49 protein-coding genes and 1 tRNA gene (1 of these 50 running past the window's edge) are annotated in these 57,671 nt (G+C 60.5%); 39 read left to right on the top strand and 11 right to left on the bottom strand.

Annotated elements, in window-relative coordinates:
• Positions 1-205: the beginning of a rhodanese-like domain-containing protein gene (locus I6E81_RS13885; RefSeq protein WP_197108963.1), read on the bottom strand. It extends 236 nt beyond the left edge of the window; the window shows 205 of its 441 coding nt (coding positions 1-205); it begins with the start codon at positions 203-205; the stop codon falls past the left edge of the window.
• An 85-nt stretch (positions 206-290) separates the two neighbouring features.
• Here I6E81_RS13885 and I6E81_RS13880 point away from each other — a divergent pair, with 85 nt between their 5' ends.
• Positions 291-953 carry a pentapeptide repeat-containing protein gene (locus I6E81_RS13880; protein ID WP_197108962.1) on the top strand — a complete coding sequence of 221 codons (663 nt, stop codon included), beginning with the start codon at positions 291-293 and terminating at the stop codon, positions 951-953.
• Between the two features lie 53 nt (positions 954-1,006).
• On the opposite strand, the gene I6E81_RS13875 is transcribed toward I6E81_RS13880, so the two are convergent.
• Positions 1,007-2,290, bottom strand: a complete 1,284-nt coding sequence (locus I6E81_RS13875; protein WP_197108961.1) for an FAD-dependent oxidoreductase — start codon at positions 2,288-2,290, stop codon at positions 1,007-1,009.
• Between the two features lie 97 nt (positions 2,291-2,387).
• Between I6E81_RS13875 and I6E81_RS13870 the strand changes: the two genes are divergently transcribed.
• The gene (locus I6E81_RS13870; protein WP_197108960.1) at positions 2,388-2,753 is read left to right on the top strand and encodes a helix-turn-helix transcriptional regulator; all 366 of its coding nucleotides are present in this window, start codon (positions 2,388-2,390) and stop codon (positions 2,751-2,753) included.
• A 67-nt stretch (positions 2,754-2,820) separates the two neighbouring features.
• Here I6E81_RS13870 and I6E81_RS13865 read toward each other — a convergent pair.
• Positions 2,821-2,893, bottom strand: a tRNA-Arg gene (locus tag I6E81_RS13865).
• Between the two features lie 86 nt (positions 2,894-2,979).
• Between I6E81_RS13865 and I6E81_RS13860 the strand changes: the two genes are divergently transcribed.
• The gene (locus tag I6E81_RS13860; RefSeq protein ID WP_197108959.1) at positions 2,980-3,774 is read left to right on the top strand and encodes a transglutaminase family protein; all 795 of its coding nucleotides are present in this window, start codon (positions 2,980-2,982) and stop codon (positions 3,772-3,774) included.
• 25 nt (positions 3,775-3,799) lie between these two features.
• Here the strand turns inward: I6E81_RS13860 and I6E81_RS13855 are convergent, their stop codons facing one another.
• The gene (locus tag I6E81_RS13855; RefSeq protein ID WP_197108958.1) at positions 3,800-4,384 is read right to left on the bottom strand and encodes an arginyl-tRNA synthetase; all 585 of its coding nucleotides are present in this window, start codon (positions 4,382-4,384) and stop codon (positions 3,800-3,802) included.
• A 99-nt stretch (positions 4,385-4,483) separates the two neighbouring features.
• Here I6E81_RS13855 and argS point away from each other — a divergent pair, with 99 nt between their 5' ends.
• From argS to prmC, 9 genes are all read left to right on the top strand, one after another.
• Positions 4,484-6,145: an arginine--tRNA ligase gene (gene argS, locus I6E81_RS13850; protein WP_197108957.1), complete on the top strand. Its 1,662-nt coding sequence runs from the start codon at positions 4,484-4,486 to the stop codon at positions 6,143-6,145.
• 5 nt (positions 6,146-6,150) lie between these two features.
• Positions 6,151-7,011 (top strand): DUF2993 domain-containing protein, encoded by an 861-nt coding sequence (locus tag I6E81_RS13845; protein ID WP_307784178.1) that lies wholly within the window; start codon positions 6,151-6,153, stop codon positions 7,009-7,011.
• Positions 7,012-7,116: 105 nt separating this feature from the next.
• A complete protein-coding gene (gene lysA / locus I6E81_RS13840) occupies positions 7,117-8,520 on the top strand; it encodes a diaminopimelate decarboxylase (protein ID WP_197108956.1) in 1,404 nt (467 codons plus the stop codon).
• Positions 8,517-9,833, top strand: a complete 1,317-nt coding sequence (locus tag I6E81_RS13835; protein ID WP_197108955.1) for a homoserine dehydrogenase — start codon at positions 8,517-8,519, stop codon at positions 9,831-9,833. Before lysA ends, I6E81_RS13835 begins: the two co-directional genes overlap by 4 nt.
• Positions 9,834-9,836: 3 nt before the next feature.
• Positions 9,837-9,974, top strand: coding sequence for a hypothetical protein (locus I6E81_RS13830; protein WP_197108954.1), 138 nt, complete (start codon positions 9,837-9,839; stop codon positions 9,972-9,974).
• Positions 9,971-10,909: a homoserine kinase gene (thrB, locus tag I6E81_RS13825; RefSeq protein WP_197108953.1), complete on the top strand. Its 939-nt coding sequence runs from the start codon at positions 9,971-9,973 to the stop codon at positions 10,907-10,909. The genes I6E81_RS13830 and thrB overlap by 4 nt, the downstream gene beginning before the upstream one ends.
• 132 nt (positions 10,910-11,041) lie before the next feature.
• On the top strand, positions 11,042-13,291 hold the full coding sequence (gene rho, locus I6E81_RS13820) for a transcription termination factor Rho (RefSeq protein ID WP_197108952.1): 2,250 nt from the start codon (positions 11,042-11,044) through the stop codon (positions 13,289-13,291).
• 2 nt (positions 13,292-13,293) lie between these two features.
• A complete protein-coding gene (gene prfA / locus I6E81_RS13815; protein ID WP_197108951.1) occupies positions 13,294-14,373 on the top strand; it encodes a peptide chain release factor 1 in 1,080 nt (359 codons plus the stop codon).
• Between the two features lie 8 nt (positions 14,374-14,381).
• Entirely contained in the window at positions 14,382-15,254 is an 873-nt protein-coding gene (gene prmC, locus I6E81_RS13810) for a peptide chain release factor N(5)-glutamine methyltransferase (protein ID WP_197108950.1), read from the top strand.
• 50 nt (positions 15,255-15,304) lie between these two features.
• On the opposite strand, the gene I6E81_RS13805 is transcribed toward prmC, so the two are convergent.
• Positions 15,305-15,919: an HAD family hydrolase gene (locus I6E81_RS13805; RefSeq protein ID WP_197108949.1), complete on the bottom strand. Its 615-nt coding sequence runs from the start codon at positions 15,917-15,919 to the stop codon at positions 15,305-15,307.
• A gap of 68 nt (positions 15,920-15,987) precedes the next feature.
• Between I6E81_RS13805 and I6E81_RS13800 the strand changes: the two genes are divergently transcribed.
• From I6E81_RS13800 to I6E81_RS13740, 13 genes are all read left to right on the top strand, one after another.
• A complete protein-coding gene (locus I6E81_RS13800) occupies positions 15,988-16,644 on the top strand; it encodes an L-threonylcarbamoyladenylate synthase (RefSeq protein ID WP_197108948.1) in 657 nt (218 codons plus the stop codon).
• On the top strand, positions 16,641-17,867 hold the full coding sequence (locus tag I6E81_RS13795) for an MraY family glycosyltransferase (protein WP_307784021.1): 1,227 nt from the start codon (positions 16,641-16,643) through the stop codon (positions 17,865-17,867). Before I6E81_RS13800 ends, I6E81_RS13795 begins: the two co-directional genes overlap by 4 nt.
• Positions 17,864-18,313: a hypothetical protein gene (locus I6E81_RS13790; RefSeq protein ID WP_197108947.1), complete on the top strand. Its 450-nt coding sequence runs from the start codon at positions 17,864-17,866 to the stop codon at positions 18,311-18,313. The genes I6E81_RS13795 and I6E81_RS13790 overlap by 4 nt, the downstream gene beginning before the upstream one ends.
• Positions 18,314-18,432: 119 nt before the next feature.
• A complete protein-coding gene (gene atpB, locus I6E81_RS13785; RefSeq protein WP_231601050.1) occupies positions 18,433-19,257 on the top strand; it encodes a F0F1 ATP synthase subunit A in 825 nt (274 codons plus the stop codon).
• Between the two features lie 49 nt (positions 19,258-19,306).
• Entirely contained in the window at positions 19,307-19,534 is a 228-nt protein-coding gene (gene atpE / locus I6E81_RS13780) for an ATP synthase F0 subunit C (RefSeq protein WP_197108946.1), read from the top strand.
• Between the two features lie 28 nt (positions 19,535-19,562).
• The gene (locus I6E81_RS13775; RefSeq protein WP_197108945.1) at positions 19,563-20,126 is read left to right on the top strand and encodes a F0F1 ATP synthase subunit B; all 564 of its coding nucleotides are present in this window, start codon (positions 19,563-19,565) and stop codon (positions 20,124-20,126) included.
• Positions 20,126-20,920, top strand: a complete 795-nt coding sequence (locus I6E81_RS13770; RefSeq protein ID WP_197108944.1) for a F0F1 ATP synthase subunit delta — start codon at positions 20,126-20,128, stop codon at positions 20,918-20,920. The genes I6E81_RS13775 and I6E81_RS13770 overlap by 1 nt, the downstream gene beginning before the upstream one ends.
• A gap of 37 nt (positions 20,921-20,957) precedes the next feature.
• Positions 20,958-22,595 carry a F0F1 ATP synthase subunit alpha gene (gene atpA, locus I6E81_RS13765; RefSeq protein WP_197108943.1) on the top strand — a complete coding sequence of 546 codons (1,638 nt, stop codon included), beginning with the start codon at positions 20,958-20,960 and terminating at the stop codon, positions 22,593-22,595.
• Between the two features lie 50 nt (positions 22,596-22,645).
• Positions 22,646-23,545 (top strand): F0F1 ATP synthase subunit gamma, encoded by a 900-nt coding sequence (locus I6E81_RS13760; protein ID WP_197108942.1) that lies wholly within the window; start codon positions 22,646-22,648, stop codon positions 23,543-23,545.
• Between the two features lie 20 nt (positions 23,546-23,565).
• A complete protein-coding gene (gene atpD, locus I6E81_RS13755; RefSeq protein WP_231600166.1) occupies positions 23,566-25,149 on the top strand; it encodes a F0F1 ATP synthase subunit beta in 1,584 nt (527 codons plus the stop codon).
• Positions 25,150-25,151: 2 nt separating this feature from the next.
• The gene (locus tag I6E81_RS13750) at positions 25,152-25,412 is read left to right on the top strand and encodes a F0F1 ATP synthase subunit epsilon (RefSeq protein ID WP_197108941.1); all 261 of its coding nucleotides are present in this window, start codon (positions 25,152-25,154) and stop codon (positions 25,410-25,412) included.
• A gap of 9 nt (positions 25,413-25,421) precedes the next feature.
• Complete coding sequence (locus I6E81_RS13745) at positions 25,422-25,943, top strand: ATP-binding protein (protein ID WP_197108940.1); 522 nt, start codon at positions 25,422-25,424, stop codon at positions 25,941-25,943.
• Complete coding sequence (locus tag I6E81_RS13740) at positions 25,940-26,689, top strand: YaaA family protein (RefSeq protein ID WP_197108939.1); 750 nt, start codon at positions 25,940-25,942, stop codon at positions 26,687-26,689. Before I6E81_RS13745 ends, I6E81_RS13740 begins: the two co-directional genes overlap by 4 nt.
• A 17-nt stretch (positions 26,690-26,706) precedes the next feature.
• Here I6E81_RS13740 and I6E81_RS13735 read toward each other — a convergent pair whose 3' ends face one another.
• The 5 genes from I6E81_RS13735 to I6E81_RS13715 all read right to left on the bottom strand — a co-directional run bounded on the left by I6E81_RS13735 (position 26,707) and on the right by I6E81_RS13715 (position 30,904).
• A complete protein-coding gene (locus I6E81_RS13735; protein ID WP_307784177.1) occupies positions 26,707-27,297 on the bottom strand; it encodes a DNA-3-methyladenine glycosylase I in 591 nt (196 codons plus the stop codon).
• Positions 27,294-27,806 carry a methylated-DNA--[protein]-cysteine S-methyltransferase gene (locus I6E81_RS13730; RefSeq protein WP_197108938.1) on the bottom strand — a complete coding sequence of 171 codons (513 nt, stop codon included), beginning with the start codon at positions 27,804-27,806 and terminating at the stop codon, positions 27,294-27,296. Before I6E81_RS13730 ends, I6E81_RS13735 begins: the two co-directional genes overlap by 4 nt.
• Positions 27,807-27,898: 92 nt before the next feature.
• Positions 27,899-28,951 (bottom strand): hypothetical protein, encoded by a 1,053-nt coding sequence (locus I6E81_RS13725; RefSeq protein WP_231600165.1) that lies wholly within the window; start codon positions 28,949-28,951, stop codon positions 27,899-27,901.
• Between the two features lie 54 nt (positions 28,952-29,005).
• Positions 29,006-30,388 carry an aspartate aminotransferase family protein gene (locus tag I6E81_RS13720; RefSeq protein ID WP_197109012.1) on the bottom strand — a complete coding sequence of 461 codons (1,383 nt, stop codon included), beginning with the start codon at positions 30,386-30,388 and terminating at the stop codon, positions 29,006-29,008.
• Positions 30,389-30,421: 33 nt separating this feature from the next.
• Positions 30,422-30,904 carry an Lrp/AsnC family transcriptional regulator gene (locus I6E81_RS13715; RefSeq protein WP_197108937.1) on the bottom strand — a complete coding sequence of 161 codons (483 nt, stop codon included), beginning with the start codon at positions 30,902-30,904 and terminating at the stop codon, positions 30,422-30,424.
• Positions 30,905-31,026: 122 nt separating this feature from the next.
• On the opposite strand from I6E81_RS13715, the gene I6E81_RS13710 reads away from it, so the two are divergent.
• From I6E81_RS13710 to I6E81_RS13660, 11 genes are all read left to right on the top strand, one after another.
• Entirely contained in the window at positions 31,027-32,463 is a 1,437-nt protein-coding gene (locus tag I6E81_RS13710; RefSeq protein ID WP_197108936.1) for an aminobutyraldehyde dehydrogenase, read from the top strand.
• 43 nt (positions 32,464-32,506) lie between these two features.
• A complete protein-coding gene (locus I6E81_RS14425) occupies positions 32,507-33,124 on the top strand; it encodes an FHA domain-containing protein (RefSeq protein WP_197108935.1) in 618 nt (205 codons plus the stop codon).
• Positions 33,125-33,143: 19 nt separating this feature from the next.
• Positions 33,144-33,938 carry a PP2C family serine/threonine-protein phosphatase gene (locus I6E81_RS13700; RefSeq protein ID WP_197108934.1) on the top strand — a complete coding sequence of 265 codons (795 nt, stop codon included), beginning with the start codon at positions 33,144-33,146 and terminating at the stop codon, positions 33,936-33,938.
• 120 nt (positions 33,939-34,058) lie between these two features.
• The gene (locus tag I6E81_RS13695) at positions 34,059-35,486 is read left to right on the top strand and encodes a serine/threonine-protein kinase (protein ID WP_197108933.1); all 1,428 of its coding nucleotides are present in this window, start codon (positions 34,059-34,061) and stop codon (positions 35,484-35,486) included.
• Between the two features lie 12 nt (positions 35,487-35,498).
• Positions 35,499-41,408 carry an Ig-like domain-containing protein gene (locus tag I6E81_RS13690; RefSeq protein ID WP_197108932.1) on the top strand — a complete coding sequence of 1,970 codons (5,910 nt, stop codon included), beginning with the start codon at positions 35,499-35,501 and terminating at the stop codon, positions 41,406-41,408.
• 9 nt (positions 41,409-41,417) lie between these two features.
• Positions 41,418-42,389: a MoxR family ATPase gene (locus I6E81_RS13685; RefSeq protein WP_197108931.1), complete on the top strand. Its 972-nt coding sequence runs from the start codon at positions 41,418-41,420 to the stop codon at positions 42,387-42,389.
• The gene (locus tag I6E81_RS13680) at positions 42,386-43,816 is read left to right on the top strand and encodes a DUF58 domain-containing protein (protein ID WP_307784176.1); all 1,431 of its coding nucleotides are present in this window, start codon (positions 42,386-42,388) and stop codon (positions 43,814-43,816) included. Before I6E81_RS13685 ends, I6E81_RS13680 begins: the two co-directional genes overlap by 4 nt.
• Entirely contained in the window at positions 43,813-46,104 is a 2,292-nt protein-coding gene (locus I6E81_RS13675) for a transglutaminase domain-containing protein (protein ID WP_197108930.1), read from the top strand. The genes I6E81_RS13680 and I6E81_RS13675 overlap by 4 nt, the downstream gene beginning before the upstream one ends.
• Positions 46,105-46,186: 82 nt before the next feature.
• Positions 46,187-49,180 (top strand): FHA domain-containing protein, encoded by a 2,994-nt coding sequence (locus I6E81_RS13670; RefSeq protein WP_197108929.1) that lies wholly within the window; start codon positions 46,187-46,189, stop codon positions 49,178-49,180.
• A 133-nt stretch (positions 49,181-49,313) separates the two neighbouring features.
• Positions 49,314-52,286 carry an FtsK/SpoIIIE domain-containing protein gene (locus I6E81_RS13665; protein ID WP_197108928.1) on the top strand — a complete coding sequence of 991 codons (2,973 nt, stop codon included), beginning with the start codon at positions 49,314-49,316 and terminating at the stop codon, positions 52,284-52,286.
• Positions 52,287-52,505: 219 nt separating this feature from the next.
• Positions 52,506-53,711, top strand: a complete 1,206-nt coding sequence (locus tag I6E81_RS13660) for a PotD/PotF family extracellular solute-binding protein (RefSeq protein WP_197108927.1) — start codon at positions 52,506-52,508, stop codon at positions 53,709-53,711.
• 21 nt (positions 53,712-53,732) lie between these two features.
• Here I6E81_RS13660 and I6E81_RS13655 read toward each other — a convergent pair whose 3' ends face one another.
• On the bottom strand, positions 53,733-54,716 hold the full coding sequence (locus I6E81_RS13655; protein WP_197108926.1) for an asparaginase: 984 nt from the start codon (positions 54,714-54,716) through the stop codon (positions 53,733-53,735).
• 170 nt (positions 54,717-54,886) lie between these two features.
• Here I6E81_RS13655 and I6E81_RS13650 point away from each other — a divergent pair, with 170 nt between their 5' ends.
• From I6E81_RS13650 to I6E81_RS13640, 3 genes are all read left to right on the top strand, one after another.
• Positions 54,887-55,369 carry an OsmC family protein gene (locus I6E81_RS13650; protein ID WP_197108925.1) on the top strand — a complete coding sequence of 161 codons (483 nt, stop codon included), beginning with the start codon at positions 54,887-54,889 and terminating at the stop codon, positions 55,367-55,369.
• A gap of 150 nt (positions 55,370-55,519) precedes the next feature.
• Positions 55,520-56,503 carry an FKBP-type peptidyl-prolyl cis-trans isomerase gene (locus tag I6E81_RS13645; protein WP_197108924.1) on the top strand — a complete coding sequence of 328 codons (984 nt, stop codon included), beginning with the start codon at positions 55,520-55,522 and terminating at the stop codon, positions 56,501-56,503.
• Positions 56,504-56,553: 50 nt separating this feature from the next.
• Entirely contained in the window at positions 56,554-57,621 is a 1,068-nt protein-coding gene (locus I6E81_RS13640) for a 1-deoxy-D-xylulose-5-phosphate reductoisomerase (protein ID WP_197108923.1), read from the top strand.
• The last annotated feature ends 50 nt before the right edge of the window (positions 57,622-57,671 follow it).

Raw genomic sequence — 57,671 nt, 5'->3', positions numbered from 1 at the left:
CGGCCCGCGCGCTGATGTCCGCAGTTGGCATGTGCACGGCTCCGGCGGCGTGGCCCTGGTTCCAGGCGGCATCGCCTCGGGAATCGATCAATACGAAACGTTCCTGTGTCTCGAGGGCAGCTCCGACATCCGAGGGATCAGTTTCGAAGTCAAGCTTGCGTGAAAAGTGGGCGACTCGGTCAGCGGCAGTTGCGGGAGGCGTCATGGCAACAGATTAGTGGGCGGCGTCGGTCGCGTGGGGTAACTTCGGTTCGGCACGACACCAGCTATTTGAGGGAGCAATTGATTGCATGGCTAAGAAAACGGCAACCGCTGCACCGCTCATCGATGCTCTGCAGCTTGAGAACCTCGCTGAGGGCGAGGCCACGCTGCTGCGCGCACACGAAAGCTATGACGGCCAGCGGTTTGCGGCATCCGATCTGAGCGAATACGACCTAGCGGGTTCGTCCTTCTCGGAGTGTGAATTTTCTGAGCTGGAGGCTAACGGCGTTGACCTTCGGGCGGCGACTTTTGTAGAGAGCCGGTTCGAGAAGCTCAACGCTCCCATCTTCACGGCACCGCGCTCGAATCTTCGCGATGTGAGCATCGAAGGGTCCCGCCTGGGCTCCGCGGAGTTTTATGAGTCCACGTGGAAGTCGGTTCGTTTTACGCACTGCCGCATTGGCTACCTGAATCTGCGCGGTGCCCACCTTCAGGATGTGCTGTTTGACGACTGCCTGATCGATGAACTCGATCTTGGTGCCGCAACAGCCAACCGAGTTTCATTCGCCCATACCCAGGTAAATACCCTCGATCTCACCCGCGCAACGCTGACGAATTTCGACCTGCGTGCCCTCGAGTTGCGCCACGTCACTGGAGTCGAGCATCTCAAGGGCGCCACCATCAACTCTTACCAACTGGCTGAGTTCGCCCCGATGCTTGCTGCCCACTTGGGCATCGTGCTCGAAGAATAGGGGCGCCCGGCGGGAGGCCGCAACGAACGCCCCTGACGAGTCGTGGAGCCGGCTCAGCAGCCTCCGCCGCTGGAGCTGCAGCACACGCCCGTTTCAGGCAGCATCAGGTTGACGCGACCAGCGCTCGCCGTATCGCCCGCGATCGCAGCGACCACGGAGCGCACTTGTTCGTACCCGGTAGCCATGAGGAATGTTGGCGCCCGGCCATAGCTCTTCATGCCGACCACGTAGACATTCTTCTCGGGATGGGCGAGCACGCTAGCGCCGTGTGGCTCGACGGTGCCACAGCTGTGCACGTTCGGGTCGATGAGAGGTGCAAGCGCGACGGGAGCCTCAAGCACGGGGTCGAAGCTGAGGTGCAGTTCACGCAGGATGCTGAGGTCAGGGCGAAAGCCGGTGGCGGCGGCGAGAGCATCCACGGTCACGGATTGTTCGCCATCGGGGTTACTGCTGATTACGCGCAGTCGACCATCGGGCTGAGGTGCAAGCTCGGTGATGGTGAAGTCAGTGAGCAGCGTAATGGCGCCGGATTCCACGGCACCCTTCAGTCGGGTCCCGAGTGCGCCACGGCCCGGCAACTCATCGGCAGTGCCACCGCCGTAGAGGCGGCGAGCGGAGCGCCCACGAATGGCCCACGTGATTTCTGTGCCGGGTGCGCTCTCACGTAACTCGGCAAGCGCAATCAGGGCGTTGGCGGCCGAGTGACCCATGCCAATCACGAGGGTGTGCTTGCCGGCGAAACGCGCACGATCGGTGCCGAGTACGTCGGGCAGCGGGCCCGCGAGCCACGCAGCGCTGTCGGTTTCGCCGGTCGCGGGGAGCCCAGAAGCACCAATGGGATTGTCGTGACCCCACGTGCCGGAGGCGTCGATAATCGCCGACGCGAGGATGTCGTACACGCCATCAGCGGAGTCAACGCGAACCAGCAGCGGGTGGCGCTCGCGGCCAATAGTTCTGGTGGAATCGATGCCCTGGCGCGACGTGCCAATCACGCGGCTGTTGTAGCGGATGAGCGGGGCAAGTTCGGAGGCTGCGGCGAGCGGCAGGAGATAGTCGTGAACGAGTTCGGAGCCGGTGGGTAGGGCTTCGGGGTCGGGGGAGACCCAGTCCGTTTTTTCGAGCAATTCACGGCCAACCGGGTCGATGCTGTAGCGCCAGGGGGAGAAAAGTGAGACGTGACCCCACTGGCTGATCGCGTCCCCGGCGTGTTCTCCAGCTTCGAGCACGATGGTGTCGATGCCGCGTTTGTTGAGGTTGGCGGCGGCGGCGAGCCCGATGGGGCCGGCTCCGATAACGACGACGGGTAGCAGGCGTGCGGGGGAAGGTGCGGCGGTCATTGCTCTCCTCATGTTGTTCGCCAGCAGCACTACTAGCGTTCGCTCACGATAACAGCAACTACTGTTGATAACAAAGAAACGATGTAGGATCGCTGTTATGAGCGAACGCGTCGAACTTCTGACAATTCAGAAGCCCACTTGGTCAGCCACAGCCGAGCGCGCCCAAAGTTTGGCGCCACTCCTGCGTGCCCTCGGCGATCCCAACCGGCTGCAGCTCGTGCTTCTGCTTACTGAACGCGCGCATACCGTGCGTGAACTCACGGATGCCACCGGCCTCAGTCAAACGCTCGTGAGTCACCACTTGGCGCCCCTGCGCGACAACGGCCTCGTCACGGTCACACCCCGCGGTCGTTCCAACGTCTATGAACTCTGCTGCGAAGCCTTTGCGGAGCCCGTCAAGATGCTCGCGTCTGTTGCGACAAGCACGGATGCCGGCGCTGAGGCCTGCTGCGTCGTTAACTAGCAGCCAAAAGCAATCAGCCATCGTGTGGCCAGAACAGCACGCAGCGAACGTGCGGTGAAAATAACAGTGCCCCCGGAGGGAATCGAACCCCCGACCTACGGTACCGGAAACCGGCGCTCTATCCCCTGAGCTACGAAGGCAAGGGCTCCATCTTAGCAAGCAATCGTTCCCACATTTAGCACGCTGTGGTGATGCCCGGTTCAGCTTCTCGTGACATTATCGGGGGATGCTGCGTACCGTGTCATCCCACCAAGAACTTGACCTTCGTGGTCTCACCGAAATGGTCTTTAGCATTGCGGTGTCTGCTCGCTGGACTACGGCATCCGAGTCCGTTGATTTTGTGTTGGATGGTGAGCCCCAGCAGCCAACAGAGTTGGTCGATGCGCGCGGAACCCGCCTGCACTCGCTGATTGCTGGCCCAGGGCGTCTTGTCGTGGACTACGCCGCCACCGTTGAGGAAACCCCCGAACCTGCGCCGGTCAACGAGATCGACCTGATCGAGTATTTGCGGCCGAGTCGGTATTGCGAATCCGATGTTCTGCTTCCGAGTGCTCGTTCGTTGTTCCCGAGCCAGACGGGTCACGAGTTGCTCCTGGCTGTGCGGGATTGGGTCGGGGCAAACATGCGGTACACGCCAGGCATCTCCTTGGCGACCGATGGTGCAGCCCATTCGATGTTGGCGCGCCAGGGCGTATGCCGCGACTACGCGCACCTCACTATTTCGATGCTGCGCGCCAAAGATGTGCCGGCGCGGTATACCTCGGTGTATGCGCCCGGGCTGAGCCCCATGGATTTCCATGCCGTCGCCGAGGCGTATGTAGACGGTGCTTGGTGGGTTGTGGATTCCACCGGGCTTGCTCCGCGTCAGTCACTCGTGCGCATTGCTACGGGCAGGGATGCAGCCGATACGGCCTTCCTCACCAATCACTGGGCTGACCTGTTCTTGCAGAAGCTTTCGATCACCGTGACGGCAGACACGCTTCCGATAGACGATCACCGCTCGCCGGTTCAGCTTCCGTAAAGCCGCACAGCCACCACGGCGGTAGCTAGTTCAGCGCGGCTTCCACGTCAGCGACGAGGTCAGCGGCATCCGCAGCTTCGAAGAACGCTGGCGAACTGAGGGTTGCCCAGTAGGCTCCGGCGAATACTTGGGCTGTGCCGACGCCTCCCGAGACCGCGAAGTAGCCATCGAAGCTGCTTGTGGACGCGCCAGAGTTCGACTTGAGCGAGTCGTACTTTGCAGGAGTCGGTTGCGCAACCGACACGTCAATGGTGACTCCGCTGGTGGAGTTTTCCCATCGGCAGATGGTGCCCCGGGATTCAAAGGCTGTTTCTGCCGTGGAGCCTGCGGGCGGAGTAAAGCTGTTCAGCAGCAAGAAGTTCGAGTTGAAGTCATACATAGCTTGCGGCGAGATGAGCTCTGTACACGCGATGTCAACGGGCGTTGCCTCCGGATCGGGGGAGGTTGTCGCGGTCGGTTCGGCCTCGGGCGTTGCGGTGCTGTCGGGGTCGATCGTGCGAGTGGGGTTCGGCCCGACCGGGTCTGGCTCGGTGGGAACGCACGCGCTCAAGAGGAGAGCCGATGCACTCAGTGCGATCACTGCAGGAATAACGCGAAGTCGAGAAGCCATGGTTCCATTCTGGTGACCTCTGACACCAACGAAGTGCAGTGACCCGGCATTGTCGCGAACTGCGCCAGAAGCTCAGTCGCCACCCAGTACTCTTAAGGGGTGAATCCTGCTGATCTTTCTGCCACCTTGCTCTCTGTCGTCTCCCGCATTGCGGCTGACCGCGGCACGCCCGATTTGGGCCTGACCGTGAGTGACCTGGTGCTCGAACGACCGCGCAACCGCGATCACGGTGATTGGGCATCCAATATCGCTATGAAGTTGGCGAAGCCGCTGGGCGCCAACCCCCGTGAACTCGCGACTGAAATCGCCGAGCAGGCGCGTGCGATCGACGGCATTGCCTCGGTAGATGTTGCAGGCCCCGGCTTCATTAACATCACCCTGGATGCCGCTGCCGCGGGTGCGCTCGCGAAGACCATCGTTGAGCAGGGCGAGGCCTACGGTCGCAATGATTCCCTCGCGGGTCAGACCATTAACTTGGAGTTTGTTTCGGCCAACCCCACCGGCCCGTTGCACATTGGTCACACTCGGTGGGCTGCTCTGGGCGATTCGCTTGCGCGCGTGCTCAAGTCCGCTGGTGCTGAACTGGTGAGCGAGTTCTACATCAACGATGCCGGCAACCAGATGGACAACTTTGGGGCATCGATTCTGGCGTCGGCGAAGGGTGAGCCCACTCCGGAGAACGGCTACCCGGGCGCTTATGTTGCCGAGCTCGCTCAGCGAGTGCTCGCCTCGAACCCCGAAATTCTTGAACTCGACCACGATGAGGCCATCGCTGTTGCGCGCGAGCGTGGCTATGAGCTTCAGCTCGGCGAAATCAAGAAGTCGCTCGCGGCGTTCAACGTGCACTTCGATGTCTGGTTCAGCGAGCGTGACCTTCACGCGGTGAAGGACGACGGCAAGAGCGCTATCGATACTGCTGTTGAGCGCTTGCGGGCTCAGGGCCATGTCGCCGACAGTGACGACGCGGTGTGGGTCAAGACCACCGACTTTGGCGACGACAAAGATCGCGTGATCAAGCGCGGCAACGGCATTTACACCTACTTCGCCGCCGATGCGGCCTACTACCTCAGCAAGGGCGACCGTGGCTACGCCCACAAGATCTACCTGCTCGGTGCCGACCACCACGGTTACGTTCACCGTCTCAAGGCGCTCGCGGGCGCTGCCGGTGACGACCCCAACAAAGACATCGAGGTGCTCATCGGGCAACTCGTCAGCATCAACGGTGCTCGCCTCTCGAAGCGTGCCGGCAACATTATCGAGCTCGACGATCTTCGCGAATGGCTCGGAACGGATGCCCTGCGCTACTCGCTCGCGCGCTACCCCGCTGATTCGCCGCTCACCCTTGACCCCGAGATTCTGCAAAAGCGCACGAACGACAACCCCGTCTTCTACGTTCAGTATGCTCACGCGCGCACTCACAGCGTCGCGCGCAATGCGGGGGAGTCGGGAGTGGATCGCAGCGTCTTCGATGCTTCGTTGCTCACGAACGAAACCGAGAGCATCCTTCTCGGCGTTCTTGCTGAGTTCCCGCGCATTGTGGCTCAGGCCGCAGAGTTGCGTGAACCGCACCGCATCGCGCGCTTCGCGGAAGAACTCGCCGGCAGCTACCACCGCTGGTACGACCAGTGCCGCGTCACGCCGATGAACGATGAAGAAGTCACCGACGTTCACCGCACGCGCCTCTGGGTCAACGATGCTGTCGGTCAAGTGCTGCGCAACAGTCTCTGGATGCTCGGAGTCAGCGCCCCGGAGCGGATGTAGCGTCCGTGGCTTCCGACGATCAGCCCACCATTGAGTTGCGCCTCGATGGCGCCGCGGATTCTGACCCTGAGGCAGCCACCGGCTACGCCGTTGCGAAGCGCAAGCGACGCAGCTGGATTGGTTGGGTTGTCGCCGGGGTCATTCTCCTCATCCTGATCGTCGGTGTTGTCCTCGTAGAGACTGTCGGGCGCACCGCAGCGGTCCGCATCGCTCAAGACGAGATTGCCTCGTCGCTCGGCTTGGAATCCAGTGAGGGCGTTGCTGTCGATTTAGGCTCGGGCTCGCTGATCCTCCAGGCGCTCACGGGCGGTCTCGATGTGGTGACGATCGACATCGATCGGTTTGAGGTAAACGGCCTCGAGTCATCCGTGCAGGTCGTTGCTACCGGGGTTCCCGTGGTGTCGTCGCAGCCGATCGACACAGTCTCGATGGATGTCGCGATCACCGGCGCAGAGGTATCGAAGCTTGCAACAACGCTGAGCGGTACCGGGCTCGACTCGATTGAACTCGAAGGCAGCGCCATTCGGGTATCGACGGTCTTTAAGCTCCTGTTCTTTGAGATCCCCGTTGCCCTCGATCTGGTGCCGGTTGCCGCGGGGGACTCGATCGCCTTCGAACCAGAATCGGTCGTCCTGGGCGACGAGCAGATTTCGGTTGCCGATTTGCGACAGAATCCGCTCGTTTCGGGTCTGGCGGGCAGCCTGCTCAGCTCTCAAGAGTTCTGCGTTGCGTCCTCGTTGCCGACGGCGCTAACGATCGATTCGGTTGCGGTAGCCAACGACAACCTGGTCATCCAACTCAATGCTGATGGCATCGCGCTCGATGATGCCGCGTGGAAGCAATACGGCACGTGTCCAGCGCCGTAACCCGATTCAACGCTAGCGGCGCCAGCCGTTAGAGTGGTCAGCATCCCCAACGCCCGTGCGGACACAATCCGCCGTTTTCCGTCTACATCTCTGTGAGGTGCGACTGTGTTCGCGAACCCGCTGGCGCCCGAGTGGCTCGAAGCTCCTGCCGAAGCAAATTCTTTGCCGTCGACCGTCTGGTCACGCACTGCAGCGCGCGCTGCAAACGGTGAATTGACGATTGCTGGCGTTACCGCTGGCGATCTCGTCTCCCGCTTCGGCACCCCCGTGTACGTCGTCGACGAAGCGGATGCCATTGCTCGCGCGACCGAGATCAAGGCCGCCTTCGATACCGAGTTCGCTCGCATTGGCTCCGCAGCCAAGGTGTATTACGCGGGCAAGGCGTTCCTGTGCACAGAGGTGGTTCGCTGGATGACGGCCGCCGGCCTCAACATCGATGTCGCCAGCGCTGGTGAGATGGCGGTTGCACTCGCGGCCGGCGTCGATGCGTCGCGTTTGGGATTCCACGGCAACAACAAAAGTCTTTCCGAGATCGACCGTGCCGTGCGCGCGGGCATCGGCCCCATCGTTATCGACAGCGTCGTCGAAATCGGTCGGGTTGCTGAAGCCGCCACACGGCACGGTCGAACCCAGCGGGTGCGTTTGCGCATCAACAGCGGGGTTCACGCATCAACCCACGAGTACTTGGCGACGGCGCGGGAGGACCAGAAGTTTGGTGTCCCGCTCGCTGAGGCTGAAGCGCTCGTGGAGCAGATCCGCTCGCATCCTTCGTTGGATTTTGTGGGAATCCATTCGCATATTGGTTCGCAAATTTTTGATACGGCGGGCTTTGCTGAGGCGGCACGTCGTTTGCTTGAGTTGCATGCGCGTTTGTCGGTGGTTGCTCCGGTGCCCGAGCTCAATTTGGGTGGCGGTTTTGGCATCGCGTATACCTCGGTTGATCAGGCTTTGCCGGTTGCTGAGCTTGCTGCGTCGCTGGCTACGATCGTTGAGGCTGAGTGCGCTCGGCTCGAGATCCCGGTGCCGATCATTGCGATTGAGCCCGGCCGGTCGATCATTGGCCCGTCGACAACCACGCTGTACACAGTGGGCACGATTAAGGATGTGCTCGTTGATGGTGTCGCCGTGCGCAAGTACGTCAGCGTTGATGGCGGCATGAGCGACAACATTCGCCCCGCTCTTTATGAGGCCGACTATTCAGCTCGCATCGCCAATCGGGTTTCGGATGCTGCCCCTGAGCTTGCACGCATTGTGGGCAAGCACTGTGAGGCCGGCGACATTGTGGTGCGCGCCGAATACGTGCCCGGTGACGTCGCGATCGATGATGTGATTGCCGTGCCTGCGACCGGTGCCTACGGTTGGGCGATGTCCAACAACTACAACTATCTTGCGCGCCCGCCCGTCGTTGCGGTGCGCGATGGCCACGCCCGCATCATTGTGCGCGGCGAAACCGAAGACGACCTACTCAGCCGCGACGCGGGAATTAAACCATCGGGAGACTCTGAATGATCGAATACCGCAACCTTCGCGTCGCAGTTTTGGGCGGAGGGAGTGTCGGATCGCAGGTCACCGCACTGTTGCTTGAACACGCTGATGAACTCGCTGCCCGTGCCGGAGCCGGACTCGAAGTCGTCGGCGTCGCCGTTCGTGACCTCGACGCTCCCCGCGACACCAGCATCCCGAAAGAACTTCTGACGACCGATGCAGAGTCGCTCATCGTCGGAGCGGACATCGTGATTGAGCTGATTGGCGGCCTCGAGCCCGCGCGCACCTGGATCCTCAAGGCTCTGCACTCGGGCGCCGACGTCATCACCGCCAACAAGGCGCTTCTGGCTCACCACGGCGCTGAACTCTTCGAAGAGGCCGCTCAGGTCGGCGCGCAGCTTTACTATGAAGCTGCCGTTGCTGGCGCGATCCCCATCATTCGTCCACTGCGCGACAGCCTCGCTGGCGACCGCGTCAAGCGCATCCTCGGCATCGTCAACGGCACTACGAACTACATTCTTGACCGCATGGATGCCACGGGCGACAGCTTCGACGACGCGCTCGCCGAGGCGACTCGCCTGGGGTATGCCGAAGCCGACCCCACGGCAGATATCGAAGGCTATGACGCCGCCCAGAAAGCATCCCTGCTCTCGAGCCTCGCGTTCCACACTCGCGTTCCGCTGGAATCGGTTTACCGTGAGGGAATCACGGGCGTCACCGCCGAGCAGGTCGTTGCGGCTCGCAAGGCTGGCTATGTCGTCAAACTGCTGGCCATTTGCGAACGCATCCTCAACGCTGACGGCACCACCGCTGGTGTCAGCTCTCGCGTGCATCCCGCGCTTGTTCCGCTGACTCACCCGCTCGCTGCCGTGCACGGCGCGAACAACGCAGTGTTTGTTGAGGCCGAAGCCGCGGGCAGCCTTATGTTCTATGGCGCTGGTGCTGGCGGAATCGAAACAGCATCCGCTGTTCTCGGTGATGTCGTATCTGCTGCTCGCCGCCACGTCATTGGTGGACCTGGCGTTGCCGAGTCGACGCACGCTAATCTCCCCATTTTGCCGATCTCTCGCGTCACAACGCGTTACCAGATCACCTTGACGGTCGTTGATGAGCCCGGTGTGCTCGCCACAATTGCTGCCGTCTTTAGCGACAACGGTGTCTCGGTCGAGGCGGTTAATCAGACTGTCGGCGCGGTAACTGAGGGAGTGCCGAGCGCTACCCTCATTACGGTCACGCACGAAGCGACCGATGAATCGCTAGCCGCCACGGTGGCAGCGCTGACCGAGAACTCGGTTGTGCGCGATGTGGTGTCCGTGTTGAGAGTTGAAGGACTGTAGCCAATGGGCAGTGAATTCAAGAACCAGCAGCGGGAAAGTCTTCTTCACGAGCACGCCGACCGTCTCGGTGTGACAACGGCGGCCCCGAAGGCGCAGCTCAGCGACGTCAGTGCCCGTTTTCTGGGGTTGGCGAAGGCATGACTTCGCTCGTCGGTCGCAGTGTCGTCGTGCGTGTGCCGGCGACTTCGGCCAACCTTGGCCCGGGGTTCGACACGCTTGGGCTTGCGCTGTCGCATTATGACGAGCTGATCGTCACCGCGGTCGAGGGCGCGGGCGTCACGATTGATGTCACGGGTGTTGGCGCCGGAATCGTCGCAACCGATGAGTCAAACCTCGTCATTCAGGCGATCCAGCACTGTTTTACGCACTTCGGGCAGACCATGCCGGCACTGCACGTATCGGCGACCAACGTCATCCCGCACGGTGGGGGACTTGGTTCGTCTGCTGCGGCAATCGTTTCGGGCGTCATGGCGGCCAAGGGGCTGCTTGAGGGCATCGTCGAAATGGATGCCGCAATCCTCCTCGTGCTCGCCACAGAACTTGAGGGGCACCCCGATAACGTCGCGCCTGCCCTTTTGGGTGGCCTCACGATCGCGTGGACCACCGACTCGGGGCCGCAGGCCAAGAAGCTGATGGTGCACCGTGGAGTGTCACCTCTTGTTCTCGTGCCCGACTTCCGGGTCTCGACGGCGCATGCGCGCAGTTTGCAACCGGATGCCGTGCCCTACGCCGACGCTGTCTACAACGTCTCGCGGGCTGCGCTCCTCATTGCGGCACTCACGCAGAGCCCTGAAGTGTTGCTCGAAGCCACCGGCGATCGCCTGCATCAGGACTACCGCGCTGCAGCGATGCCGCAGACCACAGAGCTGATCCGGATGCTGCGCTCGCACGGCCATGCTGCGGTTGTTTCCGGTGCCGGGCCCTCGGTTCTGGTGCTGGCTGATGACCCCGCGAGGCGTCTCGAGGCCGCGGCTCTCGTGCAGGAGCACGCCGCAACGCCGTGGGAAAGCCTCCTCTTAGCCGTGGACTTCAAAGGTGCTACAGTGAATGAGCACCAGGTAGAAGCTTCGGCGTAGTCGTAGCCTCCCGGTCGCACTTCACCCGTCGTATCCCCGAATTTAGATTCCTGCGCATCCGCGCAGACATCGGTGAGCGACTAGCTCTCCACCAAGGAAATCAATCTTGGCTGGGGAAAGGAACCCCAAGTAGTGACTGACGTCAACAACCACGCATCAAGCGTGGATTCCCGTGCCGCGCTGAGCGCGTTGCGACTGCCCGAGCTTCAAGCTATGGCAGCCGAACGCGGCATCACCGGTACTTCCAAACTTCGCAAAGGAGATCTCGTGGACGCAATTAACGAGAAGAACAACAGCAACACCGCATCAACCCCACCCGCAGAGGCTGCAGCAGCTCCGGTCCGCAAGCGCGCTTCGCGCCGTGTCACGAGCACTGACGGTGCCGCCATCGCTGGTACCGAAAGCCCCGCTGGCGCTCCTCAGGTAGACAAGAGCGCTTCATCGTCGAAGGATTCAGCTGCTCAGGCACCTGCCGCCGACAGTGCAGCAGACAAGCCGAAGACGGCTCCTCGCAAGAAGAAGACTGACGCTGCAGTTGCTCCTGAATCGGATGCCGCAGTCAGCACCACCGCATCCACCAGCGCAGCAGCATCCACCGATGCTCCCGCAGCCGATGCAGCTCCTAAGCGCAACCGTCGCAGCTCCAGCCGTAGCGCTGCAGCAGCGGACGCTTCGAGCGACGACAGCGCAGCTTCGGCCGACGCAACGTCGACCGACAACGACACCAAGGCTGCCAAGGGCGGCAACAAGAACGACAACCGTAAGAGCGACAACAAGGGTGACAAGGGCAGCAACAACGCCGACAACTCTGACAAGAACTCCGACGACAAGAACAGCAACGCTGATAAGAACAGCAACGCTGACAAGAACAGCAACGCAGACAAGAACAACGGTTCTGACAGCAACGACGACAACGACTCCGACAATGAGTCGGGTTCGGGCCGTAACCGCAACCGCAACCGCAGCCGCAATGGCAGCAGCCAAAACGGTGAAGGTTCGGGCCGTCAGAACAGCAACCGCCGCCAGAACAACAATGGCGATGGCAACAACGCTGAGGGCAACAACGGCGGAAACCGCAATGGCAACAACGGCGGAAACAGCCGCAACAACGATGACTCGCGCGGCGGTGACGTTGACTCCGAGCGCGGTGGACGCGGTCGTTACCGTGACCGCAAGCGTGGCCGTGGAAACATGGGCGACGACTTCGAGCCCGAGATCACCGACGATGACGTACTGATTCCGGTTGCCGGCATCCTCGACGTTCTCGACAACTACGCTTTCGTGCGCACCACTGGTTACCTTCCCGGTAACAGTGACGTGTACGTGTCGCTTGGCCAGGTCAAGAAGTACAACCTCCGCAAGGGTGACGCCGTTGTTGGCGCTATTCGCCAGCCGCGTGAGGGCGACAACAGCCAGGGCCGCCAGAAGTACAACGCGATCGTGCGCATCGACTCGATCAACGGTCTTCCCGTTGAAGAGGCGGCGAACCGTGTTGAATTCGGCAAGCTCACCCCGCTCTACCCGCAGGAGCGTCTGCGTCTCGAGACTGAGCCGTCGATGCTGTCGACGCGCATGATCGACCTTGCTGCTCCGATCGGCAAGGGCCAGCGCGGACTGATCGTCTCGCCGCCTAAGGCAGGCAAGACGCAGATTCTTCAGGCCATCGCAAACGCGATCTCCAAGAACAACCCCGAGGTTCACCTCATGGTCGTTCTCGTTGACGAGCGCCCAGAAGAAGTTACGGACATGCAGCGCACTGTCAAGGGCGAAGTTATTGCTTCGACCTTCGACCGTCCCGCTGAAGACCACACCACGGTTGCCGAATTGGCTATTGAGCGCGCTAAGCGTCTCGTCGAGCTCGGTCATGACGTAGTCGTACTGCTCGACTCGATCACGCGCCTCGGTCGTGCCTACAACCTGACTGCACCGGCCTCAGGCCGCGTTCTTTCCGGTGGCGTCGACTCCGCAGCGCTGTACCCGCCGAAGCGTTTCTTCGGCGCGGCTCGCAACGTTGAAGAGGGCGGCTCGCTCACCATCATCGCTACCGCGCTCGTCGAGACCGGTTCGAAGATGGACGAGGTTATCTTCGAAGAGTTCAAGGGCACCGGCAACATGGAACTGCGTCTGTCGCGCCAGCTGGCTGACAAGCGCATCTTCCCCGCGGTCGACTTCAATGCATCCGGAACACGTCGCGAAGAGATGCTTCTCGGTGCCGACGAAGTCAAGGTCACTTGGAACTTGCGTCGCGCCCTTGCTGGTCTCGACCAGCAGGCTGCGCTCGAGATCGTGTTGAATAAGCTGAAGGAGACGCAGTCGAACGTTGAGTTCCTCATGCAGATCCAGAAGTCACTTCCTTCCACTAACGGCACAAAAGAGGACTAACTATGTTCGAGTCAGTACAGTCGCTGCTGACCGAGCATGGGGAGCTCGAAGGTCAGCTAGCTGACCCCGAGCTCCACTCAGACCCGGTCCGCTCGAAGAAAGTCAACCGACGTTACGCCGAGTTGTCGCGCATTGTTGCGGCGTACCATAACTGGCGTCAGTTGACGGATGACCTTGCGGCAGCCACCGAAATGGCTGACGAAGATGAGTCGTTCGCTGCAGAGATCCCCGGGCTCACCGAGACTCTCGAGGCTGCTCAAGAGAAGCTTCGTCGCATTCTGATTCCGCGTGACCCCAACGATTCCCGTGACGTGATCATGGAAATCAAGATGGGGGAGGGCGGCGCCGAATCGGCGCTCTTCGCTGGCGACCTGCTGCGCATGTACTTGCACTATGCAGAGTCAAAGAAGTGGAAGACAGAGATCATCGAGCAGACCTCGAGCGACCTCGGCGGCATCAAAGATGTTCAGTTGGCTGTCAAGGGCAACTCGAGCGATCCCGCTGAGGGAGTCTGGGCGCACTTGAAGTACGAGGGGGGAGTGCACCGCGTTCAGCGTGTGCCCGCCACCGAGTCTCAAGGCCGCATCCACACCTCCGCTGCTGGTGTGCTCGTGTTCCCTGAGGTTGACGAGCCTGAAGAGGTGGAGATCAGCCAGAACGATCTCAAGATCGATGTTTACCGTTCCTCGGGTCCCGGTGGCCAGTCGGTGAACACCACTGACTCCGCTGTTCGTATTACTCACCTTCCGACCGGTATCGTCGTGGCTATGCAGAACGAGAAATCGCAACTGCAAAACCGCGAAGCCGGTATGCGAGTGCTGCGCGCGCGCATCTTGGCTCGATACCAAGAAGAAGCGGATGCCGAGGCGAGCGAGTACCGCAAGAGCCAGATCCGCACGATGGATCGTTCCGAGCGCATTCGCACGTATAACTTCCCTGAGAACCGGATTGCGGATCACCGCACCGGATATAAGGCCTACAACCTTGATCAGGCGATCAACGGCGCGCTCGAGCCTGTCATCCAGTCGTGCATCATGGCTGATGAAGAGGCACGATTGGCCGCTGTAGGAAACGACTCCTGAGCGAGGCAGTGACTGCCGAGCACAACATCAGTGTCGCTGACCTTGTAGGCAGCGGCACTGAGTCGTTGAGTGCTGCGGGAGTTCCTTCTCCTGGCGTTGATGCTGAGCTGCTGGTCGCGCATGTGCTCGAGTTGAGCCGTGGCGAGTTGCGGGTTCGCCTGGTCACCGGTGCGCTGGTGTCGGCTGCGGCAGAAGCTACCGTTCGCGAACTCTTTGTCCGCCGTGCTGCCCGCGAGCCGTTGCAGCACATCACGGGCATCGCGCCCTTCCGCAATCTCGAATTGCGCGTTGGTCCCGGCGTCTTTGTGCCGCGGCCCGAAACGGAAACTGTCGTGCAGTTCGCGATCGATGCCCTCAACGCGAGCGCAACTCCCGAGCCGATCGGTGTCGATCTCGGCACCGGCAGCGGCGCGATTGCGCTCTCGATGGCCACCGAGGTGCCGCGCGCTCGTATTTATGCGGTCGAGCTGTCACCGGACGCGATGCCGTACACAAGCGAGAACTTTCGTCGCTATGGCGCCGATAACGCGACACTCATCAACGCCGACTTGGGGGACGCGTTCCCTGAACTCGACGGCACCGTTGACGTGGTCATTTCGAACCCGCCTTACATTCCCGCGGCCGCAATCCCGCGCGATATCGAAGTGCAACTTCACGACCCTGCTCTGGCGCTCTACGGCGGAGAAGACGGCATGGATGTCGTACGCCGCGTCTCAACGACGGCTCGCCGTCTGTTGCACCAGGGCGGCACTCTCGTGCTCGAGCACGGCGAAGAGCAAGCTCCGGCATTGGCCGCGCTGCTCACGGCGGACGGCTGGAACGCCGTAGCTCACCACAAAGACCTCCTCGGCCGCGACCGCGCCACTACAGCGCTGCTGTAACGACGGGGTTTCGCCGGGTCTAGTGCCCGCAGCGCGAGTGCAAAGGCGCTCTAGGCCCGAGCGGCCGCAAACTCTTCAATCGCCTGGTGCAGTTCTGCTCCGCTGCGAAAATGGTGGCCGGTGATGCCGAGAGATTCGGCGCCCGCAATATTCTCGGCCATGTCGTCAGCGAAGAACGCGTTGTGGGCATCCACGCCATAGGCCTTCAGGGTTCGCTCGAACACGACCGGATCCGGCTTGCGAGCACCGTAGAAGCTCGACGTGCGCAAGTGGGTGCCGAAAATATCCACGAGCTCGGGGGCGACCACGGGCAGGTTGTCTCCGAGCAGTGACCCGTTGTTGGTGAGCAGGGTCGCCTGACCCAGTTCTGACGCGCGTCGGGCGGCCGCGAGCGAATCAGGCCAGGCCGTCATCGCAGTGGACCGAATCTCTAGCCAGCGCTCGACATCCACGCTCCGGCCGATCGCTTCTTCAAAGGCCGCGAGGTATTCTTCGCCGGTCGGATACAGGCCTGCTTCGGCACCAAATTCGCCATCGTCGTGCCACCAGAGGCGTCGCAATTCGAGAAAACTGCGGCCGGTCAGTTCGCTGAGAGCAGCCATTCGTGCACGCCAGTCGTACTCATAGAGCACGTCATCCATGTCAAAGATGAAAAGCAGCGTCATTGTTGGCCATCGCTATCTGTTAGTCGTGATCAGTCTTTCACTGTTTCGCCCGGTACCATGTTGGGGACATGGATGACCTTTTTGATTGTGCCGACGAAGCACAGCTCCTGACCGGCATGCGACTCGCTCGCGTGGCTATTGGCCGCGGCGATCTCGTCGTGATCCCCACTGACACTGTTTACGGGGTGGCTGCTGATGCATTCCAGCCCGAGGCGGTGCAGAAGCTGATTGATGCCAAGGGGCGCACGAGGCAGTCGCCTCCACCGGTGCTGATCCCGGGCATCCCGACCCTTGATGCGCTTGCCGCTCAGGTTCCTGACGAAGTGCGCACTCTGGTAGCCGAGTTTTGGCCCGGTGGCCTCACGATCATTCTTCCGGCGCAGCCTTCGCTGATCTGGGATCTGGGCGAGACCCAGGGCACGGTTGCTTTGCGCATGCCATCCAGCCGGATTGCTCTCGAACTGCTGTCGGAGACGGGCCCGCTTGCGGTCTCGAGCGCCAACAGCACGGGTCTGCCGGCGGCACGCTCGGCGGCGGCGGCAAAAGAGATGCTGGGGGAGTCGGTTTCGGTGTACCTCGACGATGGCGAGGGTGGCGAACTCGCTTCGACGATTGTGGATGCCACGGGTTTGCTTGTCGACGGCGGCAAGCTGCGCATCGTGCGTGAAGGCGTCATTTCGGCCGACGCCATACGCGAGCTGATCGGGGCCGATCGGTGCGAATAGTTTTTTACTTCCTCATTGCGGGTATCGCCGCAATGGTCACCTACGGCCTCGCGCTGTTGGTGCTCAAGCTGAGCCTCAAGTACAAGTTGTATCCGCAGGTTCGCCAGCGTGACGTCCACACGACGCCCACACCGCGCTTGGGCGGAGTTGCGATGTTCATTGGCATCGTTGTGGCATTTGCTGTTGCGTCCTCGCTGGGCAATTTCTCGCTGATCTTCAACGAGCCGGGCAAGGTTTTCGGTCTCCTCGGCGCAGCGCTCATCATCGTCGTTATTGGTGTCGCCGATGATGTGTGGGACCTTGACTGGTTGACCAAACTGGCCGGGCAGATCATCGCGGCCGGTGTTCTCGCGTGGCAGGGAGTCCAGCTCTCGACGCTGCCGATCGGTGGGCAAACCATCGTCTCGCCCTATGTGTCGTTGATCCTCACCATCTTCGCCGTCGTGCTCGTGATGAACGCCGTCAACTTCATTGATGGTCTTGATGGTCTCGTCGCCGGGGTGGCGGTCATCGCCAACAGCGTCTTCTTCATCTACGCGTACCTCTTGCAGGGCCAAGCGCAGACGGAATACTTCAACTTGGCGTCCCTCACAACCGCGATCTTGATCGGTGCGTGCGTCGGGTTCCTGCCCATCAACTTCCATCCCGCGAAGATGTTCATGGGCGATGCTGGGGCGCTGCTGGTTGGCCTTCTCATGGCGGCATCCGCCATTTCGGTCACCGGTCAAGTGGATGCTGGCTATCTGGCTCAGCCAGACAAGTTCACCCTTGATTTCTTGCCGGCCTTCATCCCCATCCTGTTGCCCATCGCAGTGCTCATCATCCCGTTGCTTGACTTCGGGATGGCGGTCACCCGTCGTCTTCGCGCTGGCAAGTCTCCCTTCACGGCGGACCGCAAACATCTGCACCACCGTCTGCTGGACATGGGCCACTCCCACCTGCACGCTGTTCTCATCCTCTACAGCTGGACGTTTGTGGCCTCGGTCGGCGTTCTCGCCTTCACGTTCGTGCCGTGGCGGTGGGCGGCGCTCATGTTCGTCGTCGGCCTCGCTGGCTGTGCGGCTCTCACGCTGGCGCCTCTCAGCCGACGCAAGTCGCGTGAGGCTGCTGCCCAGCGCCTCGCGGCCGAGCAAGAATCTCTCGACGATGCACGATATGACGGTCTGGATGCCGCCTCCAACGACAGCTCGACCCAGCACAAGACAAAGGAACCCACCGAATGAAGTCCTCCGCAATTCTCGGCCGCGCGATCGCCTACGGGGCAATCTTGACCGTCAGCATCGCTGTGGTCGGCTCCATCGTGGGGTACCTCGTCGCAGACACCTCCGGGTTGATCAGTGCTTTGATCGGCGCTGGGCTCACCGCCCTCTTTATGGCGCTTACTGCCGGCAGCATTGTGATCGCGTCGCGGGCAACCGGGGGCGATTCATCGAGCACCATTTTCTTCGCCATCGTTCTGGGCGCGTGGCTGATCAAGTTTGTCCTGTTCATCGCCATCTTGGTTGTGCTGCGCGGCCAGCCGTTCTTGGAGCCTGTCGTATTCTTCTTCTCGATCCTCGCGGCGGTGCTCGGTAGCCTCATCGTCGACGTGCTGGCGTTCGTTCGGGCGCGCGAAAGTTACGTGCCCGGAGTGCAGTTGCCAGGTGAAGATACCTCGACGTCAAACTAATCTGGCGGATTCGCCCGCAGATTCGTCGTGAGCGTAATTCTCTTGATAGAGTTAGTTCCTGTTACAACCCCCCAATTTTCATCGCCGCGTAGTTACACGCCCCGATTCTGGAGACAGCGCTGTTATATAACGCTCTCGCGCTCTTAGCGCCCTTTGCCACCGATGACGGATCAGGCGATGGGGGCTTTCATGGCCCGTCGCTCATTGAATTTGTCCCGCCCGGGTTTCTATTCGTAGACACCCCCTTCGAAATCAACAGACTCATGTTGGTCCGCTTCATCGCGGTCGCCGTGCTGATTCTGTTGTTCTGGGTCGGCACCCGTCGCATGCGGATGATTCCGGGTCGCGGCCAAAGCATCCTCGAGATGGCTGTTGGTTTCGTTCAGTCCAACATCGCGGATGGCGCGCTGGGCAAGGAAGACGGCAAGCGGTTCATGCCGTTGCTCGCCACGATGTTCTTCATGGTGCTAGCGATGAACCTCACGGGTATTGTCCCTGGGCTCAATGTCGCCGGTACAGCCGTAATCGGTGTCCCACTCGTTCTCGCTCTTGTTGCCTACGTCGTTTTCATCTACGCCGGTATCAAGAAGCAGGGCATCACCTTCTTCAAGGCGTCGCTCTTTCCCGCCGGTGTGCCGTGGCCGCTCTACTTCATCGTTACTCCGATTGAGTTCGTTTCTACGTTCATCCTTCGTCCGGTAACTCTCGCACTGCGACTCCTGATGAACATGATCGCGGGTCACATGCTTCTCGTGCTGTGCTTCTCGGCAACGCACTTCTTCTTGTTCACTGCTGGTGGCCTCTTCGGTCTCTTCAGCATTGGAACCCTCGCCTTTGGCTTCATCTTCACAATCTTCGAACTCCTTGTTGCGGTACTTCAGGCTTATGTCTTCACATTCCTGACCGCCGTATACATCCAGCTCGCGCTGGTCGAAGAGCACTAGACCGATCCCGGCACTCGCCTGGATTAGAAAACCACGGAAGGAAACACAAATGAACGTCGCAGAGCTGACTGGAAACATTGCACCCCTCGCATTCGGTGTTGCAACCATCGGACCCGCAATCGGTGTAGGCATCGTTGTGGGCAAGACCGTTGAGTCCGTTGCACGCCAACCAGAACTTCAGGGTCGCCTCACGGGCCTCATGTTCCTCGGTATTGCATTCACCGAGGCGCTCGCGTTCATCGCGATCGCAGTTGCATTCATCCCGTTCCCCGGCTAATTACTAACAACTGATTGAGGAGGCTGGGATGCTTAGCGCACTACTGGCTGCTGCAGAAGAAACTGAGGGTGATGTAATCAACCCGCTTCTTCCTGCGGACTACGACATTATTTGGTCAGCGGTTTGTTTCGCTATCATCTTGTTCTTCTTCTGGAAGAAGTTCCTTCCTGCACTGACGAAGACGCTTGATGCTCGCGCTGATGCCATCGAAGGTGGCATCAAGAAGGCTGAGATCGCTCAGGCTGAAGCCGCTGAAGCTCTTGAGCAGTACAAGACGCAACTCGCCGAGGGGCGTGCCGAGGCCGCGAAGATTCGCGAACAGGCACGACTTGAGGGCACCGAGATCGTCAACGAGCTCAAAGAGCAGGCAACGGTTGAGGCTGCTCGCATCACTGCGAACGCCCAAGCCACGATCGAAGCAGAGCGCCAAGCAGCTCTCGTCTCGCTCCGCAGCGAAGTTGGCTCAATGGCCATCGACCTCGCATCGGGCGTTATCGGGCAGAGCTTGACGGACGACAAGAAGTCCTCCGCACTCGTCGACCAGTTCCTGGCTGACCTTGAGGCTTCAGAGAAGGCGAAGGCGAAGAAGTAATGGGATCAGCTACGAGAGAAGCGCTTGTAGCAGCGAAGGATGCTCTGTCATCCGTCACTGTCAAGAACTCTCTGGCCACTGGCGCAGAGCTGTTTGAAGCAGGGCGTGTCGTGGGCGATTCCGCTCAACTGCGCTCCGCTTTGGCCGATCCTGCCGCCGCTGCGAAAGACAAGGCCGCCATTGTCGGTTCGGTTTTCTCGTCGCTGAGCGCGTCAGCGCGCACCGTACTTTCAGCCATCGTGAGTGTTCGTTGGTCGGATGCCGATGACCTGCTCGCAGGAATTGAAGAGATCGGCATTCGCGCAATTGCGAAGTCCGCTCCGGCGAAGCTCTCCATTGATGACGAACTGTTCGCCTTCGGCGACACCGTGTCATCTGATGCTGAGCTAGAACTCGCTGTCGGAAGCAAACTTGGTTCCGCTGCATCGAAGTCGTCATTGGTTCGCGAACTGCTCGCAGGCAAAGCCTCCGATCAGTCAATCGCCATCATCGACCAGCTCGTGCAGCAGCCGCGTGGCCGCCGTATCGGTGAACTCGTCGCAACGGCCGCCGACATCGTGGCCGACCAAGCGGGCGAGTCAGTCGCAACAATTACGACTGCCGCCCCGTTGAAGGCCGCACAGCTCGAACGTCTGCGCGCCGGCCTCACCAAGAACTACGGACGCGAGCTCAAACTCAACGTTCGTATCGACCCCTCGCTCATCGGTGGGGTACGCGTTCAGATCGGTGACGAAGTCATCGACGGCAGCGTTTCCACCAAGCTCAATGACCTCAGGATCCAACTCGCGGGCTAGCGAGTTAGCAGACCTTTCCACGGAATAGGAAAACACAATGGCAGAACTCAGCATTAGTCCGGACGACATCCGCGACGCGCTCAAGGACTTCGTCAAGGCTTACGAGCCTGGCAAGGCTGCGACGACCGAGACGGGCACCGTCGTAGACGCTGCCGACGGTATCGCACACGTTGACGGCCTCCCCGGCGTCATGGCCAACGAACTCATTCGCTTCGCCGATGGCACCCTGGGCCTCGCTCAGAACCTCGACGAAGACGAGATCGGTGTCGTCATCCTCGGTGAGTTCACCGGCATCGTCGAAGGCATGGAAGTTACTCGCACCGGCGAAGTACTTTCCGCTCCCGTCGGCGACGCGTTCCTCGGTCGTGTGGTTGACCCCCTGGGCGCCCCGATCGATGGTCTCGGCGAGATCAAGGCTGAGGGCCGTCGTGCACTCGAGCTTCAGGCTCCCGGCGTCATGGACCGCAAGAGCGTCCACGAGCCCATGCAGACCGGAATCAAGGCAATCGACGCCATGATCCCGATCGGCCGTGGCCAGCGCCAGCTCATCATTGGTGACCGCCAGACCGGTAAGACGGCCATCGCGATCGACACCATCATCAACCAGAAGCAAAACTGGGAGTCCGGCGACGAGAACAAGCAGGTTCGCTGCATCTACGTTGCTATCGGTCAAAAGGGTTCGACGATTGCTGCCGTCAAGGGCGCACTCGAAGAAGCCGGCGCCATGGAGTACACCACCATCGTGGCCGCTCCCGCATCCGACCCCGCAGGATTCAAGTACCTCGCTCCTTACACCGGTTCGGCCATCGGCCAGCACTGGATGTACGGCGGCAAGCACGTACTGATCATCTTCGATGACCTCTCCAAGCAGGCTGAGGCTTACCGTGCAGTATCGCTGCTCCTGCGTCGTCCGCCAGGGCGTGAGGCTTACCCCGGTGACGTGTTCTACCTGCACTCCCGTCTGCTCGAGCGTTGTGCCAAGCTCTCTGACGAGCTCGGTGCCGGATCGATGACGGGTCTGCCCATCATCGAGACCAAGGCAAACGACGTCGCGGCCTACATCCCGACCAACGTGATCTCGATCACCGACGGCCAGATCTTCCTCCAGTCCGACCTGTTCAACGCCAACCAGCGTCCAGCAGTCGACGTAGGAATCTCGGTTTCGCGTGTGGGTGGAGACGCTCAGGTCAAGTCGATCAAGAAGGTTTCGGGAACGCTGAAGCTCGAGCTCGCTCAGTACCGCTCGCTCGAAGCATTCGCGATGTTCGCATCCGACCTCGACCCCACCAGCCGTCGCCAGCTCGCTCGAGGCGCTCGCCTCACCGAGCTGCTTCGCCAACCGCAGTACTCGCCGTTCCCCGTCGAGAAGCAGGTTGTATCGATCTGGGCCGGCACCAACGGCAAGCTCGATGAGGTTCCTGTCGAAGACATCCTGCGTTTTGAGAGCGAGCTGCACGATTACCTCGCCCGCAACACCAAGGTTCTCGACACCCTTCGCGAGAAGAACGCACTCGATGACCAGCTGATCGCTGACATGGATGCCGGAGTTGAAGCCTTCAAGCTTGGCTTCCAGACGGGTGAGGGCAAGTCCCTCAACTCCGTTGGTTCTGAGCAGTTCGAAGAGATCGCTGAAGAAGACATCGCTCAAGAGAAGATCGTCAAGCAGAAGCGCTGAGCTTCGCACCAGTGATCATCGACCAACACGACATAGAAAGTTAGAAAGCCATGGGAGCGCAACTTCGGGTCTACCGGCAGAAAATTAGTTCTGCCAAGACGACCAAGAAGATCACACGCGCGATGGAGCTGATCTCCGCGTCGCGCATTCAAAAGGCGAAGCAGAGAGTAGCTGCATCGGGTCCGTACTCACGTGCGGTCACGCGTGCCGTCTCGGCGGTGGCGACTTTCTCGAACGTCGATCACGTGCTGACAACTGAGCCCGAGACGATTGACCGCGCTGCGGTTGTTATCTTCTCGAGTGACCGCGGACTTGCGGGAGCGTTCAACACGAACGTTCTCCGCGAAGCTGGCGAACTCGCAGCTCGACTCGAAGCCGAAGGCAAAGAGGTCGTTTACTACCTGGTTGGACGTAAGTCCGCCGCGTACTTTGCTTTCCGCAAGCGCGATGCAGAGCAGATTTGGACTGGCGGCACGGACTCACCAGAGTTCGAGGTCGCCAAAGAAATCGGTGACGCCGTCGTCAGCAAATTCTTGCAGCCGGCAAGCGAAGGTGGAGTGGACGAAATCCACATCGTGTACAACCGCCTAGTGAGCATGCTTCTGCAGGTTCCTGAGGTTGTTCGTCTTCTCCCACTGGAGATCGTTGAAGGTGTTGAAGCACCCGAAGAGTCGGAGATCCTTCCGCTCTATGAGTTCGAACCAGAGGTAGACAAGGTGCTCGACGCCTTGCTTCCTGTGTATATCGAGAGCCGTATCTTCAACGCCATGCTCCAGTCTGCCGCTGCAAAGCATGCAGCAACGCAGAAGGCAATGAAGTCTGCAAGCGACAACGCAGACAAGCTCATCAACGACTACACGCGCTTGGCCAACAACGCGCGTCAGTCGGAGATCACCCAGCAGATTTCCGAGATCGTGGGCGGCGCGGACGCCCTCAGCTCGGCTAAGTAAGAACCATAGATAGGGAAGCCATGACTGAAAAAGCCCCGGCCAAGAAGGCCCCCGCTGCAAAGGCAGCAACCACAAAAGCAGCAGCGACGAAGGCGGCAGCCGTAAAGGCCCCCGCCAAGAAGACGCCTGCAAAGAAGGCAGCTGCCAAGACGGTTCCTGCTGCGAATGTTGCCGGTATCGGTCGCATCTCGCGCGTAATCGGCCCAGTTGTAGACGTCGAGTTCCCGCATGATTCGATCCCCGGAATCTACAACGCGCTCAAGACCAACGTCACCATCGGTGGCGAGACAACCGAGATCACTCTCGAAGTAGCTCAGCACCTCGGTGACGACGTAGTTCGCGCCATCGCGCTCAAGCCCACTGACGGACTTGTCCGTGGCCAAGAGGTTCGCGACTCCGGCGAGCAGATCACTGTTCCTGTTGGTGATGTCACCAAGGGCAAGGTCTTCAACGTCACGGGTGACATCCTCAACGCAGATGAAGACGGCAAGGTCAACGGCGAGACCGTTGAGATTACCGAGCGCTGGCCCATCCACCGCAAGCCCCCGGCATTCGACCAGCTTGAGTCGAAGACGGAACTCTTCGAGACCGGTATCAAGGTCATCGACCTTCTCACGCCCTACGTGCTCGGTGGAAAGATTGGTCTCTTCGGTGGTGCCGGTGTCGGTAAGACCGTTCTGATCCAGGAAATGATCCAGCGCGTTGCTTCCGACCACGGTGGTGTTTCGGTGTTCGCCGGTGTTGGTGAGCGTACCCGTGAAGGTAACGACCTCATCGTCGAGATGGAAGAAGCGGGAGTCTTCGACAAGACTGCTCTAGTCTTCGGCCAGATGGACGAGCCGCCAGGAACGCGTCTTCGCGTTGCGCTCTCGGCTCTCACTATGGCTGAGTACTTCCGTGACGTTCAGAAGCAAGACGTGTTGCTCTTCATCGACAACATCTTCCGCTTCACGCAGGCCGGTGGTGAAGTTTCGACGCTTCTCGGCCGCATGCCTTCTGCCGTTGGTTACCAGCCGAACCTCGCCGACGAGATGGGTATCCTTCAGGAGCGCATCACCTCGACGCGTGGTCACTCGATTACGTCGCTGCAGGCAATTTACGTGCCTGCCGATGACTACACCGACCCGGCTCCGGCAACCACCTTCGCCCACCTCGACGCCACGACTGAGCTCAGCCGTGAAATCGCATCGAAGGGTCTGTACCCCGCCGTTGACCCGCTCACCTCGACGAGTCGTATCCTCGACCCCCGTTACCTAGGTGCCGACCACTACCGTGTCGCGACCAACGTGAAGCAGATTCTGCAGAAGAACAAGGAACTCCAGGAGATCATCGCGATCCTCGGTGTTGACGAGCTCTCTGAAGAAGACAAGATCACCGTATCGCGCGCACGTCGCATCCAGCAGTTCCTCTCGCAGAACACCTACATGGCGAAGAAGTTCACCGGTGTTGAGGGATCGACTGTTCCGCTCAAGGAGACCATCGAGTCGTTCGACGCGATCGTCAAGGGCGAGTTCGACCACGTTGCTGAGCAGGCGTTCTTCAACGTCGGTGGCATCAACGATGTCGAAGAGCAGTGGGCCAAGATTCAGAAAGAGAACTCCTAACAATGGCAGTTCTGACAGTGAGCGTCGTCTCCGCCGACCAGGAAATCTGGTCGGGGGAGGCGAGCCAGCTCATCGCTCGCACCACTGAAGGTGAGATCGGTATTCTTCCCGGCCACGAACCGCTACTCGCGATTCTGGCTCAGGGAGAGGTTCGTGTGACCACCACAGACGGCAAGAACGTGACCGCTACCGCGGATAACGGCTTCCTCTCGGTTGAGCACAACACCGTAACAGTGGTGGCAAGCACCGCTGAACTCGTCTAGTTTTCTAACATGCTTATAGCGATGGCCGGGTTGCCGGGTGCAGGAAAAACCACGATCGCAGAGGTCGTGGGCGCCCGGCGCAAGACCACCGTGCTCTCCGTCGACCAGATCGAGACAGCAATTCTGAAGGCCGGCATCAGTGCCGGACAACCCATCGGACTTGCTGCCTATCTGGTGGCTGAGGCGCTAGCAGAATCAGTCTTGCTGAACGACGACGACATCATCATCGATGCTGTCAACGCGGTGGATCCGGCCCGTGAACAATGGGTCAGTCTCGCGGAGCGCACTGGCTCCGGCATCCGCTTCATTGAAGTGGTGTGCTCAGACGAAGCCGTGCATGAACAACGACTCGTGGAACGCGCTGCGAAGCGTGCGCTTGCAGGCGCGCCCGACCGTGACGCTGTAGAGCAGAGTGTTGAAGAGTATTCCCCGTGGGGCGGAGTGAGCGGCGCTGTCGCGCGCATCACTCTCGACTCGGCGGGTCCCATCGGCGTGAACGTCGAACGGGCATCCGCATTTCTTGACGCGTGATCATTCTTCTTCCACCCTCGGAGACAAAACGTGACGGGGGAGACGGCAACGCTGCCCTCGACTATGGGCAGCTTTCGTTCCCAGAACTGACTGAGGAACGACAAGCTGTCTCGAAAGCGCTCATCGAGCTTTCCGGCGATCCCGACGCAGCACAGAGCGCTCTCGGCATCAGCACGAAACAACTTTTTGAAGTTGAACGCAACCGCACCCTCGCTGTCGCTCCGGTAATGCCGGCGCTCAAGCGCTACACGGGAGTGCTCTTTGACGGACTCGACGCCGCCTCGTTGACGCCGGAAGAGTGGGCCTTCGCCGAGAAGTGTGTAGTCGTGCACTCAGCGCTATTCGGCCCCATCGGTGCGGGAGATCCCATTCCCGCATACCGACTCTCCCATAACTCAAAGGTGCCCGGCGTTCCCTTGAAGCGTCACTGGAGAGCCTCCGTCACGGCGGCCTTGGCTGCGGTAGAGGGGCTCCAACTAGATTTTCGGTCGGAGGCGTACGCCCAACTTGGAGCGACCTCTCCCCGTAGCGTCTACCTCCGGGTGGTGACTGAAGGCGCGGACGGCAAACGGGTTGCGCTCAGCCATTTCAACAAAAAGTCAAAGGGTCTCTTTGCGCGCGCTCTCATCAGAGCGGGGATCGACCATGAATCGATCGATTCGCTACTGACCTGGGCAAACGGCGCAGGCTTCCGTCTTGAACCTGGTGCCCCTGGCGAACTGGACCTCGTCGTAGAGAACGAGTAGCTCACGCCGCGTTACGATTACGCCACGCGCCAGCAGCCCTCGAGGTGGTCGTCAACCATGCCGGCGGATTGCATGAGGGCGTACATCGTCGTCGGTCCGACAAAGCGAAAGCCGTGTGCCTTGAGCGCTTTGCTCATCGCGGTGGACTCCGGGGTGATGGCCGGTACTTCGTCAAAAGTGCGCAGCCGTTCAGGGCGAGCGGGAGGAGCGAAGCTCCACAGAAGAGTGTCGAGCGCACCCGGGGCGTTCTCCGTTAGCGCCAGAGTTGCCTTCGCGTTGGTGATGGCAGCGGAGACTTTCAGCCGATTACGAATGATACGCGGATCGTCGAGGAGGCGGGCCACGTCGTCGTCGCCGTAGTGCGCGATCGTTGCCGCATCGAACTGATCGAACGCCTCGCGGATGCCCTCGCGCCGGCGCAGGATCGTGATCCACGACAACCCGGCTTGGAATGCTTCGAGCATGATCTTCTCGAACAGACGGTGGTCGCCGCGGAGTGGGTTGCCCCATTCCTCGTCGTGGTAATTGCGATAAAGCTCGTCGTCGCCAACCCAGCTGCACCGAGAGCGCCCGTCGGGGCCAACAATCAGTGCTTCACGTTCGCTCACTTGTGAGCGATCCCCTCATGCTTGAGCAGCCACTGCTTGGTGGGAACGCCTTCGCCACCGCTATAGCCGGTGATGCGCTGGTTGGAAGCGAGTACCCGGTGGCAGGGGACGATGATTGGGATGGGATTGGCGCCGACAGCGCCGCCAACGGCCCTGCCCGCACTTGGTCGCCCGGTGGCGCGGCCGATGTCGGCATACGACACAGCGGCACCGAAAGGGAGCTGACCGAGTTGGAGCCACACCGATCGTTGAAACTCAGTGCCCGTGGTGGAAAGTGGGAGATCAAAGGAGCGACGCTTGCCTTCGAAATATTCGCTGAGCTGCTGAGCGGCGTGCGTGAGTACGTCGCACGAGGCCTCAGCCTGGTGATCGTGGGGGAGCGCGCCAGCGTTCTCGATGGCGAGACCCGTGACGTGTTCGCCGTCGCTCGTGAGCTCAATGCGGCCGATGGGTGACGGCACTCTGAGCAGGTACGCGACCTCGGTGGAGGGGGATGTGATCGTGTGCATGTGTCGAGCGTACGCTGCGCAGTTCGCGACCTGCTGGCTATTTTCGGACATTGCAATTCCGAGAGGATTCGCTGCGCTGGTGAGGAGAGGTGCTAGATGCCGTCTTCGTTGCGAGGTTCAATGTTGATGCTCTGGTTGAGCTCGCTGATTGTGGTGTTGAGTGCCTCGAGCTGCTTCACGAGGTCGTCGTAGGTGTCGACATCCGCTTCGATGGAGTCGTAGAGAGTGTTGAGGTAATCCTGACGACTAATGAGGTCGTTGCGTTCACTGTTGAACTGATCGAGGGTGTTGAAATCGCCCTCATCGGCGCGTGAATTGAAACTGTCGATGTCGTTGTTGAGCTCGTCATAGCCGGAGTTGTAGGTCGCGTAGTCGTCGTCGATACTCGCGCGAAGCGCATCGAGTTGGTCGACGAGTTTTGCACTGGCCTCGAGCTGCTCGGTAAACACCGCGTTCGACTTCTCGTGGAGCGCCACCACCGTGGCGCGGTCAGTGAAGTACTCCGCGTAGTGAGCCTCAAGCTCAGGGCCGACATCAGCGAATTCGGTGCCGATGATTGAGTGCAGCTCGTTCGACCGTTCCCCCGGCTCAGTCTTCGCATAGAACTCAAGGGTGGTCGCGAATTCGGGATCGTCTTTCATGCTCTCGGCTGCTGCTTCGAGCAGAGTCGTCAAGCGATCCTGCTCGGCAGTTGAGAGGCGGTCCCACGCGGCGTGCAACATCTCGTGGGCAGCGACGACTTCTTCGATGCCGTCGAGACGCTCATCCGTGACGTCGTAAAGGAAGATTGACTTGCTGCTCGGAAAGTAGCATCCGAGCACGCCAAAGTTCTCCTCGACGTTGGAGCACGTGGTGTTGAAAATCGGGTTCGTCTGAATCTCGGGGTGACTGGCATAGAAAAGGAACTGGCCCTCGTCAGACATCGCCGCCGTGGTCACATAGGCCTGAACAGTCGCTGACGGTTCAAAATCCCACACCGCAAACTGATCCGAAATGCGCTGCTGATTAGTGAGCGCCCAGACGCCAGTCGCGATAACCGCAAGATTGAGCGCGACAGCGAGCACGATCGCGATAACGCGCGCAACAGTAATGCGCGTATCGCTCTCGTGGGGACGCTGCGTTAGCGATTTATCCTCAATGCTCACGAAAAGAACTCTATCTGAGCCGTGGGGTCAGAGGGAGGGCGAACGTGGTGAGTTCTAGAGACGGCTCCATGCTTCGGTCAAGACCGAGCGCAGCATCGATTCTATCTCGTCAAATTCAGCAGGACCGATCGTGAGGGGCGGTGCCAGCTGAATCACAGGATCTCCACGGTCATCCGCGCGGCAGTACAGCCCGGCGTCGAAGAGTGCCTTCGACAGGAAGCCGCGCAACAGGCGCTCTGACTCGTCGTCGTTGAAGGTTTCCTTCGTCGCTTTGTCTTTCACGAGTTCGATGCCAAAGAAGTAGCCGTCGCCGCGCACATCGCCGACGATGGGCAGATCGAGCAGGCGCTCAAGCGCAGCGCGGAACTTCGGTGAGTTCTCGCGAACGTGCTCGTTGATCTTCTCTTCCTCGAAAATGTCGAGGTTTGCCAGCGCAACCGCGGCAGACACCGGATGTCCACCGAAGGTGTACCCGTGGTAGAACGTCGTCGCGCCGTGCTTGAAGGGCTCGTAGACGCGGTCAGACACGATCGTGGCACCGATGGGCGAGTATCCACTCGTCATGCCCTTGGCGCACGTGATCATGTCGGGAATGTAGTCGTAGGCGTCGCACGCGAACATGTGGCCAAGGCGACCGAAGGCACAAATGACTTCGTCGCTGACCAGCAGTACGTCGTATTCGTCACAGATCTCGCGAACACGTTGGAAGTAGCCGGGGGGAGGCGGGAAGCATCCACCCGAATTCTGCACGGGCTCAAGGAAGACGGCTGCGACAGTCTCGGGGCCTTCGAAGAGGATCATTTCTTCGATGCGGTTAGCCGCCCACAGGCCGAATTCTTCTTCGGTGCCGTGGAAGCCCATTTCTTCTGCGCGGTAATAGTTAGTGTTCGGCACGCGGAATCCACCAGGAACGAGAGGCTCAAACATCTCCTTCATGCCGGGGATGCCGGTGATGGCCAGTGCGCCCTGCGGGGTGCCGTGGTAGGCAACCGCGCGGGAAATCACCTTGTGCTTGGTGTGACGGCCCTGCAGCTTCCAGTACTGCTTGGCTAGCTTGAATGCAGTCTCAACGGCTTCGCCGCCGCCGGTGGAGAAGAACACACGGTTGAGGTCACCGGGCGCGTAGCCAGCCAGGCGATCAGCCAGCTCGATGGCGCTGGGGTGCGCGTAGGACCAAAGCGGGAAGAACGCGAGCTCTTCGGCCTGCTTGGCAGCAACCTCAGCGAGGCGCTTGCGGCCGTGGCCAGCATTGACCACGAAAAGTCCGCTCAAGCCGTCGAAGTACTTGTTGCCTTTGCTGTCATAAATGTGGTGGCCTTCGCCGCGCACAATGATGGGAACCCCGGCACCGTCTTCCATCACCGATTGGCGAGAGAAGTGCATCCACAGGTGGTCTTTGGCTTTTTGTTGAAGATCGGCTTCGTCGTACTCTGACATGGCTGACACTTTCTTGAGGGTTGTGAGGAACGCTTAGCGCGTTCCCCAGTTGTAGAACTGCTTGTGGAGGCGCAGGTAGACGAAGGTTTCCGTCGAACGCACGCCGTCGATCCCGCGAATGTCGCGGTTGAGAAGGTCGATCAAGTCGTCGTCGTTTTCACAGACCACTTCGGCGAGGATGTCGAAGCTGCCGGCAGTAAGAACGACGTAGTCGACAGCGGGCAGTTTTCCAATCGTTTCGGCAACGACTGTGGTGTCTCCCGAGACTTGGATGCCGATCATGGCTTGGCGAAAAAAGCCAAGCTGCATGGGGTCGGTAACCGCGACGACCTGCATGACACCGGAGTCGGTCAGTTTCTGCACGCGCTGACGAACCGCGGCTTCACTGAGGCCAACTGCCTTACCGATCTCGGCGTAGGAGCGTCGGCCATCATTCTGAAGTTGCTCAATGATGGCTTTCGAAACATCGTCGAGATGCACAGGCTTGTTTGCGGAACTACGCGACGGGGTGGTCATGCCTCGATTTTGTCAGTTGAAACCCGCTTCTGCAAGCGATTCCGAATCAAAATAGTGATTTTGCTGCGGAAACCGTCAGTCTGAGGGTAGATTCCGGATGACACCCTCGCTATCGTTGACGCATGAGCGCTTCAGAAATCAAGAACTTCATCAACGGCGAGTACGTAGCCGCGCGCACCGAGTCCAGTTTCGACGTGATCGACCCCGCGACCGAGCACAGCTACGCCGAGTCGCCTGTCTCGTCAGCCGCTGACGTGGATGCCGCCTACGCCGCAGCGTCGACCGCCTTCGAAACCTGGGGCGAGACGACTCCCTCGGAACGTCAGCTCGCCCTCTTCCGTATTGCCGACGCGATGGAAGCGCGCGCCGACGAGTTCGCTGACCTCGAATCGAAAGACACCGGAAAGCCCCGCGCCAGCCTCGTCGCTGACGAGATCATGCTCTCGGTTGACCAGATCCGATTCTTCGCGGGAGAAGCCAGACACCTCTCCGGAATGGCTTCCGCTGAATATATGAAGGACCACACGTCATCGATTCGCCGTGAGCCCATCGGCGTTATCGGTCAAGTGGCGCCGTGGAACTATCCGCTCAACATGGCCGTCTGGAAAGTCGCCCCCGCCATCGCGGCCGGCAACACGACGGTGCTGAAGCCCAGCGACACGACGCCGTCGGCCACCCTGCTGTTCGCAGAGGTCGCATCCGAGTTTCTGCCAGCGGGCGTCTTCAACGTTCTCACCGGAGACCGCACCACCGGCGGTCTCATGATCGACCACAAGACGCCGCAAATGGTGTCGATTACGGGCTCAGTGCGGGCCGGAATGGAAGTTGCTAAGGCGGCATCCGTTGATCTCAAGCGTGTGCACTTGGAGCTGGGCGGCAAGGCTCCGGTCATTGTCTTTGACGATGCCGACATCGAGTCTGCTGTTGCAGGCATCGGAGCCGCCGGCTACTTCAACGCGGGACAGGACTGCACTGCAGCGACGCGGGTGATCGTGCACGAGCGGGTTCATGACGAATTCGTGGCAGCCCTCGTGGCCTGGACGCGCGATAACGCGACAACGGGTGCACCCGACGAAGACGTTTACTTCGGGGCCGTGAACAACGCAAACCAGCTCGCACAAGTATCGCGCGTGATTGAAGAGCTGCCGTCGCACGCTCACGTTGAACTCGGGGGAGCGCGCCAAGGAAGCCAGGGCTACTTTTACGAGGCCACGATTGTCTCCGGGTTGCAGCAACACGATTCTGCCGTGCAGAACGAGATCTTTGGCCCGGTCATCACCGTTCAAAAATTCACGGATGAGAACCAAGCCCTCGAGTGGGCCAACGACGTCAACTACGGTTTGGCTTCGAGCGTCTGGACTCGCGATCACGGTCGTGCGATGCGATTCGCAAAGCACCTCGACTTCGGTTGCGTGTGGATCAACACCCACATTCCGATCGTCGCCGAGATGCCTCACGGTGGTTTCAAGCACTCCGGATACGGCAAAGATCTGTCGAGCTATGGCTTCGAGGACTACACGCGCATCAAACACGTGATGAGTTTTATCGGACAAGCGTGACCGGCTCCCACGAGAAATCGTCAAGCGTGTCTAAGATTGCGGCGTGAGGCATGACTTTGACGACACGATAACGGCGGGCCAGCGGCCCACGGTGTGGTCGAACGTTCCCGACCTCGAGGACACGATCATCCTCAGTTCTCGGCGTCGACCCCCCACCGTACAGCCGTATGAACGCCCGGCGGAAGCGCAGGCGAAGCAGGCGTCAGCGACGACCGCTCAAGAGGCGGCACGATTGCGAGCGCGCGCTGCAGCGCAAGTGAAGCCTCCTCAGCAGTCGTCGGCACCGCCAGCATCCGCCTCGTCTGCGTTGTACTACCGAGTGCAACTCGACGGAACGGGGCAAGCTCACTCGCTTGAACATGCGTGCGTATTCGGTCGTGATCCGCGACCGCCGCGCATCGTTAAAGGTGTTGGACCACGTTTGGTTGCGGTGCAATCGCCGCTGCGGGAAGTCTCTGAGACGCACGTCGAAGTGCGACAATTGGGAGCTTCGGTGATCGTGACTGATCTTCGATCGACGAACGGGTCCATCGTTCAAGTGCCAGGCAATGCTGCACGAAAACTCCGTCAGGGTGAGTCGGTGGTCGTTTCGACCGGCACGCTAGTGGATATTGGTGACGGAAACATCATTCGGATTCTGCCTCGGCGGCGTCTGGAGTAAAACGGGCAGGAAGGTAGCCGTGACCGAAATCGGCGGCAACAACCCGAAGCACACCATCGCTCTACCAGGGCGAGAACAGCAAACGTTTACGTTTGCGTGGGCTGCGGGAACTCATACGGGCCATCGGCGCGCCGCAAACGAGGACAGCTACGTCGCGCGTTCTCCGATGTTTGCTGTCGCAGATGGCATGGGCGGCCACTCTGCCGGCGATTTGGCGAGCGCTGCCGTTGTCGAGCGACTGGATGACGCGATCACGGGCGACTTCTTGCCAGCCCGGGCCGTTGAACGAGCTCTCGAACGAGCAACGGACTACATCGGGCTTATCGCTCAAGATAGCGAGTTGGGGGTCGGTACGACGGTAACGGGTGTCGTCGTCACGGAGCACCACGAATCGGCAAGCTTCGCTGTCTTCAATGTCGGTGACAGCCGCGTTTACGACTACGAGAACGATCGACTGGTACAGGTCACGCGAGACCACTCGGTTGTTCAAGATCTTGTGGATGCCGGGGTGATTTCGCGCGAAGAAGCGGAGGATCATCCTGATGCCAACATCATCACTCGCGCGGTGGGCTTCAACGCGACCCCATCGCCCGACTTCTGGATGCTTCCGATTCAGCGCGGTCAACGGCTCTTGATTTGCTCGGATGGCCTTACCCGCGAGGTCTCCGACGTCGAGATTTCGCGGATTTTCGCGAAGCATAATTCGGCGGAGGAAACAGTGTCAGAACTCATTGATTCCGCACTCGACAGCGGCGGTCGCGACAACATCACGGCCATTGTCGTTGACGTGTTAGAAGTGCCTACAGCGGCATAGTCGTCTAGTCCTCCATACTGGGGACAGACAATCTGCCCCCAGACAAGGGGCAGAATCCGATTTGTGAGTGCTTTCCTCACTTAGAATGATCGAACTCGACGACATGTAAGGGGTGTTTCTGTGGCTCGAAGACTGCCCTCAGATCCGCCTGCCCTGCCCGGGTTCTCACATGTGCACGTTTTGGGCTCTGGTGGATTCGCCGATGTGTTCTTGTATGAGCAGAATATGCCGCGTCGCCAAGTCGCCGTCAAGGTTATGCTCAGCGAGGTCGTCAACGACCAGGTTCGCCTCATGTTTCAGGCTGAAGCGAACCTTATGGCGCAGCTCAGTTCGCATCCTTCAATCCTCACCGTGTACCAGGCGAGCGTCTCGTCTGACGGTCGCCCCTACTTAGTGATGGAACTGTGTTCCTCCACGCTCAGCCAGCGCTACCGCCTTGAGCGACTTCCCGTGCCCGAGGTGCTGCGGATCGCTATCAAGATCGGCAGCGCGATCGAGACTGCCCACCGCGCTGGTGTCTTGCACCGCGACATCAAGCCTTCCAATATTCTGACGACCGCATACGGGCATCCTGTGCTCTCAGACTTCGGTATCGCGGCAACGCTGAGTGAGTCCGAGAATCTTGAAGCCGTGGGAATGTCGATCCCGTGGTCTGCTCCAGAAGTGTTGATGGATGAGACGGCCGGCACTATTGAATCCGAGCTGTGGTCCTATGCCGCGACGGTGTACTCGCTCCTAGCGGGGCGTTCACCCTTCGAGGTGCCGGGGGAGTCGAACAAGTCGACAGACCTTATTTCTCGAATCAACCGCGCAAAGCCCCGTACGACCGGTCGCAGCGATGTGCCTGAGAGTCTTGAACGTGCGCTCAACCGGGCGATGTCACGCAAACCTGAAGCGCGCCAGGGCAGCGTGCTAGAACTCGTGCACGAGCTGCAGGCCGTGGAATCTGAGCTCGGCCTCTCCCAGACCGCCATAGAAGTTGCCATGGATGACTGGGCGCTCGCAACCGTGGCTGAGCTTGAAGACCGTACTCGGGTTCGCCCGGGTCAAGCTGCGCCGATGACGTCGTCACAGCGTCGCAAACGCCGGCGCCCTGCCGCGGTCGACGACAGCTTTGGTTCATTCGAGAGTGAAGCGGCAGAGGGCAAGATGTCTCGCCGCAAGACAGGAATGAGTCCGATTCCGCGTACTCGCGGCATGCAAACTATTGCGTGGATTGGTGTTGCGGTTGCCGCGCTCGTGGTTGTGCTCGGCGCCACTGTCACGCTCGTGCAATTGCAGACTGGTTCCACCGACATCCCGACTGTAAGCGACATTAGCGCTACGGTCTCGACCGATGTCGTTGAGTTCTCGTGGTTCGATCCTGGACTCGAACCAGGTGACTCATACCAAATCACAACAACAGACAACCAACCACCGCTGCAACAGCGAGAACCCAGCTTTGTGGTTGACGCTGAGTCTGGCGAAAACGTCTGCATCTCTGTGACAGTGACCCGCGACGGCAAATCGGGCGCAGCGAGCGCGCAGAAATGCGCGGTGTTGCCGTGATGATGGGTGGCTGTGATTAAGCGCTGGGGTAAAGCGCGTCGCTCAACAGTGATCGGCGTGGTGAGTGTCTCTGCGATCGTGGCGTTGGTAGCCACGGTCGCAATTGTGTCGACCGGTTACACCGCACAGCAGGTCGACTTGGCAGACGGTGCTGTCTGGGTGGCGAACAATCAAGAGCAAGCGATCGGGCGCGCGAGCACGGAAGTTCTTGAGATCAACTCTGTCGTGAATGCGCGGAGTGCTGACCTCGAAGTTATTCAGCACGGCGAGAGCGTTTTGCTATTCGACCGATCGGAAAGTGCGATCGATGTTGTCGATCCCGCCGTGTCAGAGATCGAGGAGAGCGTCGCTCTTCCGCCCAATCAGCCCGAGGTCTATTTCGCGGGAGACAACGTTGTTGTTCTCGAACATGGCACGGGCGACCTCTGGATTAGGTCCTACGAGGACTTCCTCAATTTCGATGCGGAATCACCGGCATCCTTGAGCCTGGGCGCTGATGCGATCGTCAGCGTTGACGACGACGGCTTACTCTTCGCGTTCTCTCCGTCGACAAGCCAACTCTTCCGGGTAAACGCGGCGATTTCTGACACCGCTGAATCAAGCGTGAGTCTAGAACTCGATCCCAATGCGGAACTCAGCATTACGTCGGTTGCTGGCCAATGGGCCGTTCTCGATTCGGATGCCGAACTGCTGTACATGGACGGTCGCACTGTCGACCTCACCGGCCTCGTGGACGGCGGCAACGGCACGGTTGTGCAGATTCCCTCGATAAACGGTGAGCGCGTGCTTATCGGATACAGCCAGGGAGTCATTAGCGTTCCGCTCAGCGGCGCCGCAGCAGTGGGGCTCGCTACGGGACAATCCGGGGTGGCGGCACCTCCGCTCCGCTTGGGCGATTGCGAGTTCGCAGCTTGGACAAGTGGCGAGAACTGGCGCCGTTGCCCCAGCGATGCCGGTGAGGGTGTCATGCTGCAACTGAGCGGAATGGAAGCTAACGCTCAGCTCTCCTATTCGGTCAATGGTTCGCGCGCCGTGCTCAACGACCGTCTCTCCGGCCGGACGTGGGCGGTACAAAGCTCCGGTGAGTTGATCGACAACTGGAACCAACTCATCACGGCTGAGGATGAAGAGCCTGAAGTTGAACAGAACCTTCTCGACGTCGAACCAGAGGTTGACACTGTTCAGCAACCCCCGGTCGCGGTAGACGACAGCTTTGGGGCCCGCCCCGGGCGTGCCACGGTCTTGCCCGTTTTGCTCAACGACTACGACGCCAATGGCGATGTGCTGGTGGTGGAGAGTCTTCCGACGATCAACCCCAGCATCGGACGAATCGACCGCATCAACGAGCGCCAGCAGATTCAGATCACGCTCGAACCCGGTGCGAGTGGTCAAGTCAGTTTCGACTACACCGTCAGCGATGGTCGTGGGGGTACCGCCAGCGCGACCGCAACGATTGATATCCGAGCCGACTCCGAGAACTCACCGCCAGAACAGGTGCGAGCGACGAAATTTACGGTCCAGTCTGGCGGCCGGGTCTCCAACCAAATCTTGGGCGACTGGGTCGACCCCGATGGCGACCCTTTTTACTTGACGAGTGCCTCCGTTTCGGCACCTGATGCTGTCAGTTACAAGCCGGGGGGAGACCTCGTCTTCTCGGACTCTGGTGCCGGTGGAGAGCTCAAGGTCGTCACCCTCGTCGTATCGGATGGCACGAGCGAAAGCTCGGGCGGTGTATCCGTTTCGGTCAAACCAGCGGGCGAAGTGCCCATCGAGGCAGACCCGTTCGTTGTGCTCGCCTATGCGGGCAAGGAAGTCACCGTCTCGCCGCTGAGCCACGTGCGCGGAGGCAACGGCAATATCCGCCTCAATAGCGTTCCCGCGAAGACGGGCGCTCAAGTCTTGCCGAGCTACGAGACCGGCACCTTCCGATTCCAGAGCGACGAAATTCGAAGCCACAACCTCGAATATGTCGTCACCGATGGCAACCTCACGTTCACCGCGATTGTGCGAATCGATGTGGTTGCTCCGCCAGACGCCAACACCTCGCCCATTACCGTTCCGAAAACTGTTTTCGTGCAAACCCTTCAGAACGAGAGAATCGACGTCGCTGGTACCGACGTAGACCCCGCCGGTGGAGTGCTGCTCGTCACCGAGATCATGAACCTTCCCGTGAGCTCGGGCGTTCGTGCGGAAATCTTGGAACAACGACTCGTTCGTGTGAGCTTGGAGGCCCCGCTCGATGACGGGCCGGTCAGCTTCAACTACCGCATCAGCAATGGGTTAGCGGATGCCGTTGGTGTCATCACGGTTGTCGAAATTGCGGCACCGTCCCGGCTTCAAGCGCCGATCGCGAACGACGACTCCGTCACCGTTCGTGTGGGACAAGCCGTCGACATCCGCGTGCTCGACAATGACGAACACCCCGATGGGCTCGAACTGACTCTGGTGCCCAAGCTTGCGCAAGACCTCCCTGAAGACTCGGGACTGCTCTTTGCCTCCGGCGAAGTGCTGCGCTACCTTGCGCCTGATCGCACGGGAAACTTCACGGCCGCGTACCAAGTCGCTGGCCCCGATGGACAGTCGGCAACCGCAATCGTACGAATCGCGGTGCGCGAGCTCGACGCCTCAAGCAATAACCCTCCTGTGCCCCCAACGGTGACAGCCCGCGTGCTGGCAGGCGACACCGTGCGCGTGCAGATTCCGCTGACATCGGCAGACCCCGACGGCGACTCGGTGCAGTTGCTTGGCCAAGCGACAAACCCGAGCAAGGGTGCCGTCATCGATGTTGAGTCCAATACCTTCGTCTACCAGGCAGGTGAGTACTCGGCCGGCACCGACACCTTTAGCTACACCCTCATTGACTCGCTCGGTGCGCGCGCAAACGGCGAAATCAACATCGGGATTAGTCCGCGCCTTGATGGTGCCCGCAACCCGGTAGCGATCATCGATGAAGTGACGGTCAAGCCGGGCATCACTGTGTCGGTGCAGGTGCTCGCGAATGACTCCGACCCCGACGGCAGCCAGCTGTCGGTGGTGTCGGTAGAGCCCAACGATTCCACCACCGTCGCAGAGATCGATGGGGATGTGGTGAAGGTCACGCCGCCCGAAGAACCTGGCGACTACGGCATCATCTACGTCATCGAAAACGAGACGGGCGGCTCGAGCCAGAACTTCATCCGCGTTACGGTCGACCCCGAGGCCAAACCGGCGTATCCCATCGCCACCGATAGCGTCTTGACCCTCTCAGATGTGCTGGATCGCAACCGCGTCACCGTCGATGTTCTCTCGGGCGTGTTCTTCGCCGACGGCGACCCCGGAACCCTCACACTTGGGATCTACCCGGGCTACGGCAATGCAGCCCGCGTGACATCAGACAAGCAGATCGAAGTCTCTGTAGGCGATGTCGGGCAAATCATTCCCTTCCGTGTGACGAACCCAGCGGACCCCACCGTCTTCAGCTACGCGTTCATTAAGGTGCCGGGATATAACGACGCTTTGCCGCAAATTGATCGCCGAGCTCAGAAACTCAGCATCAATAGCGAGAGCACGCTCGTAATCGACCTCAACGACTACATCATCGCGGTCGGCGACAAGCCCGTGCGCCTCACCGACTCCAGCACAGTGCTGGCCACCCACAGCGATGGCGCTGACCTCGTGCGCGACGAGGACACTCTCGTCTTCACTTCGGCGGAAAAGTACTTTGGGCCGGCATCCATTTCGTTCGAAGTGACCGATGGCACTTCGGCGACAGATCCTGAGGGCCGTACAGCTATTTTGGTGCTGCCCATCGACGTGCTTCCCCGCGACAATCAAGCCCCCGTTTTCGGCGGCGCTGTCATCGACTTTGAACCGGGTCAGGAAAAGGAGATCGATCTCCTCAAGCTGACGAACTACCCGTACCCTGACGACCTCGACGAGCTCGCTTATTCGGTCCTGAGCCCGCTGCCGGAAGGCTTCAGCTACGCGCTCGAGGGCACGATGTTGACGCTTCGGGCGAATAACAGCGCGTTCAAGGGAACGCGCACCTCGATTTCGCTCGGTGTTCGCGATGATCTCTCCGAGGGCAAATCTGGTCGCATCGAGTTGAACGTGGTGCCGTCAACGCGCCCCCTCGCGAGCCCAGCCGCCGACCTCGCTATTGCGAAACGCGGCGAGACAACTGTCGTTGATGTGCTTGCCAATGATGCCTCCACCAACCCCTTCCCCGGAGCGCCACTGCGAGTGGTCGATATCCGTGGACTCGGTGGCGGATCTATTCCCGCGGGACTCTCGATCGTCCCGAGCAGTGACAACAGCACACTGACCGTCACAGTCTCTAGCGAAGCGGTTCCCGGTGACGTAAACCTGCAATATCGCGTCGCGGATGCCACCAATGACGTGACGCGGTATGTCTGGGGCACGGTTGTCGTGTCGGTCCAAGACAAACCAGACCCGGTTTCGAACCTCGGACCGAGCGGTTTTGGCGACAAGACGATCATGATGCGCTGGAACGCTGGGCCGGCCAACAACTCGGCAATCACTTCGTACCGGGTGACGACGAAAGCCGCTGGTGTACTCGTCAACACGGTCGAGTGTGCTGGAACGACGTGCGCGATTCCGACCACCGGAAACGGACCAACCAACTCCGTCAAGGTCACTGTCGTAGCGATCAACGCCATTGGAGAATCGGACCCCGTTACGCTTGCCGACTCTGTGTGGTCAGACATCATCCCCGTAGCGCCGACGACGCTCAGCGCATCACCCCTTGATCATGGACTTCGCCTGACGTGGAATGCGGTGCCGACACCGGCAGGCGGTTCCGCTGTTGACCGCTACCGTGTTGTCGTCGGTGGCTTCGAAACGACGCTCGGCCTTGCTCAGTGTGATGGCACTACCTGCACGTGGGAGACTCCGTCAACGTGGGTACTCGACAACGGCGTAGCCGTGACATACACCGTGAGCCCACGAAATGCTGCCTACACCGCGCTCTCCGTCTGGAACACGAGTGAACCGCGCAGTGCGATCCCAGCCGGTCCGCCCATCGCTCTCACTGCGCCGGTGGCTACCGTCGTCAACGACACCACCGCTGAATTGACCTGGCCCGCTGCGTTCAACGAAAACGGTCGCCCGGTAACCGCCTACACAGCAGCGGCCTATACCGGCGCCGAGCCAACCTGTTCGGCGAACGGCTCGATCACCGCCAGGGGCGCGAAGCTAGCATCGGTTAGCTCGGGCACATCAGCGACCTTCAGCGGACTCTCACCTAACCGCACCTACACGATGGTGGTATTCGCCTACAACGGCCAAGGCTGCACGGCGTCGCCGACGGTTGTCGCCCATACCCCGCCAGCCGTTGTGACGGCGCTCACGACCGCAGGCCCGGTGGCGAACGGAAACCGCTTTGACTTCACCGTGAACGGGGGAGCGATGGGCTCTGACACGCTCAACAGCGACTACACCCTGTACTACAGGCTCAGCGGTGGCAGCGTTCCAGGAACCATCTATGGGCCAGTAGCTCTCGGCTCCTTCCTCACCGCTGATGGCGGCCAGCAGTACGGTCAAAATATCTCCGTGGAAGTTCGTGCCTGCCGCAGCTACGGGTCAGGACCAATCTGTCAGCCCGAATGGTCAGCACCCTTTGCGCTCGGCATTCCCGTGAATCCTTCCGTAGCGGGGCTCACGTTCACTTCGGATAATGATGTGCTGAACGAAAGTGGCACCTTCGAATGGCTCGATTGGCCAAGCGGAACGTACGAGAGTGTGCGCTACCGTTGCGGCGGACTCACCTTAGGTCCGTGGCAGACGGCAGACACCACCGTGCCTGGCGGAAGTTGTCACGCCGATGTGACGCTCCTTGTGGCGAACCCCACGCTCGTTATTCGCGTGATCGCCAATGGCGGTCAGATCTACGACAGAACTTATAACGGATATGACTATGACTAGAGGTGCGCTATGACCATGACTCCCGACGAAGCCGCATGGTTCGCGGAAAGCTTCAATCGACTCGTGACGAACGTCGAGCAAGTGCTGCTCGGAAAAACGTTCGTCGTGCGCCTTGGCTTCACGGCACTACTGAGCGAAGGACACCTACTTCTCGAGGACTACCCCGGAACGGGAAAGACGTCGTTTGCTCGCGCCATTGCTCAGAGCGTCTCGGGAACGACCAACCGCATCCAGTTCACTCCCGACCTTTTGCCGGGTGACATCACCGGTGTCAGCATCTTTGATCAGCGCGATAACAAGTTCGAATTTCACGCCGGACCGATTTTCTCCAACATAGTTCTCGCCGACGAAATCAACCGCGCAAGCCCCAAGACCCAGGCCGCTCTTCTTGAAGTGATGGAAGAGGGGCAAGTGACTGTCGACGGAGTCACGCACCCCGTTGGCTCGCCGTTCATGGTCATCGCAACCCAAAACCCTATCGAGCAAGCCGGAACGTATCGCCTGCCCGAAGCACAACTTGACCGCTTCTTGATGAAGGCCTCCATCGGATACCCCGACCGTGCGTCCACGCTGCGCATCCTCGACGGTGCCGGCGTCGCCGCACACTCGACCGCCATCGAGCCTGTCGTGAGCGCAGAACTCGTCGTCGAAATGGCGCAGCTCGCACGCACAGTGCACGTCGATCCCACAATCAACGACTACGTGAGTCGCCTAGTCGAAGCGACGCGAAGCGCTGCCGAAGTGCGTCTCGGTGTGAGTGTTCGCGGTGCGCTGGCATTGATCCGAGCAGCAAAGACTCTCGCAGCATCTAATGGCCGTCACTACGTTGTGCCGGATGACGTCAAGGCTCTTGCCGAATCGGTTTTGGCTCACCGTCTCGTCATCGATGCTGAAGCCGAGTTCGAGGGCGTTACTGCCTCAAGCGTGATCGCTCAGATTCTGATCGAGAACCCACCGCCCACAGAGCGGCAAGCCGTGTGAGTTCACTCCTCAACCGCTCGGCGAAAGGGCAGCCACAGTACACCGCGCCGGAACAATCAGGTCCGAGCGGCGATAAGTCACGCTCGGATGCAGACTTTCCCACCGCTATTCGTGGCCTCGACAATGCGCGAACGCGGCTCGTCGGTTACCGCACGGGGTTTCTTGCTGACCTGATTGTCGCGCTTGTCCGTTTCGCGGTGCTGGCACGCACGACCTTTTCCCGGTACGCCAAACGCATTACGGCAGTCGTTACCCCTGTCGGCTGGGTCGTGCTTGTGCTCGTGCCGGTCACGCTCATCGTGGGGTACACGATCGCCTGGCAAGAACTTGTCGTCGTAGGGTTTGCGCTCGCTGCAATCGCGCTCATGGCCGCGATCTATCTCTTTGGGCGCAGTCAATTAACGATCAGCCTTCACGTGGGACACCATCGTGTCGTCGTCGGTGAGCTCGCGACCGGCGAGGTACGGGGAGAAAACGAAGGCAAGCGGCGCAGTCTCGGCGTTATCGCGGAGATCCCCGTTGCGGCCACCTATGCCGAAGCCGTGTTACCGAGTTTGCGCCCGGGCAGTTCGGCGACTCACGAGTTTCCGATCCCTACTCATCGACGCGGTGTCATCACGGTCGGCCCCGTGCGCACGGTGCGTGCCGACCCGGTGGGACTCGTGCGCCGCGAGCTGGTCTGGACCGAGTCCGCAGAAGTTTTTGTGCACCCCCGCACCATCAGCATCCCGAGTGTGAGCACGGGACTAATCCGCGACTTGGAAGGTAACCCCACCAAGGACCTCGCCAACAACGACATCTCGTTTCACGCGCTGCGGGAGTACGTGCGCGGTGACGAGCGGCGCAACATCCACTGGAAAACAACAGCTCGTACAGGCCGCTACATGGTGCGCCAGTTTGAGGAAACCCGACGCAGCCATCTCGTCATCGCCTTGAGCTTGGCGACGACCGACTACTCGAACGACTACGAGTTCGAAATGGCAGTGAGCGTCGCTGGTTCGCTTGGCGCTCAAGCGATCCGGGATGCCCGCACGGTGACAGTCGTCGCGAGTGAGCAAACGCCGCAGTTTGCCAAGAGAAAGATCTTCGCGGTAAGGGCGCTTTCTACCCTCACTGGTACCCGCCTTCTTGATGACCTCACCCGCGTTCAACGTGCCGATACAGCGCTGCGCCTCATCGACGTCGCGCGCGTAACGTCAGAGCAGACCAGTGGAGTTTCTGTTGCGTTCTTGATCTGTGGATCGACGGTGACTTCGCAGCAGTTGCGTGCAGCGTCGACCAAATTCGCGACGAATGTCGAAGTGGTAGCGATTGTGTGTGACCCGGAAGCGGTTCCGGGGCTACGACGAGTTTCAGGACTCAGTGTGCTCACCATCGGGTATCTCGAAGAACTCAAGAGAGCCCTCGCACGATCGGCGGGTGCATGACCGCACCAGTCTCTCGATCCTTCGTTGTTGTCTCCGGAGCTCTGCTCTGGGTCACTGTCGCGCTCGCATCTGCAGCGCTGTGGCCGATTTATCGCACGACAGATCTCACCGTATTGATCGCTGTCGGCGTGCTTGCAGGCTCTGCGGTGGCCATCGTCTCGCTCTGGCGTCGCTGGTCATTCCTGACGACGTCGGTGGTCGCCGTGATCGTGTTCGTGGTCATCGGTGTTCCCGTGGCGGTCCCGTCAGAGACGCAATGGGGAGTCGTGCCGACACCCGAGGGCCTGAGCGACCTTGTGTTGGGTGTGGCGCTCGGATGGAAACAGTTGCTGACCATTTCGCTGCCGGTCGGAAACTATCAAGCTCTACTCGTGCCCGCCCTTGTTCTGGTGTTTTTCGGCACCGTTATCTCTTTGAGCGTCGCATATCGCACGGCTCTCGCGGAATTGTCTGTCGTGCCATCAATCGTCATTTTTGTCATGGCAATCGCACTGGGCCCGACCTACCCCGACCAGCCTGTACCTCTCGCGCTGGCGCTCCTGATTGTGATTGCGCTCGCGATGGTGTGGTTCCGTTGGCGTCGTCGTCGCGACACCGTCAATGCCCTTGAAGCAGCGATGGATGCGCCCGGAGTCGCTCGACGCAAACGCGAGTTCGGATTCGCCGGTGTACGCACCATGGTCAGCGCTGTCGTCATCTTGGCTATTGCCTCGGGAGTGGCGTTGGTGGCGGCGAACGTGGCACCGCCTACAAACAATCGTGCCGTGCTTAGGACGGCGATTGTGGAGCCATTCGATCCTCGCGATTATGTGAGCCCGCTTTCGGGCTTCCGTCGCTATTGGCAGCCCAGCACCGCGAACTCTGTGTTGTTTGAGGTGTCGGGAGTTCCGCTGGGTACCCGCGTGAGACTAGCGACACTCGATAGCTACAACGGTGTCGTGTATGCGGTGGGTAGCGGACGAGTCTCGAGTGAGTCGGGTTCGTTCTCGCGAGTGCCGTCTCGTTTCGATCAATCCGACGTTGACGGTGATCAGGTCGATTTGACGATCACGATCGCAGGCTATGAGGGCGTCTGGCTGCCTACTGTCGGCCTATTCGAGCAGGCCGATTTCTCCGGTGAGCGCGCACCGGATCTTCGTGATTCCTTCTACTACAACAAAGTTTCCGGAACGGCCGCGGTTGTTGGCGGAGTGGAGAGCGGAGATACCTACACGTTTGAGGGCGTTGTCCCGGTGCAACCGAGCGCCGAAGAACTCAGCACGGTAACGCCTGGGCTGGCAGAAGTGCCCCCGGTCCAAGATTCGCCGGAAGAACTCACCGAGCGGCTGGACCAATACGTTCGCGCGGTAACGACGCCGGGGGAGCGCCTCACCGCCATGCTCGACGGCCTCGCGGCCGATGGTTACATCAGCCACGGGGTCGGTATTGATGAACCCGCCAGTAGGTCGGGGCATTCTGCCGATCGTATTGCGGAGCTGTTTACTGCCCCACGCATGATTGGTGATGGCGAACAATATGCGGTGGCCGCATCCGTGATGGCGAATGAACTGGGATTCCCCACCCGCGTTGTTCTCGGGTTTATTACCTCAGATCCTCAAATTCGAGGCGACGACGTTTCTGCGTGGATCGAAGTGAACACAGCCGAGTACGGCTGGGTCACGATCGATCCCAACCCGCCGCTGCGCGAGATTCCGGAAGAGAATCCTGACGACATTGCGCAGGTTGCGCGGCCCCAAACTGTGGTTCAGCCGCCCGAAATTGAATCGGACACGACCAACCGCCAGTCGAATCCTGACAGCGAACAGGCGCTGCAACCTGACCTCGACCCTGTGCTCCAAGCCGTGCTCGCCGTATTGCGAGTTGCGGGCTGGACGCTGTTGGTGATCTTGGTCATTGCGGCACCTTTCCTGCTGATTATTGCCGCGAAGGTGCGACGCCGTCAGCTTCGTAAGCGTGCCGATTCGACGGTTGAACAGATCAGCGGTGGATGGCAAGAATTCGAGGATTCCCTCATCGACCACGGCTATTCGCCCCCCATATCGGGAACACGAACGGAAGTCGCTGCTGTGATGGCCACTCCGGATGCTCGCGGACTCGCCGAGCACGCTGACCGTGCGATTTTCTCCGGAGCTGAACCGGAAACTGTTGAAGCCGACGCGTTCTGGACGAACGTGACGGAACTGGAAACTCAACTCAATACTGGACTGTCGCGCTGGGCGCGGTTCAGGACCAAAATATCACTGCGATCGCTCGGTGGTTATAGTGTCACAAGTCTGTTTAAGCGATAGAGGACCACCCGTGAATTGCTCTTTCTGCGCGACGCAACTACCCGCCGATGCCGTCTATTGTGCGGAGTGTGGGCGGCCTGCGATGTCTCGTCGCGCCCGCCGGGGTGCTGTCGGAGGCGACGTGACCCCGCCTGCTGCTGTCGCTCCTGCGCGTTCTGAGCGCGCGGAAGTCGCCGCCGGTGAAACACCAACGAACCTGCGTCGCCGTCGGAATCGTGGGTCCGCTGCGGCTGATTCCGCTGCGGCTGCGGCTGCGACGAGCTCCGTTCCCGAACACGCTGAAGAGGCACCGGCTGGGCACAATCCGGCTACGGCATCCGATGGTGTGGATGCTTCTGCCCCCGTGCTCGCCGAGCTGGCGCCTGTCAGCGTAGAGAAGCCGGTGGACGTTGCCGAGAACGCGTCAACTGACGCTGTGGACATTGACGATGTCGACTCGGACAGCGACACAGAGCTGCCTGCGGCACTTCGCGATGCCTTGGTGTCAGCGCCTGACGTGCTGGCGGATGGCGCCCGCACGCTGCGGCTGGGTGACCCGCTTGTGCTCTCGGCTGCCGCTGACGTAGTTCGTTCCGAGGCTGATGCTTCGCGTGCAGAGCAATCCGCGGAGGCGGTCGTGTCTGACTCCGCCGACGTTGAGATCCCGAGCGATGCAGCGCCAGCTGCTGCGGACGAGTCTGAACACCCTATTCCGTTCGATGAAGACGGCCCCTATGACGAGGTGCTTCCGTTCGATGAGGACGGCCCCTATGACGAGGTCGCAAACCCTGCGCTTCTCACCTTCGACCAGAACCTCCCCGTCGCATCGTCTGCCGCGCCGGATGCTGAACCGTACTTCACGACAGTTGCTGAAGCGGCTGCTGCGCTTGCAGCCGAACCTTCCTCTGGCGGCGTAGTCGACGATGACTTTGTGCGCGAACAGCCACAATCTGACGCGAACGAAAGCTGGCGAGGTATGCCGGCGCCGATCCTCGAGGAATCGACTCCGCTCGCGGTAGATGCGGATTATGTCGCGGTCGCTGACGAAAAACAGGACACTGACGCTGCGCCCGAACCGGCGACCGACGAGGCTCCCGAGCGTGCGGTAGTTGAGCCCGTGGCTACTGTCGAGCCCGAGCCCGAGCCCGAGCCCGAGCCCGAGGCTGATGCCGAGCCCCAGGCTGATGCCGAGCCAGTCAGCAATGTTGAGCCCGTCGCCGAAATTGAACGGGAGCCCGAGCCCGCGGCCGCTGAATCGGAGGTTTCCGAGTTCGTGCGTGCCGAAGAAGTCGCAGCCGAATCTGCGGAAGAGCCCGAAACTCACTCGGAATCTCAGGCTGACACGGAAGCCGATGGGACGACGGCAGAGATCGACGTCGAAGCACACGAACCTAATGAACCGGAGCCTGTCGCAGAGTTTGTAGCGCACGATGCTGATGCTGCGGTTGGTGAGCCCGAGGCGCGCCTTGAAGCGCTTGTTGAGCCTGAACTGGCCGGATCGCCCGAGTCCGAGGCATCGCTCGACACGAAGCTTGAGTCCGGCGCCGACGCTGAAGTAGTGCTCGAACCGGAACTCGATTCCGCGCCAGAGCCTGAGCCCGAACCCGAGCCCGAACCCGAGCCCGAACCCGAGCCCGAACCCGAGCCAGAGCCAGAGCCAGAGCCAGAACCCGAACCAGAACCCGAACCAGAACCGCTAGTGGAACCTGAGCCGCTTGTAGAGCCAGCACCGCTTTCTCGGTCCGCTTTCGAGCCCGACTTGAGTAAGTTGGGTCGTCCTGAGGCTGTCGAAGAAGAGCCAGTGCGCCTTCACGTGAAGCCAGTACGTCCGTTGGGTGAGGAACCGCTCTTCACGACTGCAGACCGCTTGCGTGCATCCGCCTTCGCGCCCGTCGCCTCTGAACGTGTCGATAGCCAGCCAGCTCCCTCTGTGGTAGCCGGGCCCGAAGAATCGGCCGCTGTTGCAACCGGACCGGCACCCCACGGAGCAGGAGAGCACGGGACCCAACCGCGCGGTGAAGTCGCGGCGGCGGTAGCAGCTGTCCAAGCAGAGCCCGCAGTCGAGGAAGCGGCCGCACTGATTGGCTCATCCGTTGAGACGTGTCAGCAGTGTGGCACCGTTCTGGCTGAATCCGACATCTTCTGTGGCTCCTGCGGTTTCGTGCGTCACGGCGTTGGCCCTGGTGCTCGCGCCGCAGCATCCACGCCACACACCATCGTGCAGGAAGCAGCTTCTTCCGACGAAAGTGCACATGACCAGGTAGAGACGATCGACCACAGCGAGGTCACGGCTGCTGAAGCTCTCGTCCCCGTGGCCGAAGACTCGCACGCTCCGCTTGCGAACGACATGGAGCCCGATGCAGAGATGCCGGCGGCTACAGAGTCGGCCGCAGCGCCAGATGCTGAGGCAGCAGCCCCAGAAGCGCTGCAGCCAGTCGAAGCCGCAGCTCCCATTGCCGAGCAGTCAGTAGTGAGTGATGAGTTCGCCTCCGTGACTGAACCGGAGCCATTGCTCGAGCCGGAGCCATATTCCTCGGCGGCACCGGATCTGACAGTTGCACCCGATCTTGAGCCCGAAGGCGAGCCTGATGATGCTCTGGATGCCGCTGATGCGCTCTCTACGGGCTCGAAACCATTCTCGGTACTCGCTCCGCCTCCGAAGTCTCACCAGCGCGTAGAACTCCCCATCTCGCCGCCGGTGCCACTCGCATCCGTCGGCGCTGATGATGAGGATATTGAAGACACCCGGATCGTTGTTCGCAGCGTCACTGGTACTCGTTTCGTGCTCCAATTCAGCACGGGGGATAGCGTGATCGTGACAGGAACCGGCCTTGTCGGTCGTAATCCGATCCCAGAGCCTTCCGAAAAGTTCGACATCGTCGTGCCGATTACTGACCCCAGCAAGTCGGTGTCTAAGACTCACTTGGAGTTCGGGCAGATGAGTGGAGTGTTCTGGATCAGCGACCGGTATTCCGGAAACGGAACGATCGTTCGCGAGCCAGGCGGAGAGCCGAAGCGATGTGAGCCAGGCAAGCGCTACCGCGTCGTCCGCGGAACGCGAGTTGAAATCGGGGAACAGTTCTTCATCGTCAGCTAACGGGCTGCCGGCATTGAACGCAATGAGCGTATCGATCGCTGCAACCACCCCTGCACAGCATGCATTAAGCGGGGCTCTCCACTGACGAGGGCGCGCTCTGTTGTGCGCTAGCCAGCCCTGGTGAAGTAGGGACGTGACCGAATCTCGAACCCCTGACACCCGTGTTTTCTTGCCTGCTCCGCCGCAGGCGCCTGCCCCCTTTCGATTCCCGCTAGTGGCCGCCACGGTACCGGTGGTGGCGTCGGTCGCGATCTGGCTGATCACTGGCTCGACCTTTGCCCTCATTTTCGCCGCTTTGGGGCCATTGGCAGCGACCGGTAGCTACATCGATTCACGAGTGACGGCGCGCAGAACGAGGCGCGTCGAACGGGCACGCTTCTGTGCCGACACAGCCACAACGACGAAAGAAATTCGCGCCTACCATCGCCGCGAACTCGTCGAACTGGCTGAAAAAACCCCTGCGGCGATCATGTTGGTCAATGACGTACTCACTGATGCGTCGAAGTGGATGCGTGAGCCCCACGATGTCCTTCCCGTCCACCTCGGCTACGGCAGTGTACGCAGCAGCATCGCCATTGATCGCACTGCGGCGCATGACGCTGTGTCTCCAGACATCGAAGACACGTATCGGAGTCTGACGGAGCAGGCAGAGCATCTGAGTCGAGCACCGATTGCTGTAAACGCGCGCCTAGGTATCGCACTCTGTGGCAACAGCCCGATGGCGTTGTCACTGGCACGATCACTCGCGATCCAACTCGCTCGCACCCTCGCACCCACCTCAAGCTGGGTGCGACTCACAGGAGTGTTTGCAACAGAATCCTGGGGAGAACGACTCCCGCACCGACTGTTGCGTTCGAGTGGAGCAACAGAGCGGGGTGCGGATGCTGCTGGAACGGGCGGAGAGATCGCGAGCGTGCAGTGGGGAACGCTTGGCGATTCCCAGCCGCGCGTTTCCATCACGATAGTGGGGGAAGAAAACCAAGTGCCGAGCGGGCATCGCATTGTGATCCGCACGAACGCCGCGAGCGTGGCTGTGGTTAGACATCCTGACCGTCATCAACGCCGCGACTTCGAGCCGTCGTTCCTCGGCAGAGAGCAAGCGTTAGTTTGGGTACGAGCGGCACACGATATCGCTGCCCGCGATGGTCTTGCTTCGGGTCAGGATGTTCTTCCCGATTCACTTGCCTTCGATGAACTCGAGAAACGCCCCGTCTCGCTCCTCACCTCTCGAGTGGAATCTCGACGATCGCTAGCCGCGCGCCCCGCCGTCGCGGTGTCAGGAGAGCTCAGTATTGATCTTGTTGTCAACGGGCCCCACGCCATCGTGGGCGGCACTACTGGTAGTGGCAAGAGCGAACTCCTCATTGCGTGGGTGCTCGCGATGGCGGCCGAAGTGTCGCCAGACGACGTGACCTTTTTGCTCGTCGATTTCAAAGGGGGTTCCGCGTTTGCGGCCCTCACCCAACTGCCGCACACCGTGGGCATCATTACCGATCTTGATGAGACAGCTGCGGCGCGGGCCTTCGCGAGTCTTCGTGCCGAGCTCCGATACCGCGAGCGTGCGCTGGCTCAGGCCGGCGTGCGAGATATCTCAGAGCTCGCGAGTGTGCCGCGTCTCGTGATCGTGGTTGATGAGTTCGCGGCGATGATGGCGGACTACCCACAGCTGCATGCTCTATTCAGCGATATCGCGGCGCGAGGCCGCTCGTTGGGCGTGCACCTGATCCTCTGTACGCAACGACCTTCCGGAGTTGTGCGCGACGCGCTTCTTGCTAACGCGGACCTGCGGATCTCCCTTCGCGTCAACAACGGTGCCGATAGTTCGGCCGTCATCGGCAGCGATCGCGCCGCCGAGCTACCGGCGGACGCCAAAGGTCGTGCGTGGGTTGCCCATGGCTCGTCCTCGGCCGAGCTCGTGCAGTTCGCGCTCGTCTCGCCTCACGATATTCGTCACGTTGCTGAGCGTTGGCCCGTCTCTGCTCCGCCGAGACGGCCGTGGTGCGAACCGCTCAGCGAGCACGTCGCGCTCGCCGCGGTGCTGGCGGCGGAGGACAACGACAGCGCACCCTCGGATGCAGTGAACTCAGACACTCTCTATTTTGGGTTGACAGATCTGCCTGAACTTCAACGCCACGGGCGTGCTGGCTGGTCCTCAGCCGCAGACGGGCACCTGTTGATCGTGGGGTCATCTGGCAGTGGAAAAACAACGGCTCTCACCACGCTTGCCCACATCAGCACGGCAACGGTGATCGTCATGAGTGCCGAGCCCGCCGCCTTCTGGGACACGCTCGCAGGCGCCTACGGTCGACTCGACTACAGCGATGACGCAGCGATACCGCGGCCACCAAGCCACATTGTGATTGACGACATCGATGCCGTGCTCGCTCGTTTCGACGATGAATACCGGGCTGTCGTTGTCGAACGGCTCACTCGCGTGCTGAGGGAAGGCCCCGCTAATAACATGTGGGTTATTGCGAGCGCCCAACGAATCACCTCACCGCTGCAGTCACTCTCACAGCTGATGCCGAGCGTTCTTCGCCTGCGTTTCAGCAGTAGGCAAGAATTCATTCTTTCCGGCGGGACCACGGATGAGTACATCCCCGCGGTGCCAGCAGGAGGAGGCCTCTGGCAGGGCAAGAGAGTGCAAATCGCGCAGAGTGATCACTACCTTCCGGTGGCAGAACGAAGTGCGACAACGACGCTGTCGGGCACCGAGCACATTGTTGTCGTCAGCAGTCGCCCCTCGGTCACCGCAGCAGCGTGTGCTGCTGCTGGCTGGGAAACAAGGCACGTCGAAGGGGCACCGGGAGCCGAACGGGAGCTCTTGGTTAGCCCGAATGAGCCGAGTTCTCCCATCGCGATCATCGGATCAGTCGATGAATGGCAATCACGGTGGGGTGCCCTGGCGGCGTTGCGCCCCCACGCCACCATCGTGCTCGATGGCTGCACCCTCAGCGACTACCGCCAACTTGCCCGCACTCGCGAGCTGCCGCCGCCGCTGACGGCAGGCTCACGCGAGTACTGGTGCCTTAGCGAAACTGAACCAGTTCGCCGGGTGCGGCTGCCTCACGCCAGCCACAGCGAGGTTCTGGCCCCACACCGCTAGCTGGTGAGCACGGTGCTTGTGACCCCAGTGAGAACAGCGATCTCCGCAGCCACGACCAAAATCATGCGGTACCCGAATTGGGCACAATTATTGGGCGAATTTAGTTCGGAAACATGGAATTATTGCAACGAACCCGCAAGGCCCCTCCTAACTGGGGCTATAACAAAGCAGACCGCGCTCACTACCATCGGGGTAACTGGTGGGGGCGAAGGAGAAACAGTGACGAGACCACTTCCGCAGGATCCTGCGATCCAGCAGCTAATGCTGCAGGCGAAGCAATCTCAACTCAGCCGCAGGCGACTGCTGCAAGGAGCGGGGCTCGGTGCGTCCGCGCTCGCTCTCGCAGCATGTGCTGCGCCGGATGGGTCAGATGCGAATGATATTTCCGACAGCGACAACAAGCTCGTCTGGGCAAGCTGGCCGTCGTACATCGACGAAGACCTCAGCGGACGCTCTCCCACGCTCAAGGCTTTCTATGAGGAGACCGGCGTCGAGGTCGAATACAAGGCTGTCGTTGAAGACAACGTTGGTTTCTACCTGACGATGAAAGATCAGCTCTCGTTGGGCGAGCCGACAGGCACAGACATCATCTGTGTCAGCGACTGGATGGCAGCACGGCTCATCCGGTTCGGGTACGCCCAAGAGATGGACGCCGCGAACATCCCCAACAAAGTCAATCTCACAGAGTCGCTTGCGAGTCCCGACTTTGACCCTGATCGCAGCTACTCGCTTCCCTGGCAAAGTGGTTTTATCGGACTCGCGTGGAACGCTGAAGAGTACCCCCGTGGAGTGCTCTCGGTCGATCAACTCTGGAACGATGACCTCAAGGGCAAAGTTGTCGTCCTCGCCGAAATGCGCCACACCATGGGCATGCTGCTGCTTGCGCAGGGGATCGATATTGCCGAGGAAAACTGGGGTATCGAGGAATACAAGAAGGCAAGCGCCGTGCTCGAAGAGCACTTGACGTCGAAGCACATTCTTGGTGTTTACGGTAGTGAATACCTAGAGAAGCTCAAGTCGGGCGAAGCTATCGCCGGGTTCGCTCGCGCTGGAGACGTTGCCGTTCTCAATGCGCAAGCGGGTTACGAGAAATTTAAGTTCTTGCTCCCCGGTTCAGGCGGAACATTCTTCACCGACTCTCTCGTGATCCCTGCAGGTGCGGTCCACAAGGCGAGTGCAGAAAAGCTTATGAACTTCTACTACGAGCCTTCCGTCGCCACTGAAGTTGTGGAGTGGATTCACTGTGTGAGCCCCGTCGACGGAACGCTTGAGTACGCCATCGAGAACTTCCCGGCGCTGGCGTCGAATCAATTCACTTTCCCGAATGCGACGGCAATGTCGCGAGCGCGCACTTTCCGCACGCTCAGCACTACCGACGATCAGTCATTCAACGCTGAATTCCGCCGCATAACAGGCAAGGGTTAGCGCGCGAGTTCGCGGAGAGTTCTAGGCGAGCTCGAAACGGAGTTCGCCAACGGGTAGTCCACGGCCGAGCACCTGCTCGGTCGTGGCTGCCAGTACACCAGCCACAGCATCCGCATCGAGCGCGCCAGCTTCGGCCAACAGCGAAAGCCCGACGGGAAGCAGCGGTCGGATCGATCCGTCAAGAATCTTGAGGGTCACCGTGGTGCCGTCGGGGGCAGCGGCAATGAGCACGCCCTCGGCCCCGCGTTTCGCGATAATCCCGAGGGTGTCCATCGCCTCGGCAACCTGGGGCATGTCGAGTCCCCACGCGTTGGCCCGAATGGCGCTCACGAGGGCGGCGGCGTTCGGATCGGTGTCTGACGTGGCGGTAACCACGCGCTGAATGGCGGTGGCCAGTGAGACGAGGCTCATGGCAAAGACGGGAGCCCCGCATCCATCCGTTCCCTCATGGGCAAGCGGCTGACCCGTGAACTCAATCACCGTCTGCCGAATGCGCTCCTGCAGCGGATGCTCGTGCTCGAGGTAACTTTCTAGCGGCCACTCATTCACGACGCAGGCCGCCAAGAAGCTCGCGTGCTTGCCTGAACAGTTCATCGCGAGGCGACGGGGAGCGTCGGAGGCGCGTCGGGTTTCGGAGTCGGCTGGCCAGTCGGGTGGGCAGCGCAGGTCGTCTTCGGTAAGACCGTATGCGGCCAGAGTCGAAGCCACGACATCTTGGTGACGTTGGCTGCCGGTGTGGCTGGCGCTCGCTAGCACGAGCTGTTCGTCGGTGAGAGTGACGCCCGCACGAAGCACAGTGATCGCCTGCATGGGCTTGAGAGTCGAACGCGGGTAGATGAGAGCGTCGGGGTTGCCGAGGCGTCGTCGCTCAGTGCCGTCGGGGGAGAGCACTACAGCGGCACCCAAATGGCGTGACTCGATCATGCCCGAGCGTTCGAGTACGGCGAGTTGAACGGTGTCGTTAACGGTGAGAGCGGCAGCGGCAGTTGTCGAGGGGGAGTTCACTCTCCTACGTTATCGCCGCGAGAGCGCGTGTGGGCGCGGCAGCCTTCATGATGGGGAACGGTTTCGCTCACTCCCAGCGTTGACCGCTAGCGTGATGGCGAGAGAAGTTTTGCCCGATCGCCCAACGCGTTCGCCGATGCTGGCTGCTGAAGCTGGCCAAGGAGGTTCTGATGAACATCGACCACAATTTTGAAGTGCGCTTGGAATGGTCGGGAAACTTGGGTGAGGGCACCACGAGCTACCGTGGTTACTCTCGCCACAACGAGATCACAGCAGTGGGCAAGCATCCGATTGATGGCTCGAGCGCTCGCGTCTTTCACGGATCGGCGGATCGCTGGAATCCCGAGGAATTGCTCATTGCGGCGCTCAGCCAGTGCCACATGCTGAGCTACCTGCACGTTGCCGTGAGTCGCGGCATCGTCGTCACGGCCTATCACGACGAGGTTTCAGGCACGATGAAGCAGACGGATAACGGTGGCGGGCATTTCACGTCGGTCACCCTGCGACCCGTTGTCACGATTGCGGCCGGCAGTGTGGAAGATGCCATGGATGCTCACGCTGAAGCAAGCCAGAAGTGCTTCATTGCCTCATCCGTCAACTTCCCCGTGCTGCATCAGCCCCGCATCATTGTGGAGGCCCCAGCGGGGGAGTAGCGGCGGTGCGCGCCGGTTTCAGGAGCGCCGCAGCGTCTGTCATAGCGACTACAGGGCGAACTGTCGAGGTTTCGGCGGCGATTCCACACGCTTTGTACAGCCGCAGTGGGGCAGGATTGGTGCTCCGTGTTCGTGTTGTGAAGGGTTCTTGTGCGTAAAGCGATTCCATTTCTGTTGACCATCGGCGTTGTGGCGTCGCTTGCGGCGTGTTCTCCCGCAGATTCCACGACGGCAGAGGGATCTGGTGATTGCGTTCCGACGTCATCCGGCTCCGCTTCGGATGCCGTTGAGGTCAGCGGCGACTTTGGCGCAAAGCCTGAGGTCACGATCGACTTCCCGACCGACGTCTCAGAGACTGAGCGCACGGTTGCTATTGCCGGTGACGGCGATCTGCTCGCTGTTGAAGCATCGACAGCGAACGTTCAGTTTTCGCTGTACAGCGGCACGACCGGGGAAGAACTCTCCGCCACAACGTACGACGAGGCAGGTCTCACCCCCTTCCCCGTGGACGCCGAGCAGTTCTTGGTCGGAATCGTCAAGACCATTGAGTGTTCCACCGCTGGCTCACGCCTCGTCGGTGTTATTCCTCCCGAGGAGTCCTTTGCCGATGACGCCAGCCGCGAATCGCTCGGAGTCGGCGCAGATGACGACATCGTGTTCGTTGTTGATGTCATTTCCGTCGACGAGCCCGCTGAGCCTGCTCTTCCGCGTGCCGATGGCGAAGACCAGCCGGCCGTAGACGGATTCCCGGCTGTCGAGCTCGATGACGACGGTCGCCCGACGATCACCATCCCCGACACTGACGCGCCCGCCGAGCTCGAGGTTGCTGTGCTCAAGCAGGGCGCTGGCGAGACCGTCGAAGAGAACTCGGATGTCGTGGTCCACTATGTGGGCATGAACTGGACTACGGGCGAAATCTTTGATGAGAGCTGGGCTCGCGGTGAACCTTCCACGTTCAACACTGGCCAGGTTGTCAGCGGGTTCAAGACTGCACTCGAAGGTCAGCAAGTCGGATCGCAGATCATCGCTGTTCTTCCGCCAAGCGAAGGCTACGGCGAAGCAGGCAATGAGAGCGCAGGTATTGCGGGCACCGACACGATCGTGTTTGTCGTTGACATCCTCGGTCTCGGCTAATTCCGCTTCAGTATTGGCGCACATTTGTGCGAGCAAACTAAAGTAGCGGGATGCGCAAGATAATTCTGCTCGGATCGACGGGCTCGATCGGCACGCAAACCCTCGAAGTTATTGAGGCAAACCGTGATCGATTCGAGGTCGTCGGTCTGGCGGCAGGCACTAACCGCACGCTCGTCGAAGAGCAGGCGGCACGTTTCGGAGTAAAGCACATCGCGTTCGGCGCTGAGCAGGCGGCGCAGTTGGTGCGGGATGTCCCTGCCGATGTCGTCGTGAACGGCATCACCGGTTCTGTGGGCCTCGGGCCAACGCTCGCGGCGCTCGAATCCGGTGCCACGCTGGCCCTCGCCAACAAAGAGAGCCTCATCGTCGGCGGTGAGCTCGTCATGTCCCGGGCGAAACCCGGCCAAATTGTTCCTGTCGACTCGGAGCACTCGGCGATCGCTCAAGCGTTGCGCTCGGGCGAACACTCAGAGGTGCGGCGCCTGGTGCTCACGGCATCCGGCGGTCCCTTCCGTGGTCGTACCCGGGAGTCGCTCCAGAACGTGACTCCGCGCGAAGCGCTCGCCCACCCCACGTGGGATATGGGTCTGGTGGTGACGACGAACTCGTCGACGCTCGTCAACAAGGGTCTCGAAGTGATCGAGGCGCACTTGTTGTTCGGCGTGCCCTATGACCGCATCGCGGTCACCGTGCATCCGCAGTCCATTGTGCATTCGATGGTTGAGTTTGTTGATGGCTCGACGATCGCTCAGGCGAGTCCTCCCGATATGCGGTTGCCGATTTCTCTTGGTTTGGCGTGGCCGGAACGAGTTGCCGGTGTTGGAGCGCCACTCGACTGGACGACGACGAGCACGTGGAACTTCGAACCACTCGACAACGAGGTGTTCCCGGCTGTTGAAATGGCAAAGGCCGTTGGCGCCGCAGGCCTCACGTTCCCGGCTGTGTTCAACGCCGCGAACGAGCAAGCGGTGCTCGCGTTCCACGCCGGCGCAATCAGCTACCTCGATATTTTGGATGTCGTTGAGCAGGTTGTGCAGAGCCACGATGCAACCGAGCTCACTCTCGAGGCGCTCGCGGCTGCCGAGTCGTGGTGCTGGCGACTCAGTCGCTGCCCCTGAACTCGGCGTCGCCCCGGGAGAAACGCCGGGATTCGCGGTCGGCGCGAACT

The sequence above is a fragment of the Salinibacterium sp. NG22 genome (assembly GCF_015864925.1).
GTDB lineage: Bacteria > Actinomycetota > Actinomycetes > Actinomycetales > Microbacteriaceae > Rhodoglobus.
This window is presented reverse-complemented; position numbering and strand designations above follow the sequence as displayed.

What these genes read in the sequence shown, in the direction of transcription:
- I6E81_RS13880 (WP_197108962.1), top strand. Translation starts at nt 291, where the DNA reads ATGGCTAAGAAAACGGCAACCGCTGCACCGCTCATCGATGCTCTGCAG.
- I6E81_RS13875 (WP_197108961.1), bottom strand. Translation starts at nt 2,290, where the DNA reads ATGACCGCCGCACCTTCCCCCGCACGCCTGCTACCCGTCGTCGTTATC.
- I6E81_RS13870 (WP_197108960.1), top strand. Translation starts at nt 2,388, where the DNA reads ATGAGCGAACGCGTCGAACTTCTGACAATTCAGAAGCCCACTTGGTCA.
- I6E81_RS13860 (WP_197108959.1), top strand. Translation starts at nt 2,980, where the DNA reads ATGCTGCGTACCGTGTCATCCCACCAAGAACTTGACCTTCGTGGTCTC.
- I6E81_RS13855 (WP_197108958.1), bottom strand. Translation starts at nt 4,384, where the DNA reads ATGGCTTCTCGACTTCGCGTTATTCCTGCAGTGATCGCACTGAGTGCA.
- I6E81_RS13835 (WP_197108955.1), top strand. Translation starts at nt 8,517, where the DNA reads ATGATCGAATACCGCAACCTTCGCGTCGCAGTTTTGGGCGGAGGGAGT.
- I6E81_RS13830 (WP_197108954.1), top strand. Translation starts at nt 9,837, where the DNA reads ATGGGCAGTGAATTCAAGAACCAGCAGCGGGAAAGTCTTCTTCACGAG.
- thrB (WP_197108953.1), top strand. Translation starts at nt 9,971, where the DNA reads ATGACTTCGCTCGTCGGTCGCAGTGTCGTCGTGCGTGTGCCGGCGACT.
- prfA (WP_197108951.1), top strand. Translation starts at nt 13,294, where the DNA reads ATGTTCGAGTCAGTACAGTCGCTGCTGACCGAGCATGGGGAGCTCGAA.
- I6E81_RS13805 (WP_197108949.1), bottom strand. Translation starts at nt 15,919, where the DNA reads ATGACGCTGCTTTTCATCTTTGACATGGATGACGTGCTCTATGAGTAC.
- I6E81_RS13800 (WP_197108948.1), top strand. Translation starts at nt 15,988, where the DNA reads ATGGATGACCTTTTTGATTGTGCCGACGAAGCACAGCTCCTGACCGGC.
- I6E81_RS13790 (WP_197108947.1), top strand. Translation starts at nt 17,864, where the DNA reads ATGAAGTCCTCCGCAATTCTCGGCCGCGCGATCGCCTACGGGGCAATC.
- atpE (WP_197108946.1), top strand. Translation starts at nt 19,307, where the DNA reads ATGAACGTCGCAGAGCTGACTGGAAACATTGCACCCCTCGCATTCGGT.
- I6E81_RS13775 (WP_197108945.1), top strand. Translation starts at nt 19,563, where the DNA reads ATGCTTAGCGCACTACTGGCTGCTGCAGAAGAAACTGAGGGTGATGTA.
- I6E81_RS13770 (WP_197108944.1), top strand. Translation starts at nt 20,126, where the DNA reads ATGGGATCAGCTACGAGAGAAGCGCTTGTAGCAGCGAAGGATGCTCTG.
- atpA (WP_197108943.1), top strand. Translation starts at nt 20,958, where the DNA reads ATGGCAGAACTCAGCATTAGTCCGGACGACATCCGCGACGCGCTCAAG.
- I6E81_RS13760 (WP_197108942.1), top strand. Translation starts at nt 22,646, where the DNA reads ATGGGAGCGCAACTTCGGGTCTACCGGCAGAAAATTAGTTCTGCCAAG.
- atpD (WP_231600166.1), top strand. Translation starts at nt 23,566, where the DNA reads ATGACTGAAAAAGCCCCGGCCAAGAAGGCCCCCGCTGCAAAGGCAGCA.
- I6E81_RS13750 (WP_197108941.1), top strand. Translation starts at nt 25,152, where the DNA reads ATGGCAGTTCTGACAGTGAGCGTCGTCTCCGCCGACCAGGAAATCTGG.
- I6E81_RS13745 (WP_197108940.1), top strand. Translation starts at nt 25,422, where the DNA reads ATGCTTATAGCGATGGCCGGGTTGCCGGGTGCAGGAAAAACCACGATC.
- I6E81_RS13730 (WP_197108938.1), bottom strand. Translation starts at nt 27,806, where the DNA reads ATGCACACGATCACATCCCCCTCCACCGAGGTCGCGTACCTGCTCAGA.
- I6E81_RS13720 (WP_197109012.1), bottom strand. Translation starts at nt 30,388, where the DNA reads ATGTCAGAGTACGACGAAGCCGATCTTCAACAAAAAGCCAAAGACCAC.
- I6E81_RS13715 (WP_197108937.1), bottom strand. Translation starts at nt 30,904, where the DNA reads ATGACCACCCCGTCGCGTAGTTCCGCAAACAAGCCTGTGCATCTCGAC.
- I6E81_RS13710 (WP_197108936.1), top strand. Translation starts at nt 31,027, where the DNA reads ATGAGCGCTTCAGAAATCAAGAACTTCATCAACGGCGAGTACGTAGCC.
- I6E81_RS13685 (WP_197108931.1), top strand. Translation starts at nt 41,418, where the DNA reads ATGACCATGACTCCCGACGAAGCCGCATGGTTCGCGGAAAGCTTCAAT.
- I6E81_RS13675 (WP_197108930.1), top strand. Translation starts at nt 43,813, where the DNA reads ATGACCGCACCAGTCTCTCGATCCTTCGTTGTTGTCTCCGGAGCTCTG.
- I6E81_RS13670 (WP_197108929.1), top strand. Translation starts at nt 46,187, where the DNA reads ATGTCTCGTCGCGCCCGCCGGGGTGCTGTCGGAGGCGACGTGACCCCG.
- I6E81_RS13650 (WP_197108925.1), top strand. Translation starts at nt 54,887, where the DNA reads ATGAACATCGACCACAATTTTGAAGTGCGCTTGGAATGGTCGGGAAAC.
- I6E81_RS13640 (WP_197108923.1), top strand. Translation starts at nt 56,554, where the DNA reads ATGCGCAAGATAATTCTGCTCGGATCGACGGGCTCGATCGGCACGCAA.